Annotated in this window: 50 protein-coding genes and 1 tRNA gene (1 of these 51 cut by a window edge); 22 read left to right on the plus strand and 29 right to left on the minus strand. The window is 46.0% G+C overall.

Annotated features, from left to right (window positions below; translation table 11 throughout):
• The 4 genes in view from LDX50_RS00690 to LDX50_RS00705 are tightly spaced (at most 48 nt apart) and all read right to left on the minus strand, a layout consistent with a single transcriptional unit that may run on beyond the window.
• Positions 1 to 983, minus strand: the 5' portion of a protein-coding gene (locus LDX50_RS00690) for a NupC/NupG family nucleoside CNT transporter (protein ID WP_225696480.1). 331 nt of this gene lie to the left of the window's left edge; 983 of the gene's 1,314 nt are visible here — the first part of the coding sequence; it begins with the start codon at positions 981 to 983; its stop codon lies off the left edge, out of view.
• A gap of 48 nt (positions 984 to 1,031) precedes the next feature.
• Entirely contained in the window at positions 1,032 to 1,631 is a 600-nt protein-coding gene (locus LDX50_RS00695; RefSeq protein WP_225696481.1) for a bifunctional nuclease family protein, read from the minus strand.
• Positions 1,632 to 1,636: 5 nt separating this feature from the next.
• Positions 1,637 to 2,596: an electron transfer flavoprotein subunit alpha/FixB family protein gene (locus LDX50_RS00700; RefSeq protein ID WP_225696482.1), complete on the minus strand. Its 960-nt coding sequence runs from the start codon at positions 2,594 to 2,596 to the stop codon at positions 1,637 to 1,639.
• Positions 2,597 to 2,640: 44 nt separating this feature from the next.
• The gene (locus LDX50_RS00705; protein WP_225696483.1) at positions 2,641 to 3,378 is read right to left on the minus strand and encodes an electron transfer flavoprotein subunit beta/FixA family protein; all 738 of its coding nucleotides are present in this window, start codon (positions 3,376 to 3,378) and stop codon (positions 2,641 to 2,643) included.
• 89 nt (positions 3,379 to 3,467) lie between these two features.
• Here LDX50_RS00705 and LDX50_RS00710 point away from each other — a divergent pair, with 89 nt between their 5' ends.
• Complete coding sequence (locus tag LDX50_RS00710; RefSeq protein WP_225696484.1) at positions 3,468 to 3,791, plus strand: tetratricopeptide repeat protein; 324 nt, start codon at positions 3,468 to 3,470, stop codon at positions 3,789 to 3,791.
• 83 nt (positions 3,792 to 3,874) lie between these two features.
• Here LDX50_RS00710 and LDX50_RS00715 read toward each other — a convergent pair whose 3' ends face one another.
• Together LDX50_RS00715 and dnaB are read right to left on the minus strand one after the other, a co-directional pair.
• Positions 3,875 to 4,867: a quinone oxidoreductase family protein gene (locus LDX50_RS00715; protein ID WP_225696485.1), complete on the minus strand. Its 993-nt coding sequence runs from the start codon at positions 4,865 to 4,867 to the stop codon at positions 3,875 to 3,877.
• Between the two features lie 64 nt (positions 4,868 to 4,931).
• Positions 4,932 to 6,455: a replicative DNA helicase gene (dnaB, locus tag LDX50_RS00720; RefSeq protein ID WP_225696486.1), complete on the minus strand. Its 1,524-nt coding sequence runs from the start codon at positions 6,453 to 6,455 to the stop codon at positions 4,932 to 4,934.
• A gap of 371 nt (positions 6,456 to 6,826) precedes the next feature.
• On the opposite strand from dnaB, the gene LDX50_RS00725 reads away from it, so the two are divergent.
• Both LDX50_RS00725 and LDX50_RS00730 read left to right on the plus strand, forming a co-directional pair.
• On the plus strand, positions 6,827 to 8,191 hold the full coding sequence (locus tag LDX50_RS00725) for a UDP-N-acetylmuramate--L-alanine ligase (protein ID WP_225696487.1): 1,365 nt from the start codon (positions 6,827 to 6,829) through the stop codon (positions 8,189 to 8,191).
• A gap of 8 nt (positions 8,192 to 8,199) precedes the next feature.
• A complete protein-coding gene (locus tag LDX50_RS00730; protein WP_225696488.1) occupies positions 8,200 to 9,006 on the plus strand; it encodes a 3'-5' exonuclease in 807 nt (268 codons plus the stop codon).
• Here the strand turns inward: LDX50_RS00730 and LDX50_RS00735 are convergent.
• Positions 9,003 to 9,797 carry a M48 family metallopeptidase gene (locus LDX50_RS00735; RefSeq protein ID WP_225697560.1) on the minus strand — a complete coding sequence of 265 codons (795 nt, stop codon included), beginning with the start codon at positions 9,795 to 9,797 and terminating at the stop codon, positions 9,003 to 9,005. The two genes, LDX50_RS00730 and LDX50_RS00735, sit on opposite strands and share 4 nt — an antisense overlap.
• Positions 9,798 to 9,908: 111 nt before the next feature.
• Here LDX50_RS00735 and LDX50_RS00740 point away from each other — a divergent pair, with 111 nt between their 5' ends.
• The 9 genes from LDX50_RS00740 to LDX50_RS00780 all read left to right on the plus strand — a co-directional run bounded on the left by LDX50_RS00740 (position 9,909) and on the right by LDX50_RS00780 (position 19,409).
• Positions 9,909 to 10,520: a fumarylacetoacetate hydrolase family protein gene (locus LDX50_RS00740; RefSeq protein ID WP_225696489.1), complete on the plus strand. Its 612-nt coding sequence runs from the start codon at positions 9,909 to 9,911 to the stop codon at positions 10,518 to 10,520.
• Complete coding sequence (locus LDX50_RS00745) at positions 10,507 to 12,402, plus strand: M23 family metallopeptidase (RefSeq protein WP_225696490.1); 1,896 nt, start codon at positions 10,507 to 10,509, stop codon at positions 12,400 to 12,402. The genes LDX50_RS00740 and LDX50_RS00745 overlap by 14 nt, the downstream gene beginning before the upstream one ends.
• Before the next feature lie 3 nt (positions 12,403 to 12,405).
• A complete protein-coding gene (bcp, locus tag LDX50_RS00750) occupies positions 12,406 to 12,855 on the plus strand; it encodes a thioredoxin-dependent thiol peroxidase (RefSeq protein ID WP_225696491.1) in 450 nt (149 codons plus the stop codon).
• A 64-nt stretch (positions 12,856 to 12,919) separates the two neighbouring features.
• Positions 12,920 to 14,296 carry a vWA domain-containing protein gene (locus tag LDX50_RS00755; RefSeq protein WP_225696492.1) on the plus strand — a complete coding sequence of 459 codons (1,377 nt, stop codon included), beginning with the start codon at positions 12,920 to 12,922 and terminating at the stop codon, positions 14,294 to 14,296.
• A 22-nt stretch (positions 14,297 to 14,318) separates the two neighbouring features.
• Entirely contained in the window at positions 14,319 to 14,699 is a 381-nt protein-coding gene (locus LDX50_RS00760; protein ID WP_225696493.1) for a methylglyoxal synthase, read from the plus strand.
• A 123-nt stretch (positions 14,700 to 14,822) separates the two neighbouring features.
• The gene (gene pfkA / locus LDX50_RS00765; protein WP_225696494.1) at positions 14,823 to 15,806 is read left to right on the plus strand and encodes a 6-phosphofructokinase; all 984 of its coding nucleotides are present in this window, start codon (positions 14,823 to 14,825) and stop codon (positions 15,804 to 15,806) included.
• Position 15,807: 1 nt separating this feature from the next.
• Positions 15,808 to 16,662, plus strand: coding sequence for a hypothetical protein (locus tag LDX50_RS00770; protein ID WP_225696495.1), 855 nt, complete (start codon positions 15,808 to 15,810; stop codon positions 16,660 to 16,662).
• Positions 16,659 to 17,624 (plus strand): ROK family protein, encoded by a 966-nt coding sequence (locus LDX50_RS00775; RefSeq protein ID WP_225696496.1) that lies wholly within the window; start codon positions 16,659 to 16,661, stop codon positions 17,622 to 17,624. The genes LDX50_RS00770 and LDX50_RS00775 overlap by 4 nt, the downstream gene beginning before the upstream one ends.
• Before the next feature lie 3 nt (positions 17,625 to 17,627).
• Positions 17,628 to 19,409 carry a glycoside hydrolase family 15 protein gene (locus tag LDX50_RS00780; protein ID WP_225696497.1) on the plus strand — a complete coding sequence of 594 codons (1,782 nt, stop codon included), beginning with the start codon at positions 17,628 to 17,630 and terminating at the stop codon, positions 19,407 to 19,409.
• On the opposite strand, the gene LDX50_RS00785 is transcribed toward LDX50_RS00780, so the two are convergent.
• From LDX50_RS00785 to LDX50_RS00795, 3 genes are all read right to left on the minus strand, one after another.
• Positions 19,406 to 21,604 carry a bifunctional alpha,alpha-trehalose-phosphate synthase (UDP-forming)/trehalose-phosphatase gene (locus LDX50_RS00785; protein WP_225696498.1) on the minus strand — a complete coding sequence of 733 codons (2,199 nt, stop codon included), beginning with the start codon at positions 21,602 to 21,604 and terminating at the stop codon, positions 19,406 to 19,408. The genes LDX50_RS00780 and LDX50_RS00785 overlap by 4 nt on opposite strands.
• 106 nt (positions 21,605 to 21,710) lie before the next feature.
• Complete coding sequence (locus tag LDX50_RS00790; RefSeq protein ID WP_225696499.1) at positions 21,711 to 22,151, minus strand: DUF6265 family protein; 441 nt, start codon at positions 22,149 to 22,151, stop codon at positions 21,711 to 21,713.
• 11 nt (positions 22,152 to 22,162) lie between these two features.
• Positions 22,163 to 23,170, minus strand: coding sequence for a homocysteine S-methyltransferase family protein (locus LDX50_RS00795; RefSeq protein WP_225696500.1), 1,008 nt, complete (start codon positions 23,168 to 23,170; stop codon positions 22,163 to 22,165).
• A gap of 63 nt (positions 23,171 to 23,233) precedes the next feature.
• Here LDX50_RS00795 and LDX50_RS00800 point away from each other — a divergent pair, with 63 nt between their 5' ends.
• Positions 23,234 to 24,133 carry a Ppx/GppA phosphatase family protein gene (locus tag LDX50_RS00800; protein ID WP_225696501.1) on the plus strand — a complete coding sequence of 300 codons (900 nt, stop codon included), beginning with the start codon at positions 23,234 to 23,236 and terminating at the stop codon, positions 24,131 to 24,133.
• Here the strand turns inward: LDX50_RS00800 and ppk1 are convergent.
• Both ppk1 and gyrB read right to left on the minus strand, forming a co-directional pair.
• Positions 24,126 to 26,297 (minus strand): polyphosphate kinase 1, encoded by a 2,172-nt coding sequence (gene ppk1, locus LDX50_RS00805; RefSeq protein WP_225696502.1) that lies wholly within the window; start codon positions 26,295 to 26,297, stop codon positions 24,126 to 24,128. The genes LDX50_RS00800 and ppk1 overlap by 8 nt on opposite strands.
• A gap of 32 nt (positions 26,298 to 26,329) precedes the next feature.
• On the minus strand, positions 26,330 to 28,288 hold the full coding sequence (gene gyrB, locus LDX50_RS00810; protein WP_225696503.1) for a DNA topoisomerase (ATP-hydrolyzing) subunit B: 1,959 nt from the start codon (positions 28,286 to 28,288) through the stop codon (positions 26,330 to 26,332).
• Between the two features lie 95 nt (positions 28,289 to 28,383).
• Here gyrB and LDX50_RS00815 point away from each other — a divergent pair, with 95 nt between their 5' ends.
• Complete coding sequence (locus LDX50_RS00815) at positions 28,384 to 29,643, plus strand: leucine-rich repeat domain-containing protein (RefSeq protein ID WP_225696504.1); 1,260 nt, start codon at positions 28,384 to 28,386, stop codon at positions 29,641 to 29,643.
• On the opposite strand, the gene LDX50_RS00820 is transcribed toward LDX50_RS00815, so the two are convergent.
• The 4 genes from LDX50_RS00820 to LDX50_RS00835 form a co-directional block, all read right to left on the minus strand.
• Positions 29,640 to 30,005, minus strand: a complete 366-nt coding sequence (locus tag LDX50_RS00820; protein WP_225696505.1) for a CoA-binding protein — start codon at positions 30,003 to 30,005, stop codon at positions 29,640 to 29,642. The genes LDX50_RS00815 and LDX50_RS00820 overlap by 4 nt on opposite strands.
• Positions 30,002 to 31,573, minus strand: coding sequence for an NAD(P)/FAD-dependent oxidoreductase (locus LDX50_RS00825; protein WP_225696506.1), 1,572 nt, complete (start codon positions 31,571 to 31,573; stop codon positions 30,002 to 30,004). The genes LDX50_RS00820 and LDX50_RS00825 overlap by 4 nt, the downstream gene beginning before the upstream one ends.
• A 23-nt stretch (positions 31,574 to 31,596) precedes the next feature.
• Positions 31,597 to 33,306, minus strand: a complete 1,710-nt coding sequence (locus LDX50_RS00830; RefSeq protein ID WP_225696507.1) for a toxin-antitoxin system YwqK family antitoxin — start codon at positions 33,304 to 33,306, stop codon at positions 31,597 to 31,599.
• 131 nt (positions 33,307 to 33,437) lie between these two features.
• Positions 33,438 to 34,409, minus strand: a complete 972-nt coding sequence (locus LDX50_RS00835) for a tryptophan 2,3-dioxygenase family protein (RefSeq protein ID WP_225696508.1) — start codon at positions 34,407 to 34,409, stop codon at positions 33,438 to 33,440.
• Between the two features lie 75 nt (positions 34,410 to 34,484).
• On the opposite strand from LDX50_RS00835, the gene LDX50_RS00840 reads away from it, so the two are divergent.
• The gene (locus LDX50_RS00840; RefSeq protein WP_225696509.1) at positions 34,485 to 35,708 is read left to right on the plus strand and encodes an acyl-CoA dehydrogenase family protein; all 1,224 of its coding nucleotides are present in this window, start codon (positions 34,485 to 34,487) and stop codon (positions 35,706 to 35,708) included.
• Here LDX50_RS00840 and LDX50_RS00845 read toward each other — a convergent pair.
• Positions 35,705 to 36,790, minus strand: coding sequence for a DUF1573 domain-containing protein (locus LDX50_RS00845; protein ID WP_225696510.1), 1,086 nt, complete (start codon positions 36,788 to 36,790; stop codon positions 35,705 to 35,707). The genes LDX50_RS00840 and LDX50_RS00845 overlap by 4 nt on opposite strands.
• A 125-nt stretch (positions 36,791 to 36,915) precedes the next feature.
• On the opposite strand from LDX50_RS00845, the gene trpS reads away from it, so the two are divergent.
• Positions 36,916 to 37,887, plus strand: coding sequence for a tryptophan--tRNA ligase (gene trpS / locus LDX50_RS00850; protein WP_225696511.1), 972 nt, complete (start codon positions 36,916 to 36,918; stop codon positions 37,885 to 37,887).
• Positions 37,888 to 38,156: 269 nt separating this feature from the next.
• On the opposite strand, the gene LDX50_RS00855 is transcribed toward trpS, so the two are convergent.
• Positions 38,157 to 38,564 carry a hypothetical protein gene (locus tag LDX50_RS00855; protein WP_225696512.1) on the minus strand — a complete coding sequence of 136 codons (408 nt, stop codon included), beginning with the start codon at positions 38,562 to 38,564 and terminating at the stop codon, positions 38,157 to 38,159.
• A gap of 137 nt (positions 38,565 to 38,701) precedes the next feature.
• Between LDX50_RS00855 and hppD the strand changes: the two genes are divergently transcribed.
• The 3 genes from hppD to LDX50_RS00870 all read left to right on the plus strand — a co-directional run bounded on the left by hppD (position 38,702) and on the right by LDX50_RS00870 (position 41,948).
• Positions 38,702 to 39,799, plus strand: a complete 1,098-nt coding sequence (gene hppD, locus LDX50_RS00860; protein WP_225696513.1) for a 4-hydroxyphenylpyruvate dioxygenase — start codon at positions 38,702 to 38,704, stop codon at positions 39,797 to 39,799.
• A 19-nt stretch (positions 39,800 to 39,818) separates the two neighbouring features.
• Positions 39,819 to 41,534 (plus strand): phospho-sugar mutase, encoded by a 1,716-nt coding sequence (locus LDX50_RS00865; RefSeq protein ID WP_225696514.1) that lies wholly within the window; start codon positions 39,819 to 39,821, stop codon positions 41,532 to 41,534.
• 147 nt (positions 41,535 to 41,681) lie between these two features.
• Positions 41,682 to 41,948 carry a hypothetical protein gene (locus LDX50_RS00870; protein WP_225696515.1) on the plus strand — a complete coding sequence of 89 codons (267 nt, stop codon included), beginning with the start codon at positions 41,682 to 41,684 and terminating at the stop codon, positions 41,946 to 41,948.
• Here the strand turns inward: LDX50_RS00870 and LDX50_RS00875 are convergent, their stop codons facing one another.
• The 3 genes from LDX50_RS00875 to LDX50_RS00885 are packed head-to-tail and all read right to left on the minus strand — an operon-like array spanning position 41,949 to position 44,437.
• A complete protein-coding gene (locus LDX50_RS00875; protein WP_225696516.1) occupies positions 41,949 to 42,404 on the minus strand; it encodes a peroxiredoxin in 456 nt (151 codons plus the stop codon).
• Positions 42,405 to 42,418: 14 nt separating this feature from the next.
• Positions 42,419 to 43,732 (minus strand): tRNA (N(6)-L-threonylcarbamoyladenosine(37)-C(2))-methylthiotransferase MtaB, encoded by a 1,314-nt coding sequence (gene mtaB, locus LDX50_RS00880; RefSeq protein ID WP_225696517.1) that lies wholly within the window; start codon positions 43,730 to 43,732, stop codon positions 42,419 to 42,421.
• 33 nt (positions 43,733 to 43,765) lie between these two features.
• The gene (locus tag LDX50_RS00885; protein ID WP_225696518.1) at positions 43,766 to 44,437 is read right to left on the minus strand and encodes an ABC transporter ATP-binding protein; all 672 of its coding nucleotides are present in this window, start codon (positions 44,435 to 44,437) and stop codon (positions 43,766 to 43,768) included.
• Between the two features lie 134 nt (positions 44,438 to 44,571).
• Between LDX50_RS00885 and sucC the strand changes: the two genes are divergently transcribed.
• The 3 genes from sucC to LDX50_RS00900 all read left to right on the plus strand — a co-directional run bounded on the left by sucC (position 44,572) and on the right by LDX50_RS00900 (position 47,349).
• On the plus strand, positions 44,572 to 45,783 hold the full coding sequence (gene sucC, locus LDX50_RS00890) for an ADP-forming succinate--CoA ligase subunit beta (protein WP_225696519.1): 1,212 nt from the start codon (positions 44,572 to 44,574) through the stop codon (positions 45,781 to 45,783).
• A gap of 141 nt (positions 45,784 to 45,924) precedes the next feature.
• Positions 45,925 to 45,998: transfer RNA gene (locus LDX50_RS00895), tRNA-Arg, on the plus strand.
• Between the two features lie 439 nt (positions 45,999 to 46,437).
• Positions 46,438 to 47,349 (plus strand): hypothetical protein, encoded by a 912-nt coding sequence (locus LDX50_RS00900; protein WP_225696520.1) that lies wholly within the window; start codon positions 46,438 to 46,440, stop codon positions 47,347 to 47,349.
• A 148-nt stretch (positions 47,350 to 47,497) separates the two neighbouring features.
• Here the strand turns inward: LDX50_RS00900 and LDX50_RS00905 are convergent, their stop codons facing one another.
• From LDX50_RS00905 to LDX50_RS00940, 8 genes are all read right to left on the minus strand, one after another.
• Positions 47,498 to 49,411, minus strand: a complete 1,914-nt coding sequence (locus LDX50_RS00905; RefSeq protein WP_225696521.1) for a polysaccharide biosynthesis protein — start codon at positions 49,409 to 49,411, stop codon at positions 47,498 to 47,500.
• 2 nt (positions 49,412 to 49,413) lie between these two features.
• Complete coding sequence (locus tag LDX50_RS00910; RefSeq protein ID WP_225696522.1) at positions 49,414 to 49,677, minus strand: hypothetical protein; 264 nt, start codon at positions 49,675 to 49,677, stop codon at positions 49,414 to 49,416.
• Positions 49,677 to 53,687, minus strand: a complete 4,011-nt coding sequence (locus tag LDX50_RS00915) for a T9SS type A sorting domain-containing protein (RefSeq protein ID WP_225696523.1) — start codon at positions 53,685 to 53,687, stop codon at positions 49,677 to 49,679. The genes LDX50_RS00910 and LDX50_RS00915 overlap by 1 nt, the downstream gene beginning before the upstream one ends.
• A 113-nt stretch (positions 53,688 to 53,800) precedes the next feature.
• Positions 53,801 to 54,925 carry an aminotransferase class I/II-fold pyridoxal phosphate-dependent enzyme gene (locus LDX50_RS00920; RefSeq protein WP_225696524.1) on the minus strand — a complete coding sequence of 375 codons (1,125 nt, stop codon included), beginning with the start codon at positions 54,923 to 54,925 and terminating at the stop codon, positions 53,801 to 53,803.
• Between the two features lie 26 nt (positions 54,926 to 54,951).
• Positions 54,952 to 55,368 carry an exosortase F system-associated membrane protein gene (locus tag LDX50_RS00925; protein WP_225696525.1) on the minus strand — a complete coding sequence of 139 codons (417 nt, stop codon included), beginning with the start codon at positions 55,366 to 55,368 and terminating at the stop codon, positions 54,952 to 54,954.
• On the minus strand, positions 55,365 to 55,883 hold the full coding sequence (gene xrtF / locus LDX50_RS00930; protein ID WP_225696526.1) for an exosortase family protein XrtF: 519 nt from the start codon (positions 55,881 to 55,883) through the stop codon (positions 55,365 to 55,367). Before xrtF ends, LDX50_RS00925 begins: the two co-directional genes overlap by 4 nt.
• Positions 55,884 to 55,976: 93 nt before the next feature.
• Positions 55,977 to 56,621: an acetyltransferase gene (locus LDX50_RS00935; RefSeq protein ID WP_225696527.1), complete on the minus strand. Its 645-nt coding sequence runs from the start codon at positions 56,619 to 56,621 to the stop codon at positions 55,977 to 55,979.
• Positions 56,611 to 57,219 (minus strand): acetyltransferase, encoded by a 609-nt coding sequence (locus LDX50_RS00940; protein ID WP_225696528.1) that lies wholly within the window; start codon positions 57,217 to 57,219, stop codon positions 56,611 to 56,613. Before LDX50_RS00940 ends, LDX50_RS00935 begins: the two co-directional genes overlap by 11 nt.
• Positions 57,220 to 57,671: the final 452 nt, after the last annotated feature.

The following is a 57,671-nucleotide window of genomic DNA, read 5'->3' on the forward strand; positions in this document are numbered from 1 at the left end:
ACACGGAAGACCTGGCCGAGAATGTATTCAAGCGAAAACCCCTGAAAAACTCCCCCGGTGCTTTCAACCACGAAGGAATTCAATCCGAAAATTTCACCGAAACCATCCACCAGGATCCAGTTGAGCGCATAAATGATCGCAATAAAAGCCAGCAGCATACCGGCAATATTCAATGCCAGACGCACTCCGTCGGAAGCTCCGCGAGCGAGTGCATCGATCACATTTACACCTACCGAATCACGTGATACCTTCATTTCCTTGTCGACATCATCGGGATATAATTCCGGCAGGAATATCTTTGACATCACAATGGCGGCCGGTGCATTCATGATGGAGGCACTGAGCAAATAGGCTGCGAACCGGGATTGTTCCTGTGGATCCCCACCTCCCAGGAAGGAGACATATGCGCCCAGCACACTCCCGGCAATGGTTGCCATTCCCCCGGTCATCAGACACAATAACTCAGAATTGGTCATTTTTGAAATGAAAGGCTTAACCAGTAACGGAGCTTCGGTTTGTCCCAGGAAGATATTTCCGGCTGCGGAAAGACTCTCCGCACCGGAGAGGCGCATGGTTTTCATCATGATCCACGCAAAACCATAGACAATTTTTTGCAATACGCCCAGGTAATAGAGTCCGGCCGTTACCGAAGAAAAGAAAATGACAGTAGGCAACGCCTGAAACACAAAAAGGAAACCGAGATTATGACGAATATCCGGCATTGCATCACTGTTTCTGGCAAGCTGACCATAGAGAAATTCGGCACCGTCGAGCGAGAAATTCAGAAAGGTCACGAACTTGGAACTTACCCAGTTGAAGCCGATGGCCACCGTGTCGACCTTGGTTATCAGGAGAGCTATAACGATTTGAAGGAGGATTCCAATACCCACCAGTCGCCAGTCGATCTGCTTTTTATTCCGTGAAAACATGAAGGCTACAAATGTGAGAATGAGTAGCCCCAATAACCCCCTTAAATAATCCATAATCGTTAAAAAAGGTCTTTATTGCAAAGACCTGTGAATTGTGTACGCCTAATTTCGGCGGCTGAGTTCATCCCTTATTTTGGCGGCACGCTCGTAATCTTCCTTTTCGATCGCATCCGATAACATATCATTGAGTTTGTCCATCGGATAATTTTTCAAATCTTCAGGATCTTCGCGCTTACCTTTCGACGATGACTTTATTTCCGTTTTAATTTCAGCTATATCATCCTCTGCCTCATCGCTCAACACAATACCCGCCTCGGCAAGAATTGTTTCATACGTATAAATAGGCGCTTCAAAACGTAAGCCAATGGCAATGGCATCGGATGGTCTTGCATCAATTTCAATATTTTCCTCTCCATTGGAACATACGATCTTTGCGAAGAAAACGCCTTCCTTAAGGTCTGAAATCACTATTTCAAGAACTTTGTAATGAAAGCTGTGTGCAAATGATTTAAACAGGTCATGCGTCATGGGCCGGTTCGGAATAATTTTTTCAATTTCGATTGCGATGGCCTGTGCCTCAAACATACCGATTATGATGGGCAGTCTGCGGTTTCCCTGTTCTTCCCCGAGCACAAGTGCAAAGGAACCAGCCTGAGACTGGCTTGAAGAGAGCCCGAGTATTTCTAACTTAATTTTATCCACGCCTGCTATTTTGCTGCTTTGATTGCTTCTGTCAATTTAGGAACCACCTCAAATGCATCGCCCACTATTCCGTAATCTGCTGCCTTGAAAAATGGCGCCTCCGGATCCTTGTTGATCACTACGATATTCTTCGAGGAATTTACGCCTGCAAGATGCTGAATTGCCCCGGAAATACCAACTGCCACATATAATTGCGGACTTACCTTTACTCCGGTTTGTCCTACGTGCTCGTGATGGGGTCTCCATCCCATATCTGAAACAGGCTTGCTGCAACCGGTGGCTGCACCCAGTTCGTGAGCCAGGTCTTCTATCATACCCCAGTTTTCAGGCCCCTTGAGACCGCGTCCTCCGGATACCACAATCTCTGCTTCCGGTAGTAACACTTCACCAGTGGCTTTCTCCGTATCCGTAATCACTGCGGCAAATGCGCTTTCCGGAACTGACACGTTATAGGCTTCCACAGCCGCGGATCCACCTGTCTCCTTCAACTCAATCGCATTTTTACGAATGGCCAGAATCTTTTTTTCCTGTGTGAGGTTAACGACAGCGAATGCTTTCCCGGTATAGATACTGCGTTTAACGGTAAATCCGGAGGATGTGTCGGGAAGCTCCGTCACATTGCTCACAAGGCTCGCGTTCGAGCGAATAGCCACCCGTGCAGAAACGGGATTGCCCAGTGATGAATTAGCGAGTACCAGAACTTCAGCCCCTTCGTCTTTCATCGCCTGGCTAATAACCTCTGCATAGGCCTGAATGATACCCTTATTGAGGCGCTCATCCTTTACATGCAGGACCTTGGTCGCTCCATAGTTTCCAAGACCAGCCAGCGCAGTGTCATCAACCTCTGTGCCGATGGCGAGTGCTGTAACACCGCCAGACGACATGGCAGCGCCATATGCTACCGCTTCTAAAGATGATTTTTTTATTGTTCCTTCTGCAGTTTCTACAAAAACTAAAACAGCCATACCGTTATTATTATTCGATTAAATTCAATTACAATTAATGGATACTATAATACCTTCGCTTCATTTTTCAACAATTGAACAAGTTCCCCAACGTTGTCGGCATCGATCATTTTTACCGAACCTTTTGCCGGGGGTAATTCAAACTGTTTCAGGGTGGTACCTTTCTCATCATCTGCCGGTTCCACTACATTCAGTGGTTTTGTGCGGGCCGACATAATTCCTCTCATGTTCGGAATCTTCCATTCTGCAATGGGCTCCTGACAACCTGCCACAAATGGCATTTTAACGGTAAGCTTTTCCTTACCACCCTCAATTTCCCGGGCCATGTGTGCCTGATCACCATCGATATCAAGTGTCATTACCGGGGAAATCGACGGGATGCCGAGTAACTCCCCAACCATACCGTGCACCATACCTCCGTTGAAATCAATCGACTCACGCCCCATCAGAATGAGGTCATAGCCTTTGTCGCGCGCAACTTCAGCAATCTGCTTTGCCACAAAAAGTGAATCAACCGGATCGGCGTTCACACGAATGGCATCATCAGCACCAATGGCCAGCGCTTTGCGAATGGTAGGTTCTGTTTCACTTCCACCTACATTGAGCACTGTTATCGAACCACCATGGGCTTCTTTCAGTTCAACAGCACGAGCCAGTGCGTAATCATCATAGGGTCCAATGATAAACTGCACGCCGTTCGAATCAAATTTGGTATTATTATCTGTAAAGGAAATCCGGGAAGTAGTATCCGGAACGTGGGTTATACAAACAAGTATTTTCATGAATTATGGTCTGAAATTATTGTTAATTTACACCTGATATTTCGCCGTGAAGATAAGCAATAATGACCCAAATAAAAATTGAATGATTAATGAATTCCAATCGAATTGAACAACTCAAAACCCTCATCGCCGATTCCCCCGATGACCCGTTTTTGCACTATGCACTTGCTCTCGAACATGTGGATGAAATGCCTGAAATAGCCCGGAATATTTTTAACGTTCTGCTGAAGGATCACCCCGATTACCTGCCGGCTTACTACCACGCTGCCCAGCTTTATTGGTCAATGGGCTATGAAAGTGAAGCGCGATCTTCCTTTGAGAATGGGATCAATCTTGCCCGAAAACTGAAGGATGCAAACACGCTCCGTGAATTGGAGAATGCATACCTGAACTTTCAATTTGAAGTAGGATAATCAAGGATCCGGACTACTAATATATTTAGTATTTGATTATATAAATAATTAAAAATCAGAATACTTAGATATGATTAGTTAAATTAAAATTTTAATATCAGCTTACCCACCTTTCGATTGGCCGACATATCATCCAGGGCCGACAAAACTTCATCAAACGGACGTACCGAATCGATGACCGGCTCAATTTTATGTTCGGTAACAAACCGGACCATATCCATAAATTCCTCGTCATTACCCATGGTGGAACCCTGCAGTGTGAGCTGGTTCCAGAACATCCGGTACAGGTCGAGTGATGCAGGCAATCCATTGGTCGCGCCATAGAATACAATTCTTCCGGCGGGTCTCATGATCTTAAGAAAATGATTGATCTGTTCGCCTCCCGCAGAGTCGATGACCACATCGAAACCACCCTTGGTTTGCCATGGATTTTTATACCAGTCTTTTTCTTTATAATCGAACGCGCCGGAAGCACCCAGGCTGATAGCCATTTTCCTCTTGTCTGCACTACCGGATGTAACATAGACATTGGCTCCGGCTACCATTGCAAACTGAAAAGCAAACTGCGCCACTCCCCCTCCGAAACCGGAGATCAATACGTTTTCATTTGGCTTGATCCTGCCATGGCGGAAGCAGGCACGATAGGCGGTGAGGGCGCCCAGGGGTAATGCTGCTGCCTGTTCAGCAGAAAGGTGGGCTGGCTTCTCCGCCAGGCGGTCGGCATTAACCACCACATATTCCGCCAGGGTTCCATTATCCGGCATTCCAAGTATGGCATAGGATCGGTCCTGAACGTCGGGATTATTGCCCCACCCCTGATTCGGATTAATAATAACTTCCCTGCCTTTCCAGGATGTATCGACATCAGGTCCTACCGACTCCACGACACCTGCCCCATCGGATCCAAGAACAGACGGAAATTTCAAATTGGGATATTTACCTTCACGAATGAACTGATCCCTTTTATTAAGTGATGCAGCCTGAAGCTTTACCAGCACCTGGCCAGCCACAGGAACAGGGGTTTCAACATCAACAATTGATATTTTCCCCGGGGAGATAAGTTGCAGTGCTTTCATACAACTAAATATAAAAAAAGCCGGCTATTTACCGGCATAGATGTATGTTCTTCACGCATTTAACTTAAAAAGGCGCCCCTTCGTCGTCATCTGCCGGACGATTGAAAAAATCATCATCATCGTCTTCCCCTGACTGATTCAGGCGGCTGCCGAGGCGAATTGTATTGGAATCCTCGCCAAATTCAGCGGGAACTCCGCCGGGAGACGGGAAGTCCCGTGCAAATCCGGGCATATCCAGATCAGAAAATTTAGTAAACTTACCAATGAATTTCAACGACACCGTATCGAGGGATCCGTTCCGGTGTTTAGCGATAATTACATCTCCAACACCCTGGGTCGGCATGCCGTTCTCATCCTCTGTGATTCCGTAGTATTCCGGGCGGTAGAGGAACATTACCATATCCGCATCCTGTTCAATGGAACCTGATTCACGTAAATCCGACAGCTGCGGACGTTTATCTCCACCCCGTGTTTCCACCGCCCTGCTTAACTGTGACAGGGCAATTACCGGTATATTAAGTTCTTTGGCAATTCCTTTCAGCGCCCTGGAGATAGATGCAATCTCCTGCTCCCTGTTCCCGCCACCTTTGGATGAATCACCACTCATCAATTGGAGATAATCGATTACCACAAGCTGCACATCGTGCTGCGCCTTCAAACGCCGGCATTTTGCACGCAATTCAAGAATTGACAAGGCCGGAGTATCATCAATAAATATCGGCGCTTCACTCAGCTTGCTTGTTTTATGAATCAACTGCTGCCACTCATATTCAGCAAGATTTCCTTTTTTAATTTTTTCACTTTCCAGTTCCGCCTCCGCAGAGATCAGACGATTTACCAACTGAACCGACGACATTTCAAGTGAAAAGATTGCTACCGGCATATCAAATTCAACGGCTGCATTGCGTAAGGCAGATACAACGAAAGCGGTTTTACCCATACCGGGACGGGCAGCGATGATCACCAGGTCAGACTTTTGCCAACCGGAGGTAAGACGGTCCAATGCAGTAAACCCTGATGGCACCCCTGTGAGTCCGTCTTTGTGATTTTTACGCTCCTGAAGCTCGTCAATCGCCTGAGCCATCAGGGCACGCATGTTTTCGTAATTCTTACGAATATTTGCCTCTGAAATTTCAAATAGTGAAGACTCGGTTTTATCAAGCAGGTGGAACACATCGGTAGTATCCTCGTATGCGTCATGATGGATTTCCGATGCCACCTGAATCAACGCCCGCTTAATGGCCATCTCGGTAATTACACGTGCGTGATACTCGATATTCGCCGCAGAACTGACTTTAGAAGTGAGTTCTGCAATATAATAGGCACCCCCCACGAACTCCAGTTTACCATTCTTACGCAGCTGATTCACCACTGTTCGCATATCGATCGGCTCTGAATTATTGAACAGAATGACGATGGCGCTGTAGATCTCCTTGTGAATATCAAGATAGAAACTTTCCGGCTTGAGGATGTCTATCACGGTCGACAACGCATCTTTTTCCAGCATCAGGGCTCCAAGAACAGCCTCTTCCATATCAACGGCCTGAGGGGGCAGCTTCCCAAGTTTCTCTCCTACTTCACGAACCATTCTGCTAGACTTGTGACCGACCCTCAGCGACGTTGATTTGTTTTCCATGTAGTGTTTGTGGTTGTAATTTTATCTGGACTTCAAACCTAAAAATAATTTGATTCTATGACAATTCTCTGTGCAGCTTGCCGTCCGTCTCTCCTAATTCACAGGGAACATCGCCTGAGATCAAAAATGGCGGATTCCAGTATGCGCTAAAAACATGTTATACACAGGATTCAAGCGGTATATCCACGAATATCGCACCTTTGTGTGGAAAAATTACACCTTTATCAACAAAATTCCTTGAGTTATCCACATTATTTATCCGATGCTATTTTATCCTCCATTTCCGATATTTTATCTTATTTTTGACCCGTAATTTGATAAGGATGACCCACAATAACAATCAACTGCATTTTATTGCCATTGGCGGAAGTCTGATGCACAACCTGGCGATGGCGCTGGCCGAGAACGGCTATACTATCACCGGATCGGATGATGAAATTTATGAACCATCCCGGTCAAAGCTTCAGGGCGCAGGATTGCTTCCGGAAGCGGAAGGCTGGTTCCCTGAAAAGGTTCACGAAGGACTCTCGGCTGTCATACTGGGCATGCACGCGCGCAGTGACAATCCCGAATTAAAACGGGCACAGGAACTGAACATCCCGGTGTATTCATTCCCTGAATTCATTTATGAACAATCAAAAAACAAGCAGCGCATTGTTATTACCGGCAGTCATGGAAAGTCGACCATTACTTCGATGATCATGCACATATTAGCCTTCCACAATCGTTCCTTCGATTATGCGGTAGGTGCCGAAGTACCAGGATTTCCTACAACCGTTCGTCTTTCAAATGCCCCGATTATTGTAATAGAAGGAGATGAGTATCTGTCTTCTGCCATCGACAGAGAACCTAAATTCCTGAAATATCAACATCATATCACACTCATCAGTGGTATATCGTGGGATCATATCAATGTTTTCCCCACCGAAGCGGAATATATAAATCAGTTCGAAAAACTGGCTGATCTGACACCGAAGGCCGGCAGCCTGGCCTACTGTGAAGAGGATCCGGTTGCAAAGAAAATCGGAGAAGTTGATCGGGACGACGTCACCAGGCTCCCCTACGGCACCCCTTCCTATGAAGTAAAGGATGGTAAAACCATACTCATTCATCCGGGCGGGCGGGTAGAGCTCAGGATTTTCGGTAAACACAACCTGCAGAACCTGATGGGTGCAAAAGAGGTACTGAGCCGGGTGGGAATTTCTGAAGAAATGTTTTATGAAGCCATTGGGTCATTTGAAGGTGCCTCCCGCCGGCTGGAGATGCTGGCCGAAAACGGGAATAGCATCATTTTCCGTGATTATGCTCACGCCCCTTCGAAGGTACGGGCAACGATCAATGCGGTGAAGGAACAATACCCAGGTCGAAAAATCCGTGCATGCCTGGAACTCCACACCTTCAGCAGTCTTACCTCATCGTTCCTGCCTCATTACAAGGGCACAATGGACGGCGCCGATGAAGCCATGGTTTACTTCAACCCCAAAACACTGGAACACAAGAGATTACCTGTACTTGAACCCTCAGCGATCACCAAGTCGTTTGATACTGAAGGACTCCGGGTATTCACTGATCAGACGGAATTGCTGGATGCATTGGATAACGGCACTTCCGATCAAATCATACTCCTGATGAGCTCAGGCACATTCGACAATATGGATATGCACAGTGTTGCAAATCTCATCTCTTAACTGATCACATGAAATTACATCTTAAAAATCCCCTCACAATTTTTGACCTGGAAACAACCGGAACCAACATCGTGAAAGATCGCATCGTTGAAATCTCCGTGGTTAAACTTATGCCCGACGGGGAAAAAATCGTCAAGACCACCCGACTGAACCCTACCATTCCGATTCCTGTGGAGACGAGCCTGATTCACGGCATTTATGATGATGACGTGAAAGACGCTCCCACCTTTAGGAATATTGCCAAAAGCCTGGCATCCTTCCTCGAAGGCAGTGACCTGGGTGGATTCAATGTGCTAAAATTTGATGTTCCGGTGCTTGTGGAAGAATTTCTTCGTGCCGATATTCAGTTTGACCTGTCGAAACGAAAAATTGTTGATGCACAGAAGATTTTCCATATGATGGAAAAACGCACATTATCTGCTGCCTATAAATTTTATTGCGACAAGGAACTCACCGATGCCCACAGTGCCGAAGCCGATACCCTGGCCACCCTGGCAGTGCTTGAAGCGCAGGTCGAGCGTTATGACGGCATGGATGTGGTGGACAATCTTGGCAATAAACTGGGTATCGTTCAAAATGATATTGAAAGCCTGCATGAACTGACCGCCGGGAATCTTGTGGACCTGGCCGGCAGAATGGTATTTAACAGCGAAGGAATTGAGGTTTTCAACTTCGGAAAACACCGTAACCGGCCTGTAGAAGAGGTTCTTCAGAAAGAACCCTCCTACTATGACTGGATGATGAATGGTGATTTCCCCCAGGAAACAAAGAATCGACTCACCGAGATCCGGCTGAGAGCTTTCAACAAACGTTAATTTCCCTCCTTGTAATATTTCATAGCTTCAGGGATCTGCGCTTCGAGATCCTTTATACGCGTGGCCGGATGCGGGTGTGTTGAGAGAAATTCAGGTGGAAGTTCGCCTCCCTGATCCATACGTTTCCAGAATTCCGGAGCCTCATGGGGATCATAGCCGGCAATGGCCATAAAAATGAGTCCGATCTCATCAGCTTCTGATTCATGTGTACGTGAAAAGGACAGCATACCCAGCTGGGTCCCGATACCGGCCGACTGCATCAGGATTTCCTGGGTGAGAGTGGGATTCTGTCCGACGGCTGCCGACAAGCCACCGAGGAGTCCATTGGCAACGAGTCCTTCACTCATTCGTTCCCTTCCGTGATTAGCCACGGCATGAGCGATTTCATGACCCATGACCACTGCCACACCTGCTTCATCTTCACAAATGGGCATGATACCGGTATAGAAGGCAACCTTTCCGCCAGGCATACACCATGCATTTATGACTTCAGATTCAATCAAATTAAATTCCCACTCATATCCGTTCAGGTGATCCGAATAGCCTTTTTCCTTCATGTATGTCTCAACAGCGACCTGGATTTTTGCTCCAACCTGTTTTACCATACGGGTCCACTCCTGGTTCTGACTAAGTTTACTTTCCTTCAGCACCTCATTATATTGCTGAAAACTCATCGGAAGAATCTCTTCATTTGAAACCAGGTTCAGTTGTTTACGGCCGGTCACAGGAACGGTCGCACAACCATAAATAAAAAGAGCTGTAAGCCACACTATAGCTACTTTTTTCAACATTGTCTTGTTCATTTCGTATTAACAAAGATTTTTAACAAATTTATACCTGCAATTATGTGCATTTGATGCAACGTCCGTGCCATAACTAATAATATTTTTTATCTGACTCCTATGAGAATTTTTGCAATTGGTCGGAATTATGCTGAGCATATCGCCGAATTAAACAATGAACGACCCGATGAGCCGGTTATTTTCACCAAACCGGACACGGCATTATTACGGGACAATCAACCATTTTATTATCCTGAATTCAGTAAAGATATTCACCATGAGGTTGAAATTGTTCTGAGAATCAATCGTGAAGGCAAGCATATTGAGGAAAAATTTGCCAGCAAATATTATGACCAGATTGGTCTCGGAATTGATTTTACTGCACGGGATCTTCAGCAGAAGGCAAAGGAAAAGGGACTGCCCTGGGACATAGCCAAGGGATTCAATCATTCAGCACCGATATCCCATTTTGTCCCCCTTAGTAATTTTCCTGACCCGGGAAATATTAACTTTCACCTGGAGGTTAATGGAGAAATCAGGCAGTCAGGGAATACGAGCCTCATGCTTTTCCCGTTTGACTATATAATATCCTACCTGTCCCGTTTTTTTACACTGAAAAACGGTGATTTGATTTTTACAGGTACACCAAAAGGTGTTGGCCCGGTTGTTGCCGGAGACAGACTTGCCGGATTTTTAGAAAATGAAAAAATGTTTGATTTTGAGGTACGCTAGTTTCATTCTGATATTTCTTGGTATAAATTTTTACAGTCAGGGCCAGGCCTCTAATGGCAATACGTCCCGCAATGACTATTATATATTTCCCATCAAGCCCGGGGAGAGAAACAGCCTTTCCGGGACCATGGGCGAACTGCGGTCCAGCCACTTCCATGCCGGCATTGATATTCGCACTGAAGGAAGGACCGGGCTTCCGGTCCACGCTGCAGCATCGGGCTATATTTCCCGGATTTCTGTATCGCGGGGAGGATATGGCAATGCACTCTATATTCAGCACCCTAACGGACATACCACTGTTTATGCCCACCTGCAGGAATTTAAGGGCGCTGTCGCTGAATATGTAAAACAAATGCAATATGAGCAGCAGTCATTTGAACTCACGCTCTATTTTAAAGCAGGAGAATTTCCTGTTAAACAGGGCGAAGTGGTAGCGCTTTCGGGAAACAGCGGTTCTTCCGGCGGGCCTCATGTGCATTTTGACCTGCGCGACAGAAACCAGGACTTGCTCAACCCCCTCTCCTTTGGCTTCGATGAAATTCCCGATCATACGCCACCTGTCGCAGAAAAAATTGCCCTTAAAACACTAACGAAGGAATCACGGGTTAATGGTACCTTCGGAAGATTTGAGTATGCGGTTAAGCGGGTAGGTAATGATTACGTGATCGATCAGCCGATCAGTGTACACGGCGTAATCGGTATGGAATTATATGCGCATGACCGCCTGGACAACACCCGATTCCGTTGTGGCATAAACCTGCTGGAAGTTTCGATTAATGATTCACCTACATATTCGCATGATATTTCCACGTTCTCTTTCAATGAGCAGCGGAATATTTTGAAACACATGGATTATGAGCAGGTGCGAAACGACGGTGAGCGATTCCACAAGCTATATGTGGATGACGGGAATTATCTTCGGTTCTACACCGTAGATGATCATAAAGGACGTATTCACGCCTATCAGTCTGGTACACTCCCCGTATTTATACGCATGACCGACAGTTATGGGAACAGCAGTACACTATCCTTCAAACTTGAAGTTAAGGAACCGTCTGAAAATGTCGCCGGGTCTGTAAACAGCGACAAGCTTTCATGGCAGCTGCAGGAAAACACCCTGCGTATTTCGGCACCGGTGGCAAGCAATAAAGAGTTTCAACTTGACGGCACTGTGTTGAAACCCGACTACGTTACAGGAAATATAGAGGCGGTTTATCTCCATGACATGCGGGCGGGATTGCCCCAACTCGCAATTTACGGAACAGACAGTATTTCTTTCGGATTCGACCAAATGATTCCACACCGGTTGGCACAATCCTACGAGCGAAGGGAATTGAAGTTGGCATTTCCTGCTGAGGCATTATTTGATACACTTTATCTTCAAACTGACTACGCACAGGATGCCGCGATGAACCGTGAATACTTCACGGCTGGATCAGGTGAAATTCCTCTTCGCAAAAACGTTACCCTTACCCTGCGGCCACAACTCGAATATTCCCATCGGGAGAAGTATGCCGCTTACATTCTTGATGCGGGAAACAATGCGTATTACCAGGGAGGATCCTGGAAAGGAGATGAGTTTGTGTTCACCACACGTGAATTGGGTCGGTTCACGCTCCTTCCCGATGACCGTCCGCCCTCGGTAAGTGCGGTTACACTGAGTGCCGATAAGCTGAGGTTCCGCATTGATGATGACCTGTCGGGCATCGATTCATTTAATTGTTATGTGAACGGCAAATGGGTATTAATGTATTACGATTACAAACAAAAGCTGCTTTGGTCGGAAAAGAAATCTGAATCGGATAAATTTACGGGAGATGTTAAACTTGTTGTGACCGACAACGTTAATAATGTGAAAGAATTTACCACTAAAATCAACTAGACAATGGCACTCGAACCCGGAAAAAAGGCACCCGATTTTAAGGTTAATGACCAGGACGGCAATCCAGTAAAACTATCTGACTTCAAGGGGAAAAAGGTGGTTTTATACTTTTACCCGAAAGACAATACACCGGGTTGCACTGCGGAAGCCTGTAACCTTCGTGACAATTATTCAAAATTTCAAAAGGAAGGTTATGAAATTCTGGGGGTAAGCACAGATAATGAAAAATCCCATCAGAAATTCATTGAGAAGCAGGAACTCCCGTTCCGTTTACTTGCCGACACCGAAAAAGAAATTCATGAGAAATACGGCACGTGGGTCGAAAAATCAATGTACGGACGGAAGTATATGGGAACCGCCCGCAAAACTTTCATCATCGATGAAAATGGTAAAATTGAACGCATCATTGAAAAAGTAAAAACAAAGGATCACGCTTCGCAGATTCTTCATTGATATTAGAGAGCACTTTTTGCGCAAAAGGGCGGTTTGTTGTAATTTCAATGAACCGCCTTTTATTTTGAGATCATTTTTAGGTTTAATATTAATTCTGGCTCTTGGATTGCCCGTTTCGGGGCAGGTAACACAGCAGATACCGGAAAAAACACGCATCCTGTTCCTGCTGGACGGCTCAGGCAGTATGCTGGCTTCATGGGGTAATACCAACAGGATTACCATGGCCAAGGAGATTCTTTCAGACCTGGTGGATTCACTCAGGGCCGACCGCAATCTTGAACTGGCACTGCGGGTTTATGGGCACAGATTTGCCCGCGATGTGCAAAACTGTACTGACAGCAAGCTGGAAATTCCCTTTTCCTCCGGAAACCATGATCGGATCATCTCCCGGCTGGCAACCATTCAACCGAAGGGAACCACGCCCATTGCCTATTCCCTTGAGCAATCAGCAAACGATTTCCCGCAATCGGACGGATTCAGGAATATCATCATTATCATCACCGATGGAATTGAATCCTGTGACGGCGACCCTTGCCGTATTTCGAAAGAATTACAACGAAAGGGCATCTTTCTGCGCCCTTTCATTATCGGGATCGGAATGGATGAAACCTACAGCGACGCCTTTGAATGTGTGGGATCCTACTACGATGCCCATGATGTTGAACAATTCAGGGTAGCCCTGTCCCGGGCCATCGAGACCAGTCTGAAGACGTCCACGGTGAGCGTGGATATCCAGGATGAAAACGGACGATCCAACCAGACTAACATTAATGTTTCCTTCATTAATGCGGTAACAAATAACAGCGATTTTGATTTTATTCACTACCGTGATGACCGGGGAAGGCCCGATTCGGTGGAACTGGACCCGGTTGTTCCCTATCACATTCGGGTGAATACCGTCCCCCCTGTGATCAAAGGATATCAACAGTTCACCCCGGGTGCACATACAGTGGTTGCCATTCAGGCGCCCAGGGGCACACTGAACCTCAGGCAGGACGGTGCGGGTGTATATGGTCCCGGCCTGAAGGCAATCATTCGAATCCCGGGTCGTGAAAACTGGTTCCATGCTCAGGATATAAACTCAAGGCAGGAATATCTAAGCGGAAACTATGACATAGAATTCCTGACGCTGCCCCGAACCATGGTACGCAATGTGGAGATTACTACCGGGCTGGAGAAAACGGTAGAAATCGCTTCCCCGGGTATAGTAAATATGGATCATGCCGCCGGGGGCTTTGGCAGTGTATATGTTCTGCAGAATGACGGCTCACTCACGTGGGTTTGCGACATTAATCACAGCGGCCAGCGAATGGCTATCGCATTGCAACCCGGGCAGTACCGGATTGTATTCAGGGCACGCATGGCTCCAGGCAGTAAATACACATCCGTTAAGAATATTACAGTGAAGGAGGGACAATCCTCACTTATAAAGTTATTTTAGTCAATCGATAAGAATATGCACAATGAAAATAGCGATCATAGCACACGACGGTAAAAAACCTGAGATGGTAGCCTTCCTTCTGAAGCATAAGGATTTCCTGCAGGACGCAGAACTGGTCGCCACAGGCACCACCGGCGGACACGTACAGAATACTGGAATGAAAGTAGAAAAAGTATTATCCGGACCGCTGGGCGGTGATGCACAGATTGCAGCAATGGCAGCAGAAAAAACCCTGGATATGGTGATCTTCTTCAGGGATCCGCTGGATAAGCATCCCCATGAACCGGATGTGCAAATGCTGATGCGCCTTTGTGATGTACATGACATCCCTCTGGCGACAAATCCGGCCACTGCCCGGTTGCTGATCATGGGCAGTTTCGCTGATCAGGCAAAAAATTCATAGTTTGCACAACCGTTAAAACCTTCCGCAAAGGTTTGCGGAACATGTAAATTGCAAAATGATGTGATGTAATTTCATCGGGCCATTTCTTTAGATTAATTTTAGCTGTTTGAACATACTGAACCAATGACTCCAGAAATTAAGAATATTGCAGTTTTCACTTCCGGCGGTGATGCACCTGGCATGAACGCTGCTGTACGGGCAGTGGTACGTGCAAGCATTTATTATAAGAAAGAAATTTTCGGGATATACCGCGGCTACGAAGGCATGATAGAAAATGATCTGGTCAAACTAAATGCCCGGTCTGTTTCAAATATCATTCAGCGGGGCGGAACGATCCTCAAATCAGCAAGAAGCAAGGAATTCAGAACCGAGGAAGGTCGGGCACAGGCATACCAGCATTTAAAGGCTCGTCATATTGATGCTTTAGTAGCGATTGGCGGTGATGGTACCTTTACAGGCCTCCATAAGTTCTATGAGGAATACAAAATGCCTGTAATTTGCATCCCGGGAACGATCGACAATGATCTGGCGGGAACAGATTACACAATTGGTTATGATACAGCGACAAATACAGCCGTCGATGCAATCGATAAGATACGGGATACTGCCCTCTCCCATAACCGGCTATTCTTTATTGAAGTAATGGGACGAGACAGCGGCCAGATTGCCATTAACAGTGGAATCGCCGGAGGTGCAGTAGCAATCATCATCCCGGAAGAAGAAACGACGATCGACCAGTTGATTGAAAAGCTTGATGAAACCGCCCGAAATAATAAAAAATCAAGCCTGGTTGTGGTAGCCGAAGGCGGTAAGAGCGGTAATGCCCTCGAAATCGCTCAGCAGGTGAAGGAACGATATTCCTATTACGATACCAAAGTAACCATATTAGGACATTTGCAACGCGGAGGCGCACCAACATATTTCGACCGTGTTCTGGCCAGCCGGATGGGTGTTGCCGCGATTGAGGGATTGCTTCAGGGCGAGACCGATGTCATGGTAGGCATTCAGAATGGTAAAATAGTTTATAATGATTTTGAGCTGACGATGAGCAAGGAGAAAGAGATTGAGGCAGAAGCACTCCGAATCGCAAAAATTCTTGCTATCTGATATGACGATAATCGGTGTCAGCGGATCAACAAAGTGCGACTGGGCAATTTTACATGTCCAGGGCAAAGTTGTTCGCTGCAGTACCCGGGGCATTAATCCGCTCTTTCACGATGAAGATGATATTGCAGCGATAATACAGTCATCAGCAGTCCTTACAGAACATGCGCGGGACACAGAAGCTGTCTTCATTTATGGTGCAGGCTGCAGCAGCCGAAGCCGTCAGAACATTGTAAGAAATGCCTTGTCCGTCGTTTTTACCAGGGCGCACCGTGTGGTGAATCATGACATTGTCGCCTCTGCCCTGGCCACCTACCGGGGGGAACCCATTATTGCCGCTATCCTGGGAACCGGATCTAACGCGTGCTACTATGACGGTGACATCGTACGGCAGGAAGTTCCGGCGCTGGACTACATTTTGGGGGATGAAGGCGGCGGCGCATATTTTGGTAAGCAATTACTTAATGCCTTCCTTTATCGAAAGCTACCGGCAGAAATACAGTCGGAATTTGAAAATTCCTACCAGCTGACAAGGGACGACATACTGGAAAAAGTCTACCAGGAGCCTTATGCAAATGTTTACCTGGCTTCCTTCATGCCATTTATCCAGACGCACCAGGAAAGCCCTTATTTCAAAAATATGTTATTGAAAGGTTTTCGGAAGTTTTTCGAAACTCAGATTACTTCATTCCCGAAACATCAGCAGGTGACTGTTCATTTCACCGGTTCGGTTGCCTATTATTTTCAGGAACTCCTGAACGAGGTGGCACGGGAATTCAAGGTAAAAACGGGTATGTTCCTGAAAGAACCCATCGAAGGTCTGATCACCTACCATGAAAATAAATTAAAATCTGCATGAACAAGGAAATAATAGTTGGCATTGATATCGGCGGGACCACCACCAAATTCGGGTTGGTAGACCACCAGGGAAACGTAATCTTTCAGAGCAGCGTAAATACACAGAATCCGGATTTTCGTGAATTCCTGAATGACCTTGAAGAGGCGATCTGGGCGGGGATTAATTCCGTGGATCCAACCCTCAAAATCCGGGGTATCGGTGTAGGAGCCCCGAATGCCAGTTATTATACCGGAACGATCGAACAGGCGGTTAACCTGCCATGGAAAGGCGTACCGATTGTAAAATACATGCAGGAAGATTTTAATGTTCCTGTAGTTGCTACCAACGACGCCAATGCTGCTGCAATGGGCGAGGCGATCTACGGGCATGCAAAGAAAATGAACGACTTCGTCGTGATCACTCTGGGTACCGGGCTTGGATCTGGTATTGTAACCAACGGGAAACTGGTTCACGGGCACCAGGGGTTCGCTGCTGAACTCGGTCATGTAACCGTAAATCCGAATGGACGACAGTGCGGGTGCGGTAGAAAAGGGTGCCTCGAAACCTATGTTTCCGCCACCGGGATCAAGAGAACCATATTTAAATTACTGGCAGATTATACGTCAGACAGCGAACTACGCGATATCAGTTTCAATGACCTTTCCACAAAAATGATCACTGAGATTGCAGAGCGCGGAGACTTTGTCGCACAAAAGTCATTTGAATATACCGGAAAGATACTCGGACAAAAACTGGCGGATACCGTTGCCCATCTGGATCCGGAAGCCATTTTTATCCTGGGTGGTCTTTCACAGGCAGGGAAGCATATTTTCGAACCTACCATTCGGCATATGGAAGCTAACCTCATGCCCATTTATAAAAACAAAGTAAATGTACTGCCATCCGGTCTGGGGAATCAGACCGCACCAATCCTTGGGGCATCCAGTCTCATTGTAGATTACTTCAAGCAAAACGAATTCTAATTTATGAGCCGACATACCTATGATTACGGACTGATAGGGAATTGTTCCTATCAGGCACATATACATAAAAACACGAATATCGAATGGATGTGCTGGCCGAGATTCGACAGCAGCTTCATTTTTGGAGCCATGCTCGATGATGAATTGGGAGGTGAATTTTCCATTAAGCCGACTGAGGCTGACTGGAGCACCGAGCAATTTTATATAGAGAATACAAATATCCTGTGTACGGATGTCTCATCCGCGGGTGGGCGATACAGAATAACTGATTTCGCGCCACGCTTCCATAATTATGAGCGCTACTACAAACCCTTGATGCTCATCCGAAAGATTGAGCCCCTCGAAGGCGAGCCTACAGTAATCGTCAATTGCAAACCGGTGGGCAATTACGGCAAGCTCAATCCCGAGCAATATGAGGCAAGTAACCATATTGAATACCTCGGTTTGGAAAAAGAACTTCGGCTGACGACAAACTTCTCTATTTCATATATCGTTGAGAAGCGCTCAATTGTACTGAACGAGCCCAAATACCTGGTACTCACCTATGGAGCCCCGTTGGAAGCACCCTTGCAGAGTACCTGCGAAGCATTCCTCGACCGCACCAAACTGTACTGGCAGGGTTGGGTAAAGAACATGAGTGTAAGCAACTTTCACCAGGAAGCCATAAACCGTAGTGCGCTGGTTTTGAAAATTCATCAGTATGAAGATACAGGCGCCATCATTGCTGCCGGTTCAACAAGTCTGCCCGAAGCGCCGGGAAGCGGCCGGAACTGGGATTATCGTTATTGCTGGATGAGAGACACTTATTACACCCTCACAGCTTTCAATAATATCGGACACTTCGAGGAGCTTGAGAATTACTTCAACTACATTGTAAACATTTCTGTTAAAACCGAGGATCGCTTTCAGCCACTGTATGGAATAACGGGTAAGGAGCACCTGGTTGAAGAAATTTTACCGCTCAAAGGATATAAAGGAAATACACCTGTCCGCGTAGGAAATCAGGCCTACACACACATTCAGAATGACGTTTACGGTCAAATTCTGCTAACCCTGCTTCCACTTTTCATAGACAGTCGTTTTATCAACCGGGAACGTTCGGAATCGCTTAAAATGATCCGGCAGATCCTTGAACGGATTGAATCACTTATGGAAGAACCGGATGCCGGATTATGGGAATTCAGAACACTCAGCCAGTTCCATTGCTACACCTACCTTTTTCATTGGGCAGGGAGTCAGGCCGCAATCAAAATTGGTAAGGCATTTAGTGATCAAAAGATCGTGGAACAGGCAACCCGACTGGCCAAACGAGCCTCGGAAAAAATTGAAGAATGTTATGATCCTGAGCGCAAAGTATATACGCAGGCTATTGGATCTCCAAATCTGGATGCGAGCAATTTACAGCTTATCCTGATGAATTACCTGGAACCTGGCTCGGCTATGGCTGCTGATCACCTCAAAGCCATGGAGCATGAGCTGAAATCAAAAGAGGGGTTATTTTACAGATACCTTCATAAGGATGATTTCGGTGCACCGGAAACGACCTTTCTGATCTGTGCCTTCTGGCATGTAGAGGCACTAACGAGTGTGGGACGCATCGATGAGGCGATTGAGGCATTTGAAAACCTCCTGAAGTACAGCAATCATCTGGGTCTGCTGAGTGAAGATGTTGAAGCCAAAACCGGTTCTATGTGGGGGAATTTCCCGCAGGCCTACAGCCACGTCGGATTGGTGAATGCAGCCTATAGAATTAGCCGTAAACTCGACCGGCCTAACTTCATTTAGTCCTGCGATACATTCACATTGCCGAGTTCCCGTAGAATCCGCCGAACTACGGAATGATCACGTACACTAAATCTGGCGGCGCTACGCCTGTCTCCTACCTTGATGGTAAAGGCGCTTTCCGGCATCGCCTTGAAGGTGTCTTCATCTGTCCAGTCGTCACCAACTGCCATGATGAAGGTGTTCTGCATGTCATCCTCCAGCCAGCGGGCAGCGGCCTTCCCTTTATTCACTTCAAGATTTTTGATCTCGACAACCTTGTTACCCTCGAGAACCTGAAGATTCATATTCACTGCCAGGTATTTCAGGTGGCTGATGATTTCCCGCGCACGCAGTTCTCCAAGCCCGGTTTCCACCTTGCGGTAATGCCATACTAACGAGTAATCCTTTTCCTCCACGAACGATCCCGGCGTCTTGTTTACATAAATATCAAGAATCGGACGAATATCATTTTTCCAGGACGCATCGAGGGAATCCAGTAACATCCAGCCTTCACCATTCCACTTCATCCAGACGCCATGTTCTGCTACAAATTCTATTGGTAAGTCTCCCAGCCATTTTTCGAGTGTATGGCGATCTCTTCCGCTGATCACAATCACACGTGTATTTTCAATTTGTGATAAGTGCGTGAGAATCTCCATTAGCTCCTCATCAGGAGAGGCATCCTGTGGATTCCCGGTAAACGGTGATAACGTACCATCATAATCCAAAAAGAGCATGCGATCCTCACTGGAGGCGAAGGAATCCTGCATTTCACTTTCAATTTTCTCGTCTAGAAGCTTGGTGTTCATCTTCAGTTGTTTCTGGTTTACTTCATCCAGGCGTTGCATGAAAAGCTCTACCCAATGATGAATATTAAATTTTTTCAAGGTTGCCTGCATGATCTCCATATGCTTCACCTGCTCATCCTCCGACATCTCGAGGGCTTTCTTGATCGCATCACGCACCTGGTGTTTGTCGTTAGGATTTACAATGATGGCTTCAGAAAGTTCCTTTGACGCTCCTGCCATTTCACTCAGGATCAATACCCCTTTCTGATCCAGCTTGCTGGCAACAAATTCCTTGCAAACCAGGTTCATGCCATCACGCATTGGTGTAACGAGCGCCACATCGGCAATACGATAAAACGCTGAAAGGTCCTCCAAAGGAAACGACCTGTAAAAATAATGTATGGGGGTCCAGTTAACCGAACCGTATTTTCCGTTTACCCGGCCTACCAGCAAATCCACCTCCTCCTTCAGGTCCTTATACTTGTCAACGCTGTCGCGGGAAGGAACCACGACCATCAGAAGCGATACTTTACCCTGGTATTGCGGGTATTTCTCCAGAAATAAATCGAAGATCTGAAGCCTTGCGGCAATTCCTTTTGAATAATCCAGCCGGTCTATCGACAGCATTAGTTTTACTTCACCCAGTGAAGTACGATACTTCACTTCCCTGCTCAATGTTTCCGGCGCAGCAGAAGACCTTGCATATTTATCATAGTCGATACCCATCGGAAAGGCATCGATTTCAACAATACGGCCATCCTTGGTAATCTGCCCGTGATGATTGCTCAAAAAACAGATGCGACTCACCGCACTGAGGAAGTGGCGCATATCATCATAGGTATGAAAGCCTATCAGATCGGCCCCCAGTACGCCATCCAGCAGCTGACGTCTCCATGGCAGCAGACGAAATACCTCAAAAGATGGAAAAGGTATATGTAAAAAGAAACCTATACTCACATGAGGTAGCTTATCCCGTATCAGATCTGGTAATAACAGCAATTGATAATCGTGTACCCAGATCGTATCATCCGGGTTGGCTACAGCCAGGACTGCGTCGCAAAATTTTTGATTGACCCTTTCGTAGGATTGCCAGTACGATTTTTTATAGAGGGCGTACTGATTGAAATAATGGAATGTCGGCCATAAAGTTTCATTGCTGAATCCCTCGTAATAAAGCTTGATCTCTTCGGTAGTGAGATCCACCGGAAGCATATTTTCCTTCAGAAGCTCCTTTTTTACAAAAGATTCCTCCTCCTCATCCTGGAAATGAATGCCGGGCCAGCCAATCCACAGGTTATCCCCTTCTTTATATATTGAACCCAATCCTGTGGCCAGACCACCTTCACTGGGTCTGAAGGACAGCTCACCCTCTGCCGTTCTTGAAATTTTTACCGGAAGCCTGTTTGAAATTATTATTGTTCTGGACATGCCTTGAATTTACCAAATTCACACGCGAAAAACCATTATGCCATCGCCTGAATCCCTCAAATCACAAATTAATAACAAAAAATAAACGAAGAGGTTAAACAGGAACCTATTTACGCACAAATACGAAGTTTACCGTACGATCATCGTTAGCGGCAGTAGCGTTCAGGCGATCACCAGTTCGCCGGTATTCGATCCTGGTCGGGAAGTCATGGAATGGATTGCCGGCTACGAAATAACCGGAGCCCTTTTCAGTAATCTCGAAATACACGGGGGATCCTTCACCTGTATCCGCCATGAAAAATAACTTATCCCTTCTACTCAGAATTTGCATGATCTCAGTCTGAACGGTGTCCCCGCTTTGAAGCTCCCAGCCGCTGCCTTCGAGGCGGTCTTCAGCTGAAATATATGTCCAGTCCTCCCCCATCTTACCGTCTGTGCTTACCCAGTTCGCCTCCAACCAGCCAAACTCTTCCTCCACGGGAAGCTTAACAACCGGCTTACAGGAAGCAATGAATAAAACCAGACCGATGATACCAATATTTCGCATGATCTGTGAGCTTAAACAGATGCGGGTTGTTTGATAGTTCTGGGTTTGTAGTTTGCTGCCAGATTGGCAATGACTCTGATGTGATCAGGTGTTGTGCCACAACACCCTCCAACCACATTCACCAGGCCTTCCTTCAGGAATTCTTCAATCTGCCGGCCCATGTCTTCGGGTGTTTCATCGTACTGCCCAAATTCATTCGGCAACCCGGCATTGGGGTGAGCTGAAACAAAGAAAGGAGCATTCTTATCCAGAACCTGTAAATAAGGCCTCAATTCCTTTGCGCCAAGTGCACAGTTCAGACCGATGCTTAACAACGGCATATGCTCCAGGGAAATAAGAAATGCCTGTGTGGTCTGACCAGAAAGTGTTCTTCCACTGGCATCCGTTATCGTACCCGATACCATCACCGGGACACGCTGCCCGGTTTTCTCAAATACCTGCTCAATTCCAAAGAGGGCTGCTTTTGCATTCAGTGTGTCAAAAACTGTTTCAACCAACAGAATATCAACACCACCTTCCAGCAGTGACTCAGCCTGTTCTCCGTATGCCTTGACCAGGTCATCAAAGTTCACAGATCGGAATCCGGGATTGTTTACATCCGGCGAAATGGAGGCACTTCGATTTGTCGGTCCTATCGAACCTGCCACAAATCGAGGTTTATGGGGCTCGAGAGCGGTCATTTCATCGGCTACCTCGCGTGCACATCGTGCAGCCGCCACATTAATTTCGTGTACCGCGTCCTCCAGGTGATAATCCGCCTGAGCAATGGTGGTTGATGAAAATGTATTGGTTTCAGCGATATCAGCGCCCGCTTCATAGTATGCCCTGTGAATATCCTTGATGATATCCGGTCGGGTAATTGCCAGCAAATCATTATTGCCTTTCAGTTCATGAGGATGATCCTTGAACCGCTCCCCCCTGAAATCCTCCTCCTCCAGTTTATGGCGCTGGATCATTGTTCCCATTGCCCCGTCCAGAACAAGGATGCGTTCTTTTAAAATTTCTGATATTGCCGACATAATTATTTCGTTTCCTTTGTGCGTAGCTACTAAATTAGTGAGAACTTAACAAAAAATGAATCATTGAAGTTCGCGGCAATCGATATTGGGTCTAATGCTATCCGCCTGCAGGTATCCGTGGTGATACATACCCGTGGTGAATTAACCTTCAAAAAGATTGAATACGTCCGTTTCCCGCTTCGCCTGGGACATGATGTTTTCAAAACGGGCAAGATCAGTCCGTTAAAGTATAAGAAATTCAAGAAACTGATGCGGGCATTCAAAATTCTGATCGAGCTGTATGAGGTTGACGATTATATGGCTTGTGCTACCTCAGCACTTCGCGAGTCTGAAAACGGGGCAGCTATCGTCAGGGAAATCGAGGAAGAAATCAAGCTGAAAATCCAGATAATCGATGGCAAGCGGGAAGCTTTACTCATCAATAATGTAATCACCTCCTTTCTGCAAACGAAAAGGAATTACCTGCATATCGATGTTGGTGGAGGCAGTACCGAACTCAATATCTATAAATCCGGAAAAAAGGTGGCCGCACAGTCTTTTAAAATCGGTTCCGTCAGACGACTGGATCATTTCGACTCACCACAGGTATGGGGCAGCATGAAGCGATGGATACAGGAAAAGACGAAAGAATTAAAAGGTCCGTTAACAGCTGTCGGTACAGGAGGTAACATTAATAAGCTTTATGAGCTGGCACAACGTAAAGCTGAAGACAAGCTCTCCCTGGGTCGCCTGAAAGAGACGGCCAATATGATTTCAGAACTTACTATGGAAGAACGCATCAACGATCTGCAGCTGAATCCCGACCGTGCTGATGTGATAATTCCCGCATCAGAGATCTATTCCCAGGTAATGGAATGGGCAGGTGCCAACTTCATCATTGTTCCTTCGGTCGGACTGAAGGACGGGATGATGCTCTGGCTGTATGAACAACACCTTGAAAAGGAAAAAATGAATTTTAATTAAGGTCTTCGATTGTCTCTTCCGGCCGTTCCATTTCCTTAACAGCAGGCTTAAAATCGATACTAAGATCAAGATCAACAAGATTTTCACGATTCACCTTATAGAATTCCAGGTGAATATTGAACGGATCCTCCCCATCTGGAAACTTCTTAACGTATGAACCGTCTTCCTGCATTACATATGCGTTCACATTATCCTTAAGGTTATACTGAAGAATATTCTTGATCTGCCTGCGCAGGAGATCGTCAGTGATCGGAAAAATAGATTCCAGCCGGCGCTCAAAACTCCGTACCATCATGTCTGCACTACCAATATACAACTTGTACTGACCGTCATTATGGAAATAATATATCCGTGAATGCTCCAGATATTGACCGACAATGGAGATAACCTGAATATTTTCACTCAGACCGGTACGTCCCGGCCGCAGGCAGCACATACCGCGAATAATCAGTTTGATCGGAACTCCGGCCTGCGAAGCGGCATAGAGTTCATCAATGGTTTCCTTGTCCTGAAGTGAGTTGATCTTAATAACAATGCCCGCTTCCCTGCCCTGGCGTGCATGCTCCGCCTCATTGCGGATCATTGCAATCAGCTGCTGACGCATATCCTTCGGCGCCGTGATCAGGCTCTTGTAAATGGAAGGCATGGAATGGCCTGTAATTACATTGAAAAACTCACTTACATCATGTGCCAGGACCTCATTAGTCGTAAGAAGTCCGAGATCTGTATAGAGCTTTGCGGTCGACTCGTTATAGTTACCGCTTGAAAGGTGAAGATACCTGCGTACATGTTGCCCTTCCTTGCGAACAATGAGCAGAAGTTTTGTGTGTGTTTTAAAGCTACTGATCCCATAGATCACAAAGCATCCGGCTTTCTGAAGCCGTTGCGCTTCACGCAGGTTATTTTCTTCGTCAAAACGGGCCTTCACCTCAAACAGCACCGAAACGTGCTTACCGTTTTCAGCGGCCTTCAGCAGTGCCTCCGAGACACGTGAATCCCGTGCCAGCCGGTAAATCGTCATTTTTATGGCAAGTACACCGGGGTCATCCGCTGCCTTTTCCAGCAGATCAATAACCGGCTCAATGCTGTTGTATGGATGGTGTAACAATACATCCCGTTCCTGCAAAACATCGAAAATATTCTGTTCCCGGATCTTGGGAAAACTCAATGGCGGAATGGTATCGGGCATGACCATATGCATGTCCCGGAAATTATGATGATTTACAATCTGCCACAGCCCGGTAAAATCAATGAGGCTCCTTTTCTTTATCCTGAAAACATTTTCATCTTCCAGCTGCCAGCGATCCTTCAACACATTCAGCATCCAGCTGTCGGGTCTTCCGGAAACCTCAATGCGTACAACCCGGCCCGTCCGCCGTGTTTTAAGCTTTGTCTTCAGTTCTTCCAGGAAGTTCGCTTCAATATCATCACTTTCATCCAGCGTAAAATCCCCGTTTCTTGTAATTCGGAACAGGTTTGAGGAAAGGATTTCCACATTCCGGAAAAGATGCTGGATATTATTCAGGATGATATCCTCGACCGGAATAAAATGAAGTTGATCATCCTTCTCAATTTCATAAAAGCGAGGCAGGTTCGATGGAACCTGGATAAAGCTGAGCTTTTTATTTTCTGTAGTGTCCTGACTTCGGGTAACAACTCCAAAAACGAGCCTGTGCGTATTCAGGATTGGAAAGGTGTGGTAACTATCGTAAACCATCGGGGTGAGCATCGGATAGATCGTCGACTGGAAATAGTCGGCCACATTCTTCTTTTCGTCTGCACTGAGCTTTTTATACGGGGTAATTGTGAATCCCGCATGTTCAAACATCGGCAGGAGTGAATTGAGATAAACATCCTGCTGAATATGTGTGTACTCCTTGGCCCTTTGTAGAAGAACCTGCTTAAACGGCTGTTCCCTCAGACCGGAATAATCGAAACGCTGTTTTCCGTAATCAATATAATTGTAAAGGCTTCCAACCCGTATCGTAAAAAACTCATCCAGGTTGGAGGCCGTTATGGCGAGAAATTTGAGACGCTCAACAATACTCCGATCTGCATTGATAGCCTGATCCAGAACGCGATAATTAAATTGCAGCCAACTCAGGTCCCGACTGATATAATCACTCTCAGAAATCTGGCGTTTAACGCGTTCACTAAGTATCATAAATTGTTCCTGTCCTTTTCTCCTAAAATAATTTACACATCTACCTTCGCATACTTGGCATTGCGCTCGATAAATTCACGACGCGGAGCCACCTCATCACCCATTAACATGGAAAAGAGATGATCTGCTTCAGCGGCCGAATCGATCGTGACCTGCTTCAGACTGCGACGCTCAGGATCCATGGTGGTAGTCCATAACTGCTCCGGGTTCATCTCACCAAGACCCTTGTAACGCTGAACACCAACCGAATCTTCCTTGCCGTCCTTGGCGAGTTCCTTCACCAGGATCTCCCGCTCTTCTTCCGTCCAGCAATAGCGCTCCTGCTTACCCTTTTTCAACTGATAAAGTGGTGGAAGCGCGATGTATAGATAACCCTTTTCAATAAGTGCATGCATATATCGGAAGAAGAACGTAAGGATGAGCGTACGAATGTGCGAACCATCGACATCCGCATCCGTCATAATAATTACCTTATGATAACGCAGTTTCGACATGTTCAACGCCTTGTCATCTTCTTCCGTTCCGAAGCTTACACCCAGGGCTGTAATTATATTCTTAATTTCCTCATTCTCGTAAATCTTGTGTTCCTGGGCCTTTTCCACATTCAGGATTTTACCCCGTAGGGGAAGAATGGCCTGGAAATTCCGGTCCCTGCCCTGCTTGGCAGATCCACCCGCAGAATCACCCTCTACCAGGTATAGCTCGCAAACAGACGGATCGCTGTTCGCGCAATCAGCAAGCTTGCCGGGAAGCCCTGTACCGGAAAGAACATTTTTCCGCTGAACCATTTCACGGGCCTTGCGTGCTGCTGCACGGGCCTGGGCAGCCAGAACAACTTTCTGTACGATCATTTTGGCTTCGCGCGGATGTTCCTCCAGGTAGATGTTCAACATCTCACCTACGACTGTATCCACTGCACCCATCACGTCGGAGTTTCCAAGTTTGGTCTTGGTCTGTCCTTCAAATTGAGGTTCCTGAACCTTCACCGAAATTACGGCGGTAAGCCCCTCCCTGAAGTCATCCCCGCTGATGTCAATTTTAACCTTGTCAAGCAAACCCGATTTATCCGCATAGGATTTCAGGGTTCTGGTAAGCGCCCTTCTAAAACCTGACACGTGTGTTCCGCCTTCAATTGTATTGATATTATTGACATAGGAAACCACGTTTTCGGTGTATGAGGTGTTATAACTCATAGCCACTTCAACAGGTATTTCACCTGTGTCATTGTTCATGAATATCGGCTCGGGGATCAGGTTTTCCCTCGTGCTGTCAAGGTATTCAACAAATTCCTTCAGACCACCTTCAGAATAAAAATCGTCGGATCGATGTTGGCCGTCATCATCTGTTTCACGTAAATCCTTCAGATAAATGTGAATCCCGGCATTCAGATAAGCGAGTTCCCGCATTCGTGATGCTACGGTCTCATACTTATAAACCGTTTCATTAAATATTGTATTGTCGGGCAGGAAATGAACTGTGGTTCCATTATCATCCGTATCACCGATCACAGCAACCGGTGCTTTGGGTACACCACGGCTGTATTCCTGCTGATAAACCTTTCCATCCCGTTTCACCGTGGCAATCAGCTGTGTAGATAGTGCATTCACACAGGAAACACCCACACCGTGCAATCCGCCGGAAACCTTGTACGTATCCTTGTCAAATTTTCCTCCCGCATGAAGTACCGTCATTACCACCTCAAGTGCCGACCGCTGTTCCTTCTCATGCATATCGGTTGGAATACCACGTCCGTTGTCTGATACCGTGATGCTGTTATCTTCATTTATTGTGACACTGATCTTATCGCAATACCCCGCCAGGGCCTCGTCAATGGAGTTATCTACAACTTCCCAAATCAGGTGGTGTAATCCCTTTATGCCAACATCGCCGATGTACATTGCGGGCCGCTTTCGTACTGCTTCCAGTCCTTCCAGTACCTGAATATTACCTGCTGAATATGCTTGTTTCTTGTTAGTGTCTTTTTCGCTCATAGTTATCAATTAGAATCCGGCAAAAATACAAAATTCCAGCCTCTTTTATGGTCATTTTCCTTGCATTATTATCAACTAATCTTTTAGTTTGAAGAATGTTCAGACGAATAGTTTTAATTCTGATTTTTTGTAGCGTTGCGATGTCGGATCTAACCGCCCAACGCGGGGAATCAGACCGGTACCGGGCGGCTTTGCTCAGGATAGAAAAGTATAAAAACCTTCCGAATAAGGACACTATCTATTATCTCAACCTTTCGAATGCCCGGTTGAATAGGATTCCTGATTTTGTGTTCGAATTTCCGAATCTTCGCACCCTGGATCTTTCCCGGAACAACATTCAAAACCTGGACAAGCGGCTGTTACGGCTGGACTCCCTGAACAAACTAAACCTTTCCCAAAATAACCTTGCCGAAACCCGTTTGAAGGTAGGCCGGGGGGTATCCCTGAAGGAGCTTGATGTATCAGACAACGGACTGAAAAAGATTCCCTGGCGCCTCAAACGACTTGGTGGTCTGCAGATCCTGAATTTGTCGGGAAATTCCTTCACCGATATTCCACGGCGGACAAGAAAATTCGACCAGCTCACACATTTGCTTATCAGCAATAATTGCCTGGTAATTTCAGACAAAAGACTTCGCAGGCTAACCGGACTGGAACTTCTATCCATGAACCGGTGCGATGTACAGGTGATCCCAGAAGGCTTAAAGGAGCTGCGCAACCTTAAGGACCTTCAGCTGGCCTATAACAATATTAAATTTCTTCCCGACTGGATTGATACCCTCGATCGGCTCGAACACCTGATGTTGTACCGGAATAACCTTACGGAGCTTCCCGATTCATTCTACAGGCTGGATTCCCTTCAGATTGCCGATCTGTATTACAATGAAATTGAAAGTGTGAGTCCGCAAATTTCAAACCTGAAAAATCTGAAGGTACTTTACCTTTCCAACAACCGGATTTTTAGGGTCCCGGAGACACTTGGAGAGCTTTCGCAGCTGGAGGAATTATATTTACATCATAACCGCATCAGCTATCTCCCAGAAGAGCTGTCAAAACTATCAAAGCTTCGGGTTCTGAGGGTAAATAATAATTATCTGACAGAATTTCCCGGAACGGCCCTGACCCTTGGCGAATTATATGATCTTGACATCTCGGAGAATTCAATCGAATCCATTCCGGTGGAAATTGCGGAACTCAAAAATCTTAGGTACTTCTTCTATCTGAACGTCCCGCTGGATGAAAGCAGACCGGGTTACGACGAGCTGTTGGAAGCACTTGAAGAAATGCGTCTAAGGGGAACGATTATTAATTACCGCACCGAAGGTTCATATGAGGATTTGATCGATAAAAATTAATACAATCCAACACGCAGCATCACCAGCGTACATGCCTCATCCACCTCTATATCACGTTCACGTGCCATCCGCTCAAATTCCGGATTCTCCGTACCCGGATTGAAAATGATGCGTTTCGGCTTTAAGGAAAGAATATAATCGTAGTAAGGCACCTGATTCGCCGGACCCAGGTAAAGTGTGACGGTATGGATCTCGCCAGGATCCGGGAAATTCCGTATATCCTGTATATCCTGCCCTGCAACCTGTCCTTTCTTTATTCCCAGCAGTACGATATCGATCCCGTATTCAACCAGCATCTCCGCCGCAATGAACGCATAGCGGGAAGGATTCGTGGTTGCTCCAATAACGGCCGTTCTTTTCATTTCTTTCTGGCATAAAGTTGGTGGATCGCTTCAGCACATCGTTCACCGTCCATTGCCGCCGATACGATTCCTCCCGCGTAGCCCGCTCCTTCCCCGCAAGGAAAAAGGCGCGGCACCGCAACATGCTCGAGCGTGGTTTTATCCCTGGGGATCTGAACAGGTGAGGAAGTTCTGCTTTCCACTCCCACAAGCTGTGCCTCATTGGTGAGGTAGCCTTTCATGATTTTACCAAAATGTCGCAGACCCTGCTCCAGTCGGGCTGCGACAGGCACGGGAAGAACCTCATGCAGATCAACAGACATCAGACCGGGTTGATAGGATGTATCGGGAAGCGTGGCGGATACCCTCCTTTTCATGAAATCTGTCATCCGCTGTGCCGGGGCTGTCTGGGTTCCACCGGCAACCTGACAGGCACGCTGCTCAACTGCAGCCTGGTAATGCATGCCGGCCAGTTCTGCATATTGTTCATAATCCACAAAATCTGCCGCATCAACAGCCACCACGATTCCACTGTTGGCAAAACGAGAATTTCGCCGGGACGGACTCATACCATTCACAACAACCTCACCTTCATGAGTGGCAGCTGGAACGATAAATCCGCCAGGGCACATGCAGAAGGAAAAGACCCCTTTTGCAATTCCCTGGTGTCGCGCCTGGTACACCAGCGAGTAGGAAGATGCAGGCAAATGTTCATTACGCGGTCCTGTGCAATGATACTGTATTTCATCAATCAGCGCCTGCGGGTGCTCAATACGAACACCAAGGGCAAACGGCTTAAGTTCAACCGGAATCGAACTGTTCACCAGCAATTGAAATATATCCCTCGCCGAGTGGCCGGTTGCCAGTAAAACACTGATTCCGTCCCGTTTACCACCATCAGCCAGGCGTACTCCCTTCATACCTGAAGAGTCCTGCAAAAATCCGGTCACCCGGGTATCAAACATAATTTCACCACCAGCCCGAAGTATACTTTCCCGGATATTGGTCACAATCTGCGGTAACTTGTTAGTCCCGATATGCGGATGTGCCTCAAAAAGAATTTCTTCAGTTGCACCATGGGCTACAAGTATTTCCAGAATTCGCTGGACATCGCCCCTTTTTTTCGATCGGGTGTATAATTTTCCGTCCGAATAGGTTCCGGCCCCACCCTCTCCAAAGCAATAATTTGAATCGGGATTTACCTTGTGTTCCTTATTGATGGCCGCCAGGTCCCTGCGCCGTGCGCGAACATCTTTTCCACGCTCAATGATTACAGGGCGCAGTCCGAGCTCGATCAATCGCAGTGCGGCAAACATTCCTGCCGGACCTGCCCCAACGATAATTACCTCGGGAGCGCTGCTTACGTCGGGAAAGTTAGTATGATATGAAATCAATTCAGGCAGCGGCTCGTTCAGAAATGCTTCGGCTGCAATATTTACTTTCACAGGGGACCGTCGCGCATCGATTGAACGACGCATAATCCGCACATCGGCCGAAGGCATTTTGGCTTTTCGGCGGACTTCTTCCAAAAGCAAATTCTCATCATACCCTTTTTCGGGTGGCAATGTGAGCTGAATGGTTTTTTTCACAGGACAAAAGTAGCCATTTCAGACTATCTTCTGCGATTATTGGAAAAAGGAAATACATATCCCACCATCAGGCCAAATCCAAACCGGAAAGAAAACTTATCCTGGTCCAAATCACTGAAAACTTCTGTATAATACGGGGGTTCCTTGAAACTTCTGTAACTGCCACCCAGTGTAATGTAGGAATCAATGGTAAATCCCTGTTCAGAGGTAGATCGCATAATGCGATACCCCAGTAAAACGGAGCCATCAACGCGATTTTCTGAACTTGAAATTTTATCGATCTCGCCGGGATTGAGCTCAATGCGTGCATAGTGCTGCAAACTGTTGAACCTTAATTCATATCCGAAATACCAGAGCCCAAACTGGGAAGGGTTATAAAATCGCTGCTGAAACGCCACCTGGTATCCACGTTTAAAGGTTTCATTCAGCGCAATGTCGCTATCATTCTTAAAAAATGGATCTCGGATGCCGGTAATACTAAGCTGATAACCCAATCGGTCTTCCATATACATTTCAAGAGAAATCGGAAAACGCCCGATGAGTGTCATCAGGGGATTTGATTCCAGGATCAGTCCGTTGTATTCATTAAGCCTGCGATCGAAATAACCGGTCTTGCTGCCTTTGAATTTGTAATCTGCCACGCCATAATTCCGGGGATCTCGTGTGGGCCGCGGATCTGGCAGGTTTATCAGTTCTTCACCCTGATAAATCGGCATATAATAACCGGTTAGCGTACCTTCTTCATCAAAAAGTTCCCATCGGCCGACCCGTTTTCCATTTTCAATCGTTCCGCGTGTCTGCAGTCCGCCATCCGGATAAAACCCGACATAGGTTCCACGGCCTTTTTCAAAGGTGCATTTTCCTTCGACAGCCCCGTCTTCAAAATAGTATACCCATTCTCCTTCACTCAGACCATCTTTGATTTGCCCTTCGGCACGAAGTTCACCTGATTTATAAAACTCCCGGTAAGGCCCGCTTCCATTGTCGAAATTAGCACTTCCCTTGATAGTGCCTCCCGGATAGAATATCTCCCAGTTCCCTTGTTTGGCACCCTGACGGAATGCGCCCCGTGACGAAATATCACCCTGCTGATCATAATAATCCCAAACACCAACCGCGACGTTATCATCATAGGCTCCCCTGGATGCAACCACCCCGCTGTCATGATAAAATACCCACTCGCCGTTTCTTTTATCTCTGCTAAACGACCCTTCTGCCTCTTTTTTACCGGCTTTACTGAAATATTGCCAGTACCCGGTACGAAGATTTCCCTTCACAGGGCCGCGGGCATGCAGTTCACCTGAAGAATAATATTCCCTTCTTTCTCCGCTTCCGGCAGAATAGGCGGTCTTACTCGAAAGCTGCCCGTCTTCGAAGTATCCTTTCCATTCCCCATCACGCAAACCTTCCGTGAAATTACCGGCTTCTTTCAACGTGCCATTCTCATAGTAAAATTTCCAAAATCCCACCTGGCGCTGACTGTTAACAAAGCCTTCCATGCTTTTTTCGCCGCTCTCATAGAAATATTCATAATAGCCATCATTCCCGTCTCCTGCCTTTACCTGTGCGCGCGTCTTGAGAGTACCTGTCTCGTAAAAAAATTCCCAGACCCCGGATGCCTCATTATCCTGAAACTGTCCGCGCGATTCCGGTTCACCATTAAGATAGAATGATTTGTAGGGACCCTCAAGAATGTTTGACAATGTATCCTTTACATAATAAACTTCTTTCAAACGGGTATTTTCCGGGTCATGAAAGGTCTCTCTCTTAACCTGGGCGGTAACATGGGCACAATAAATTGACCCTATAAAAATATATAGCAGAAAAAATCTCACCTGTTCGGGTATTAACCCCTAAAAAATTTCTATTTGCCGGGGGAAAGCTGATCCAATACCCACTTCTTGCCCCAGTTCTCCTGTTCTTCTCTCGACCAAATTTCCGGAAAAAATATTATCCGCTGAAACCTCGGGGGCAGATAACGCTGCCAGTTTGTTCCGCCCGTGGCTGCAATGTCCTCCGGATCTTTGTGAAGGTATTTGACGGCCGACTTATAATGTGCCAGCGGCCATAATACATTAGCAAACAAGTCGAATTTTTTCAACTCTTGCTTGATTTCCTCGGCAGTATCCTGATCCTTGTAATATTTACGATACAATTGCAGGAAATTTTTTGCTTTCAGCCGGTTACCTTCCTCGATAAACTCATCCATATACTTCTCCTCGAACTGGCGAAGGGTAAGTGTTTTTTTGCCTGAAGCAAGCTCGGTACTTCCTTCCTTCCAGTAAATTTGCTGTAGAAGGGATTCTACAGGATCATCAGAATTAGCCTTTTTGCGGGCTTCAGCTGAAAGCAGATTGAAAACATCCGTAGCCTGGAATTCGATGAGCCGGTACTGGGCCGACTGAAATCCGCTGGAAGGAAGCAAAGACATCCGGAATTTCAGGAACTGACCACGATCCATCCCTTCAATCATGATATCAAATGAATTCTCCAGCATCTCAAAATAACGATTGATTCGGCGGACCTTTTCGACAAACTCCTCCCCGGGAAGAGGGGGATCCGCGGAAGTCACCTGATTCATTTCCCAAAGGATGAGCTTAAAATAAAGTTCTGTGAACTGATGATATACAATAAAAATCATCTCATCCTTAAACCCGGTTTTAGGATTCTGAAGACTCAACAATGTGTCCAGGTGAATATAATCCCAATAAGTAAGATAATCGGCATACAGAAGTCCGTCCAGGTAGGATGAAAGGTCCTGGCCCATTACTTCGTATTTCTCCTCCAGTTTTCTGATCTGGTCCAGAATTTTATCGTCTATTTCTGATTTGTCCATCCCGCAGCTAGCTCATTGTAAAAAAGGTTATGTAAATTTGAAATTTAAATATGAATAACCCAAATAAGCGAGATAATGTCATATAACGGAGCAGATGAGCAAATTGGAGCTAAAAAGCCAACCAAGCAGGACATGTTTGAGTCACCGGATTTCTACATGATCGATGATCTTTTAACGGAAGAGCATAAAATGATCCGTGGTGCCATTCGTGATTTTGTGAAGAAAGAAATATCACCCTATATCGAGGATTGGTGCCAAAGAGCTCACTTTCCGGTTGAAATAGTGAAAAAATTCGGTGAGATTGGGGCATTCGGACCAACGGTACCGGAGGAGTATGGCGGTGGCGGCCTGGATTATATCAGCTATGGCCTTATCATGCAGGAAATCGAACGTGGTGACAGCGGTATGCGCTCCACCGCATCTGTTCAGGGATCCCTTGTCATGTACCCGATCTATAAATTTGGTTCCGAAGAACAAAAGAAAAAATACCTGCCAAAACTTGCATCCGGAGATATGCTTGGCTGTTTTGGACTTACAGAACCCGACCATGGCTCCAACCCCGGTGGTATGGTTACCAATTTCAGGGATATGGGGGACCATTATTTACTGAATGGAGCAAAGATGTGGATCTCCAATTCCCCTAAGGCAGATATTGCGGTAGTTTGGGCGAAGAATGAGGAAGGGCGAATTCACGGACTTATCGTGGAACGCGGAATGGAAGGTTTCAGCACACCTGAAACCCATGGAAAATGGTCGCTGCGGGCAAGTGCAACCGGTGAGCTGGTATTTGATAATGTAAAAGTTCCTAAAGAAAATCTTCTGCCGGGTAAAAGCGGACTGGGTGCCCCGCTGATGTGTCTTGATTCGGCACGGTACGGCATCGCATGGGGAGCACTCGGAGCGGCGATGGATTGTTATGATTCTGCACGCCGATATGCCCTGGAAAGAATTCAGTTCAATAAGCCCATCGCCTCTTTTCAGCTTGTCCAAAAGAAGCTATCGGAAATGCTGACCGAGATTACCAAAGCACAGTTACTTAACTGGAAACTCGGAAAAATGATGGATGAGGGCAAGGCTACAACACCACAAATCTCAATGGCAAAGAGAAATTCGGTCGAAGTTGCTTTGAATATCGCCCGTGAAGCCCGTCAAATACATGGGGGAATGGGTATCACCGGTGAATATCCGTTGATGCGCCACATGATGAACCTGGAGTCAGTGATCACCTATGAAGGCACGCATGACATTCACCTCCTGATTCTAGGTGCGGAAATAACAGGAATTCAGGCGTTCAGTTAATCGTTCTCCTGTTTTACGTACGCCTTGATCGTGATACGCTGTGCCGGTGATATCGGGTCGTTGGTATAGACCGTAACTGATTTCTGCTGATTTCCGAGCCGGCCTTTGGTATCGAATGAGACCGTGATCGTTGCTTCCTTCCCACTTTTGATCGTGGTTTTGTCGATAGAGGCATTGATACATGCGCAATTACCTTCCACCTGTCTTACCTGGAGGTCTGACTGTCCTGTGTTGGTGATGGTAAATTTTGTTGAATAAACGGAATCCCGTTCAATGCGATCAAAATCAAATACAGGGCCATTAATTTTAAGATGAGCAGCTTTCTTCAACTCATCATCCGTCATGGGAGGAAAGTATTCTGCAATGGTTGTATATACGCTGATCTGCTTTACCGGTTCTTCGGTATCATTGGTGAATAGGGTAATGTTTTCCGACTGAAACCCCAGATCACCCAATTGTTTTGCATGATAGACGATCTTCAGTTGGCCGGAACTTTTGGCGGCCAGTGTATCCGGCTCAAATGAGGCCGAGATGTGATTGGGCTGCCACAGGCTGTCGATATGCATCGGGATATCAGATCCGTTGTAAAGATCAAATGTTTTCTCGGCGGGCTCATCCGTGGTTAACACTTTACCAAGATTTACAGATCGGTATTTCATATGAAGATTACCCAGTAAGGTTGGCAACTCTTCTTCGGGTGAGCGTGGTGCAGGCAGAACATTACCCTGGAGATACAGGGTGACGGGGGGCACTGCGCCATCAAAATTTACCTGAAGGTTTTTACTGAAGGTTCCGATCCGGTCGGCGTTATACCTGGCCTGTACAAAGCCAGTCGACCCGGGGGCAATCACATCATTCGACCATGAAGGTACGGTACAGCCACATGATGCTTTTACATCACTGATCCGAATGGAATCTGCTGTATTGTTGGTGAATGTAAATGAATGTTCAAAGGGGCCCTGATCTTCTCTGACGGAACCAAAATCGAAGGTGCGCACATCAAATTGAACGGGTTCTGAAAGTTGCGCCGTTGCAGATGACAGCAGCACAAGTAGGAAAAAGTTGAACAGCAATATTCGCATTCTCAAAAAATTTTATCAAACATACATAATTATTGTTATTTACTGGATCGAAGCATTATTGATTAACGATGCAAAAGACTGCCATTTATATATGATTTTAGTTTATTTGTGAAAAATTTCAACGTATGGCCAGAATACTTACAGGGATACAGAGCAGTGGCAGACCGCATTTGGGAAATATTCTCGGAGCCATTGTTCCGGCAATCCGGCTTTCGGAAGATCCTTCGAACGAGTCCTTATTTTTTATTGCTGATTTACATTCGCTTACTTCACTCAAAGATGGCGAGCAACGCAGGGAGAATGTGCGTGCGACGGCAGCCGCATGGCTTGCATTTGGTTTTGATACCGACCGCAACATATTTTACCGGCAGTCGCACATTCCGGAAGTTTGTGAACTGGCCTGGTACATGAACTGTTTTGCGCCGTTTCCAATGTTGGCGAATGCGCACAGTTTCAAAGATAAGTCGGACAAGCTTGCGGATGTTAATGCAGGACTTTTCACCTATCCGGTACTGATGGCTTCTGATATCATTTTGTACGATGCCAACTTTGTACCGGTTGGCAAAGATCAGAAGCAACATCTTGAAATGACCCGGGATCTGGCAAGTGCCTTTAATCATCAATACGGCGACACATTCGTGATTCCCGAAGCACGGATTGATGAGTCGGTCATGACCATTCCGGGAACTGACGGGCAGAAAATGAGCAAGTCATACGGAAATACGATTGATATTTTTCTGCCGGACAAGCAGTTAAGGAAACAGGTGATGACGATTGTAACGGACAGCACTCCGCTTGAAGAGCCGAAAAATCCGGACACGTGTAATGTGTTTACGCTCTACAGTCTGCTGGGCAGCCCCGAACAAATCGCAGAGTTGCGAAAGAATTACCTGGGAGGGAATTACGGTTACGGCCATGCAAAGCAGGCCCTATTTGAACTGATGCTGGAGAAATTCAGGAAGCCAAGGGAAATTTTCAATTTTTACATGGAAAACCCTTCTGAGCTTGAACGGAAATTAGTGGATGGTGAAGCGAGGGCCAGGGAAATTGCCATTCCGGTACTCAAGAAAGTCAGGGAGAAGCTGGGATTTCTTTAGTAGTCAGTAGTCAGTAGTCAGTAGTCAGTAGTGGCTGGATTTGGTTAGTGATCAGTGATGAGTGATACGGCTGCAAAATCCTCATGATTAGCATTCTACCCATCAGGAAAATGACCTATCTTATCCTGAATGAACAATTTTATGAAAGTCTTCCAACGAGCATAGACTTTTGATAAAGACAGACGCAAACCATGCACTATAAACTACTAACTATACACGAACGAAAGCCAAACACTACTGACTACTGACTACTGACTACTGACTACTGACTACTTAACCGCCGTCCAAAGCGTTTCCTTCTTCTCCTTGCCCACCAGTAAAACAATACGGGTTGGATTTGGCAGAAGAACGAGTTTTGTATCAGGATTGGAATAGTCATCGACATCTACGAAAACCCCCTGCCCGGCAGGAACATCGAATCCTTCTGCGGTCTTTACAATTTTGTTGGGAATATATGCGATGGGCAGCAGGACATCACTGTCGGGACACATTTCGTCGTGCACGTGATGAAGCGCATCATCAAGATAGGATCCATACTTTTCCATGAAGTCGTCTTCCAGGTCATGAAGTTCTTCTTCCTTTTCATCATAATGGGCATCGGCATAATCAAGTGCTGCCAGGGCCATTTTTGCATTTATGAGCACAGTTAGATCACGGTCGAGAGAGGTAATATCCATAAAATTCAGATAATTGGATTAAAAAAATGTCTGCCTGACAAATGAACTAATTATTCTTATTCTAAAAAAGTTACTTCATTGAAATTTCTTTTTAATACAGCAGCCAAACCTTTAAATTAGCATAAACGTCAAGAGTTATGAGCCAGACAGATTTTCTTCCCCTACTGGGCACGGATCACATTGAATTTTATGTAGGGAATGCCAAGCAGGCATCGATCTATTATCAGTATGCATTTGGATTTGAATGGGTTGCCTATGCGGGTCCGGAAACAGGTGTGCGTGATCGTGCCAGTTATGTGTTGCAGCAAGGAAAACTGCGCTTTGTTCTTACCTCATCTTTGCAGGAAGATAGCGAAATTACACGCCACGTTGCCCGCCACGGGGATGGCGTGAAGGTACTTGCATTATGGGTTGACGATGCCGAGAAGTCCTATTATGAAACATTGAGCCGCGGAGCGGTCTCCGCCGCCGCCCCAAAAACGATCAAAGATGAATTTGGGGCCGTTACAACCGCTTCCATAAAAACCTACGGAGATACCATTCATACTTTTGTTGATCGCTCCAATTACACCGGCCCCTTCATGCCGGGTTTTGAAGCACGCAAAAGTCCTTTCCCTGTGAAGCCGATCGGCTTTAAATATGTTGATCATTGTGTTGGCAATGTTGGCTGGGGAGAGATGAATACCTGGGTTGAATTCTATGAGAAAGTAATGGGTTTTTCATTGCTGGTCACTTTTGATGATAAGGATATTTCCACAGATTATACGGCATTAATGTCGAAGGTGGTGTCAAATGGCAACGGATACATCAAATTTCCAATCAATGAGCCAGCCGAAGGAAAGAAGAAATCACAGATAGAAGAATATATTGATTTTTACAATGGTGCAGGAGTTCAGCATATCGCCATAGCTACTGACAACATTATCGATACTGTAGGGGAATTGAGGCGCAGAGGTGTTGAGTTTCTTCATGTACCCGAGACGTATTATGAGGACCTCAAAGATCGTGTGGGTGAAATTGATGAAGACATCAAACCACTGAGAGATCTCAATATCCTGGTGGACCGCGACAATGAAGGATACCTGCTTCAGATATTTACAAAACCTGTACAGGACAGACCGACTGTTTTTTATGAAATTATTCAGCGAAAAGGTGCAAAATCGTTCGGAAAAGGTAATTTCAAGGCATTATTTGAAGCAATTGAGCGTGAGCAGGCATTGAGGGGAAACTTATAAAAAATAAATCAACAATTATATGACAGAAGTTCAGGCCAAAGCCGAGAAGTGGCTAAACAGTTCCATCAGTGATGATGCCAAAAAGCAAATCCGGGAGCTCATGGATCAGCCGGATGCGCTGATGGAAGCATTCTATAAAAACCTTGAATTCGGAACAGGCGGATTACGGGGTATAATGGGAATGGGTTCCAACAGAATGAATAAATACACCATCGGAATGGCAACGCAGGGCCTGGCTAATTACCTGATCAAAGAGTTTCCCAACCAGCAGATCAAGGTGGCAATCGCACATGACAGCCGCAATAACAGCCGCTTTTTTGCTGAAACAACGGCGGCTGTATTTTCAGCAAATGGAATCAAGGTATATCTGTTTGAGGCATTGCGACCGACACCGGAGTTGTCCTATGCCATCCGGCACCTTGGCTGTCAGAGCGGCGTAGTCCTTACCGCCAGCCATAACCCAAAGGAATATAACGGATACAAGGCGTATTGGGATGATGGCGCACAGATGGTTGCGCCCCATGACACCAATGTAATCAATGAGGTGAATGCAATCGCTTCTATCGATGAGGTGAAGTTTGAAAAGAATGAAGACCTTATAGAACTCATTGGCGAAGACGTTGACAAGGCTTACCTGGCTGAGCTGAAAAAGCTGTCTTTATCACCGGAGGCGGTTCAGAAAGTCCATGACATGAAGATCGTCTTCTCTCCCATTCATGGCACAGGTATCACACTGGTTCCCAAAGTACTCGACGCTTTCGGGTTCACCAATGTTACGGTGGTGGAAGAACAGGCCACACCAAACGGGAATTTCCCCACTGTCGTTTACCCGAATCCCGAAGAAGCCGAAGCCATGAAACTGGCCATGGAGAAAGCACGAGAGATTGATGCCGATCTCATTATGGCTACAGATCCTGATTCCGACCGTGTGGGCATAGGGTGCAAAAATAATAAAGGTGAATTCCAGTTACTGAATGGAAACCAAACAGGTTCATTGCTGATTTATTACGTGCTGCTCCGCTGGCAGGAACGGAATATGCTGGATGGCAACCAGTTTATTGTTAAAACTATTGTAACAACCGATCTGATTGAGCGGATTGCAGAGGCTTTCCATGTTGATTGTTACAATACACTCACCGGATTTAAGTATATCGCTGCGATCATTAAATCACTCGAGGGTAAAAAGAAATTCATTGCGGGCGGGGAAGAAAGCTACGGTTACCTGATTGGTGATTTTGTTCGTGATAAGGATGCCATTGCCTCCTGTGCAATGATTGCTGAAATGTGTGCCTATGCAAAAGCAAAAGGTCAGACCTTATTCGATATGCTGCTCGAAATGTACGTGAAGTTTGGCTATTACAAGGAAAGCCTGATCTCCATTACCAAGAAAGGCATGAAAGGCGCGGAAGAAATCCAGGAAATGATGGCTTCGTTCAGAACCAACCCTCCTGCCTCTTTCGGAGGCTCCAGGGTCGTAAAGGTTATCGACTACAAGGCAAGTACATCAAAGGACCTGCAGACCGGTACAGTTGAAACGATCGACTACGAAAAATCCAATGTTCTTCAGTTTTTCACTTCCGACGGTTATAAAATTTCCGCGAGGCCATCGGGCACGGAACCTAAGATAAAGTTTTACATGAGTGTAAATGCGCCGCTGGCTTCTCAGGAGGATTTTGAGCAGGTTACCAATGCCCTTGATTCGGTACTTAATGAAATAAAAGCAGATTTATCTTGATTTTAAATAATTGATCTTTAACAAGTTAGGACTTAACAATTCAAAGAATTGAACTTGGTTTAAGAAAGAAGACAAGAATAAATACCCATTTTATGGGATAATTTTTGCCTCAAAATATGAGTATATTCAGGAATTGAATATATTAGTATGAACCAAGCGACCACTCGCCGACATATGCACGCAGATTCAGATGTACTCATGCAGAAGTTGGAATTCATCATGGAATCCCCAACTGAAAGGAACCGGTATAAGCGACTTAAAAGCTACAAGGACAAGCTGAATTTTTTGAAGAACCACTTCATAATGTCCGACATGGCCATACGGCTGCTGGAACGACAGTATCTTTTAAGTCCGGACAGCCAGGAAGAGCTTATGAATAAAGTGGATCAGATTATATCACGTATGGAGAGCTGATCAGCTCTTTTCGCGAATTTCATTAATCATATTTTTGATATGTTGCTCAGCTCCGAAGAGATTGGAGTAAACAGCCGCTATTCTGTGATCACTGTCGAGCAAATAGGTGATACGTTTCGAGACGTTCACAAAAGGCATTCTGGCATCATACATTTTTGAAACTTTACCATCCAAATCAGCCAGGAGGTCAAAGGGAAGAGCATGTTTCTCCTTAAATTCAAGATGCTGACGGACCGTATCCGTACTGATCCCGTAGACATCTATCTCAAAATCCCTGAAAATATCAAAATGATCCCTGAAGGAGCATGCCTGCCGGGTACAACCGGGTGTAAAATCTTTTGGATAGAAATACAGTATAAGTGGTTTTCCTTCGGCCGATTTACTTAATGTAAATGGTTCGCCGCTCGTAGAGTTGAGCGTGAAATCAGGGGCTTTGGAACGTAATGTTAATGCCATAGGATTATTATAAATCAGTGAAGAACAAGGTCAATTTCTTCCGCTTCGGCATTTCCCTGTTCATCAATATTACTTAACCGAACCACTTTTAATTCATTGATCAGCAATGGATCATACTTCACACCTACACGAATGTAATTTTCAGTGTAGCCGTACATTTTTCCATCCTGAATATCTTCTTCAAACAAAACCGTACGGATACTTCCCAACTGACTTTCATAATAAGCCCTGCGTTTCTTTTCGGAGAGGATTCTCAGCATTTTCGACCGGCGATTTCTCTCTTTATGCGGCACACTGTTTACCATTTCAGCAGCCGGTGTATTCGGTCTTTCGCTGTAGGTAAAGACATGGAGATAGGAAATATCCAGCTCGTTCAGAAATTTATAGGTTTCCAGGAAATCGGCTTCGGTCTCGCCAGGAAAACCAACGATTACATCCACTCCGATGCATGCATCCGGCATTTCCTGACGGATCTTTGCAATTCGGCTGGTATACAGATCGGTAAGATACCTCCGCTTCATATTTTTCAGGATACGATCAGAACCGGACTGCAGGGGGATATGAAAGTGTGGAACGAATTTCCCGGATGCTGCGACGTGCTCGATAATCTCATCATTCAGAAGATTGGGTTCAATCGAGGAAATCCGAAACCTGTCTACCGCTACCTGGTCATCCAGCGCCCGAACGAGATCAATAAAACGATCTTCACGTTTGCCATTTCTTATGCCAAAATCTCCGGTATTTACCCCTGTAAGAACAATCTCATGCACTCCTCTTTCGGAGATGTCCTGTGCCTGGCTGATTACTTCCTCTATGGTACTGCTTCTGCTTTTGCCCCTGGCCAGCGGAATGGTGCAGAAGGTACAGCTGTAATCGCATCCATCCTGAACTTTAAGGAATGTTCTCGTCCGATCATCAATGGAATAGGACGGCTCGAAGGCATTGGCATGATCGATTTCAGAAGCCAGAATACGCGCTAAGGGCTCTCTTTTAAAGCCATCGAGCAGTTCAACAAGTCGAAATTTTTCTGCTGCCCCGAGTACCGCGTCCACCCCTTCTATTTCTGAGATCTCTTTTGGTTTTAACTGGGCATAGCAGCCAATGATGGCAACGTAGGCTTCCGGCGAGATTTTTCGCGCTTCCCGAACAATCTTGCGGCATTTCTTATCGGCATTGTCGGTAACCGAGCAGGTATTGATAATAAAAATATCAGGTGTATCTGTGAAGTCGGCTTTTCTGTAGCCCTTTTCTTCGAACTTCCGGGAAATCGCAGATGTTTCGGAAAAATTCAGCTTGCAGCCCAATGTATAGAATGCCACTTTTTTCATGAGGCTGCAAAGATACAAATTTTCGCTAAGTGACTAATGTGATATTGTGGCGTGATTGACAATTGCACCATCCCGGATCTCAAGTTTCCTGTCGGCCATATTTGCCAGTTCTTCGTTATGGGTAACGATCACAAAGGTCTGATTAAACTCCTTTCGAAGTTCAAAGAAGAGCTTATGGAGATCTTCGGCATTTTTTGAGTCCAGGTTTCCTGAAGGTTCATCCGCAAAAACGATTGCCGGATCGTTGATGAGTGCCCGGGCTACTGCTACCCGTTGCTGTTCACCACCGCTTAATTCGGATGGCTTGTGATCCTTTCGCTCCCCTACTCCCAGGCGATCCAGCAGTGCCATGGCACGTTGTTCAACTTTTCCAGCATCTGCCCCAGAGATGTAGCCGGGAATGCAGACATTTTCCAGGGCCGTAAACTCTGCCAGCAGATTATGGAACTGAAAGATAAATCCGATTCGCTTATTACGGAAAGCAGCCTTTTCTCTTCCGCGCAGTTTGCTCATCTCCTGGCCGTTAATAATCAGCACACCGTTGTCAGGTGCATCAAGCGTTCCCAGGATATGCAGGAGTGTACTTTTTCCGGCTCCCGAGGAACCAACGATCGAAATTATTTCTGAAGGCGCAACATGCAGATCTATACCTTTCAGCACCTTTAGATCACCATATGACTTTATAATACCCCTTGCTTCTAGCATAAATCAATTCAGATTGAATGAAGAGGTTCAAACTTACTAAATAGATTTTAGACATGGCGTCTTCGATGATTTTAAAATGACATTTGTTGTTAGATACACGCAAAACGGTTAGTTTCGTGCAAAAATTTGATAGCATGAACATTCACGAGTATCAGGCAAAAAGTATTCTGAAAAACTACGGTGTTAACGTACAGCGCGGCATTGTTGCCGATAACGCCGATAAAGCGCATACAGCGGCAAAAGAACTACATGCAGAGACCGGCACAAGTTGGTATGTGATCAAGGCACAGATCCATGCGGGGGGTCGCGGTAAAGGAAAAATTCGCGAAACCGGCTCAAATGGAGTTGTGCTGGCAAAATCTCTTGCAGAGGTTCCTGAGAAAGTGAAAAATATCCTGGGCGGTACGCTTGTTACACATCAGACCGGAGAAGAGGGTAAGCGTGTAAACAAGGTGTTGATTGCCGAAGATGTCTACTATCCCGGGGATTCAGAACCTAAGGAATTCTACCTTTCAATTCTGTTGGATCGCGGAACAAGCCAGAATGTTATTATGGCATCCACTGAAGGCGGAATGGATATTGAGGATGTGGCAGCCAACACACCTGAAAAAATTATAAAGGAATGGATTGATCCTGCCGTTGGTTTACAGGGCTTCCAGGCTCGGAAAATCGCGTTTGCGCTCGGATTGAGCGGAAATGCTTTTAAGGAAATGGTAAAATTCATTTTCTCATTGTATAAGGCATATGAAGGTACGGATGCATCGATGTTCGAAATCAACCCTGTGCTGAAGACTTCTGATGACCGCATTCTGGCAGTTGATGCCAAGGTAAATCTCGATGACAACTCTTTGTTCCGTCATAAGGACCTTGCCGAAATGCGGGATTTGTCGGAAGAAGACCCATTGGAAGTTGAAGCAGGTAAATCCGGACTTAACTACGTGAAGCTGGACGGAAATGTGGGATGTATGGTGAACGGTGCCGGACTGGCGATGGCCACAATGGACATCATCAAGCTGTCGGGCGGAGAGCCTGCCAATTTCCTTGATGTGGGAGGCGGAGCCAATGCAGAAACTGTTGAGGCAGGTTTCAGGATTATACTGAAAGACCCGCATGTAAAAGCCATTCTGATCAACATTTTTGGTGGTATCGTACGTTGCGATCGTGTAGCGAATGGTGTGGTTGAAGCATATAAAAAGATTGGAGACATCAACGTTCCCATCATCGTAAGACTACAGGGAACAAATGCCGAGGAAGGTGCCAGGATCATTGAAGAATCCGGATTGAAGGTATCTTCGGCCATTGTATTGAAAGACGCGGCAGAAAAAGTAAAAGAAGCAATCTCCTAGGAGTGGATCGTTTCACTCAGCCTGCCTGCCTACCTGACGGCAGGTAAACCGGCAGGCAGGTGGAGCTCTTCGTTCAGTGGAGCGCTTCACTCGGTGGACAGCCTGCCTACCGGCAGGCAGGTATGTTGACAGTAAATAGTTGCGTCCGTAGTTCAACTGGATAGAATACCAGATTTCGGCTCTGGGGGTTGAGGGTTCGAATCCTTCCGGACGCACTTAAGAATGGAAAGCCACCCGCCTTTGGCGGATGGCTTTTTTGTTACCGTTCGAATCAAGCCGCAGGCTTGATAGTCAGTAGTCAGTAGTCAGTAATCAGTAGTCAGTAGTCAGCCTGCCTTCCGTTTTACCTGCCGTCAGGCAGGTAGACAGGTCGTCAGCGCCGAAGGCGTCCGCCTCTGGCAGATAGTCACCAAACTTGTTTCGCCTGTGGGACATTCAAGAATCTATACCAAAACAATTCGTCCAATCGTATTCCATTAAGGCAAATCAGGAAGTAGTAACATCTCATTCACTTTTCGGTAAAGGGCATTTACAACCCAATTTTTACAAATAAATACCTGAATCTGTCAAAAAATGATCTTTTTAAGATATTCATTCTTCAATTTCAGAAAGTTAATTAGTAACTTGTGGCTTAATTCGTGCGAATCCTGACCTATGAAGAAATATACGATACTAACTATTCTGATCGTCACCCTTTTCAGCAGTGTTGCGTGGTCTCAGTCATTCTATAATTTCAACCGGCAGCGTGATATTATCCTGTCGTTTGGAACAGGGACCAGCGCATATTTCGGGGACCTCAACGACCCCGGAGATATTTTCGATACCCGCTGGAATATCAATCTCGGTCTCGAATATTTCTTAAACGATAGAATTTCCGTCCGTGGTGAGCTGATGTACTTCTCGCTCGCTGGAGATGATGAATCATCCAATACTGAGGGCCGCGTGCGCAGGAATCTTTCTTTTACGTCTGATAACGGTGAATTGAATTTTGTAGGAATTTTTAATTTCCGCAGGAATGGACGCCGCTTCTACCAGCGGCCAGGTGTCAACGGATATGTTTTCGGGGGATTAGGTTTGGCCTATTTTCAGCCAAAAGCCATCGTACCAGATGTATATGTAGACGATTTTGGAAATTCCACTCCCCTGCCTAATGCTGGAGAGAAAATAGCCCTGAAGCCTCTCATGACAGAGGGCGTAGATTACAACCGTGTTTCACTTGTAATTCCATTCGGTGGTGGCGTACGTTTTAAAGCGGGTCCTTTCTTTAACATCGCATTGGAAGCCGGCTATCGCATTACCTTTACCGACTACCTGGACGATGTGAGCACCACATTCCGCGATCAGTCAATTTTCGGGAATGACCTTACTGCTCGTGCATTAGCAGATCGCCGGCCCGAGATCGGACTACCACGCCTGGCACCCGGCAAACGAAGAGGGGATTCATCTGATAATGACGGGTACATGATCTACAATATCAAGGTTGAGTATTACCTGCCTACTCACATCATGAGTACCAGTAAGTTTAAAAAGAATAGACGTCGAAGTAAGCGACCCAGATCTCAATAAAATCAGAAGCCCGTTAGAAACGGGCTTTTTTATTATTCAATTTTTAACAAGTGCTATTTAAAGAGGAGTAAAACTAACTCAGCCCATTACTCCGTTAACCATCCTCAATAAGAAGATATCCCTTCAGGGACATTAATACTTAATACTGTCAGTTGGGGTTGATCATTTTATCAAGCACCTGGAATTCAGAACTATTGCTCTTAAACTCAGGTACAATTGATTTCATTTGTGCGACGATCTCATATGGGTCGCGCTGGGTATTGGTGAGTTTTTCAAGGGACGCAATAGACCTCAAAATACTTTCATATTCATATTGAACCACAGTAGCGATCATGATCTTCTCATGGTGGGTAGGCTGTGTATTTTCCTTGTTCGCGAGCAATTCTTCATAAAGCTTTTCTCCATCACGCAAGCCAGTGAAAACGATATCGATATCTTTATTCAATTCAAGGCCCGACAGCCTGATCATCTTTTTAGCCAGATCAACAATCTTAATGGACTTGCCCATATCAAAGATGAAGATCTCTCCTCCATTACCCATCGCCCCTGCTTCCAAGACAAGCTGACAAGCTTCAGAAATGGTCATAAAATAGCGCGTGATCTCCGGATGAGTGACGGTCACAGGTCCGCCGTTGGCGATCTGTTTTTTAAAGAAAGGTATCACCGAACCATTCGACCCAAGTACATTGCCAAAACGTGTGGTAACAAACATAGTGCCCTCTCCTGCGGCATGTATATGATTATTGAGAGACTGTACATAGATTTCAGAAATACGCTTGGAGCACCCCATAACATTCGTGGGATTAACCGCTTTGTCAGTAGATACCATCACGAATTTCTTAACCCCCAATTCCACTGCCGCGTCTGCCAGGTTTCGGGTACCCAGAATATTGCAACGCACAGCCTCAAAAGGATTGCGTTCCATCAGGGGCACATGCTTATAGGCAGCAGCATGAAAAATGATATCCGGCTTATGCTTACGCAGGATTTCAAGGATTCGATCCTTGTCACGAATATCCGCTACATAGCAATGAAATGGATTCTTTACTTTTTTTGCTGAGATTTCCATCTCAATCTCGTATAGTGGTGATTCAGCCTGGTCGATCAGGATAACGCTTGCTGGATTGTATTGAAATACTTGTCGTACCAATTCACTTCCAATGGAACCCGCAGCACCTGTTATACAGACATGCTTATTATTAATCTGACGTTCAACCTCCTCATTCTCCAATTTAATGGATTGTCTTCCAAGCAAATCTTCAATATTGATCTCCTTAATCTGCTTAAAGCTGAAGTCACCTTTCATCCACTCCTCAGCTTTCGGGACTGTCCGAACCCGGATATCGTGCTTCAAACACAGATCCACAATATCATTCTTTCGTTCGAATGACAGTTTATCAATACTGATGATCAGTTCATCCGCATTCAACGAGTTAAGGAGCAATTCAAAGTCATCCTGAGCAGAGTAAATCTGCGTTCCATTAATAAACTTTCCAACTTTACGAATGTCATCTTCCACGAAAGCCACTACTTTCAGATCAGAATCGGGGGTACTATCGATAACCTGCTGAGTGATGATTCCCAGTTGGCCGGCACCAAAAATTATGACCCTGCGGTTTTTACTGGTAAGCTTTCTGTAATAGCTGAATATATTCTTGATCAGCAGACGATACTGATAAAGGAACAGAAATGAAGCCAGGAATGAAATGAGCAGAACGGAATACGGGATCAGGTTTGCCTGGTAATTTGAGTAGTAAATCATATTTACTGCTACAACCATCAGAACCGAAAGAGCCAGGGTATAGAATAACCGCACTCCGTCACGAAGACCGGTATAACGTACAATACCTGCATAACTTCGCGTGAGCAGGATTGCACCCATTACACAAAGAACGTTCACCAAAATACCGATTTCGGCATTATAGGCGACAAGTTGCTCTGTTACAAAATTAAATCTGAGAAGATATCCAAGAAGCGTAGAAAAAGCCACCAACCCCAGGTCAATAAGAATAATGACCCAGCGAGGCAGAATTCTAAGTTTTAGTATGAGTTGGGTTATCAAGTTTATTTGGATTCGTTCGCATTCCGGCGTATCGCCAGTCTTCCTGCGCCAAGGGCAGCACCCGCGGCTATCAGAAGTTCAATGCCACCGATGGGAACACGTCCCGGAGGTCCCGGATCACCCGGAGGGCCACAGGGAGGGGCCGCACAGGGGGCATTACCACCTGGGCCTGGGCCTGGACCACCAGGTTGAGCATACACTGCAACCGACCCGGTAAAAGCCAGGAAAACCAGGAAGGTTCGTATCAGAAATTTCTTAAATCTCATTATCTCTTAATTATTCTTTGGGTAAATACCCGATCCCCTGATGCAATTTTAAGAATATAAACGCCAGCAGGCAAGTGGGATACATTTATTTGATACTTATCTTGACCGGATTGAAGTTCATTCTCAACAAATAACCTTCCACGCATATCAATTACACTCATTTGAAGGACATCCAGTTGGTCTGAATAAACCCGAAGGTTCATGAAATTCTCTACCGGATTCGGGGCCACACTAAAGTATGCGCCAAAGTCATCACCGATTACTACATCGAGTTTCTCACTGCGTGCTATACAACCTCCACTTGCAACTTCTACTGTATAGGCACCAGAAACAGTTGGCACAATTTCACTGCCTGACACTCCTTCTATCCTTGTACCGTTCACAAACCAGGTAACATTGTCGTAGTTGGCCGACAAGATTCCATCCGAATACGTGATTTCAGGAGTCATTTCCTGAGCATTTAACTCAACATCGAAACGATCAGCTGCAACAGACTTAGGATCGTCTCCGATAGTAAACGAATAAATTACTTCCTCATCAAGCGAAATGCGTTTGTCAGCATATTTATCGATCAGGATAATTCTAATATCGCGTGTCAGGGTTTCCATACCACCCATGTTTATCGTGTAATTCCCATTTTGAACATATTTCATATCCAAAGGAATACGTACTGAGCAGCCTGCCTGCGCAAAGCTATTGATGGCCATACGATACCCGTCTGAAGAAACCGAAGCGAATTCAAAGTACCTGTCACCCCTTGGTTTAGGAGCATCTCCCCCAAATTTTACAGCATCCATGCCCGCATCTTTCCCCATCGTAGCATCGTCATGCAGGTGCAGCGCGATCTCATCACTTAATTTGCTGTTACTCATTGTAAGACGAATCACATTATCAGGCGCGCCGTTCGTACGGAAAAATTGTGTGTCATTCAGGTTGGATTTCACATCTTCCGTTACCGAAAGTGCCGGGTTATTCCCTGTAGCCTGTACCCAGAAGGCCTGTCCAGAGGCAATTCGTCCGGTTCCCCCGTTTACACCAATGCCATTCACATAGCTGGCAAACTGACCTGCCTCATTATCGCGGATATATACCGCGTCATCCATTCGTGTTTTTGTCCAGCCTGTATTCTCCCAATCAATTGCTGATGGATATGGATTACCTACCAGGTTCCATCCATCGTTTACATCATCATTTCCTCCAATCTGAGTGAAGGTCACCGGCAGCACAATGGCATCCCGATTGATCGTTCCTGTGAAGTCTATTACAGCCGGGGTCGCGCCATCTCTTACAAAGAGTGTGTATCCTCTTCCCACTTCAAGTGGCTCAGTATTGGATGCCACAGGATAGGCCACATATCCGGAATTAAAATCACCATCCACCGATTCATCATAGTTGAACATTGACGGATCAGGCAGCCATCCGGACAAATTATCGGCACCTGTAAAAGTTCCGGTAATCGGCACGTCGTCCTGAATATCGGCTACGGTAGCATTGCTAACCGGAGCGGTAATATACCTGTAGATTTCAGCAACAGGATCAATATACCGCTGTGTTGTAATATCACCATTGATCACAGCAGTCGCGGGAAGAACACCAATACTTGCTGTTTCGGTCGATGAAGAAGTAAGCGTAAATCCATTTCCCCCCGTATCAAATGTCGTGGCCGCATCAAGGTTCAGATAAGAATCTACAGATCCTGCCCCTGCCAGTGTCTTTGTGCCTCCATTCGAAAGAGTGAGGTTATAGAAATTGATTCCGGGAACTGATTGATCTGTTCCAATAAAATCTACTGTACTGCCAGTTGTTGTATACGCATTGGCTGCAGATGTGAAATTACCTGAAACAGTTATCGTACCCCCGTTTGGCAATACACGGTCACCGGTTCCTGAAGAAATGAGGTTTACATAATCAAGTGCGGGAATATTCTGCAATGCATCTCCATAAAATTCGATGGTCGCATTCGGTCCCTTCGGAAATGTAGGTGTAAAGGTTGGTGATTCCGATGCAATACGAATCGTGCCCACACTTCCTGCATTATTCATGATAATCGTTCCGGTTCCCTGGAGGCCGATAGATCCCGGACCCGAATGACTAATGGTAAGCGTTGTGGTTTCGTTGAAACCAAAGAACAGCGTACCATTAACGGTAATTGGACCGCCATTAAACGTTTTATCGGTTGCTATTCTGATGTTGGCTCCTGTATTAATCTGAAGACCGTTCGTACTGTTGAGGTTGATTGCTCCGTTTCCTTCAATATATCCAACCGTTCCTGTTATTTGGATCTGGCCGGAACCTGCATTCTGTGTAATGGTTCCATTACCGCTAAATCCGTTCCGGATGATTTTTGTACCGGTACCAGCGAGGGTAAGTGTTCCGCCCTGACGTACAGCCAGACGCCCGTTAATTGTTAGGTTATTCGCATTACCCACCGAAGAAGAAATAGTTGTTACACGAAAAACAGGAACTATACCAACTGGCGTTCCGGGGAAGTATTCTGTAATCGGGAATATCGCATTAACATCCCAGTCAAGGATCGCTCCATTCTGCCATGTTACTGACGGTGAAGTACCGTAGTTGCCTCCGGAAGTAGCATTAATGTTGATAATCGAACCAGTGGCTATCAGGGCAGTTGGTGAATCAGACGTAAGGTCCGGTGCGAAGCCACCGTTATGATTCAATGTACCCAGGATGGTAAGATCAGTTCCTGGACCATTACGAAGAAGAATAGCACCTCCACCAATTTGGGTAAGTGTACCTCCCACGGCCACAGTTACTTCATCAATTTCAATGGTTGATGCAACGGTAATCGTATTTCCACTTTGAATTGTTACAGGACCCCTGTTAAAATCAGGCGCTTCAAGCGCAGGAATCCAGGGATCATTACCGTCTAAGGAAGTTTCCCATGATCCGGGAGCAGCCCAGGTTCCTGAAGCAACCGCAGATCTGTAATGCAATGGCCCGGCGTCGTCATCCACAACCGTAAGTGTAATTTGTGACGGAGTTACAATGGACGCATTGCTTCCGCCGCTCGCATTTTGCAATTCAAAAATAAATGTTTCATCCCCTTCGATATCCGCATCGTCGGTAATGGTAATAATTTCATCATAGGTGGTTGCACCTGCAGGTATCGTCAATGTTCTTGTAACAAAGTCGCCCAGATCTGCCGGCGAACCGGATCCACCAACAAGTGCCAGATCCACCTGGGTATCCACTGTTGCGCTTGGATTGTTCAGTGCAATTGTAAGGGTTGTCGAACCAGCCGTTTCGTCAACCGGGTTGGGCGTAAATACATCCATGTAAACCTCGGTATCGGTACCCACCAGGGTAGTTGACAAGCTGAATTGATCAACGGCAAGGGCATGTTCATCATCAGTTCCTGCTATGTCAAAGTCAGTCCATCGCAACCAGAATGTAGCCCCGTCAGGAATACTCAAGCCGGTTATCGTTGCCTGCATGAAATCCTGATTTACCGGATCGTTTCCATTCAGTGTGTTGCCGACAAAAGGAATGAAGAAAGTTGGGTTCACGAAAGTGAGCGCAGGAACCTGTGTCCATGTACCATCATTGAGAACGGAAGCATCCGTACTGTATTCCACAATCAGAAAATCCGCTACAAACGGTGTGCCCAGTCTCCATTGCTCGCCAATGTAGGAGACATCCAGTTCTGTTATGGTCTTGCCGGTATTGTTTGTGAAACTTACTCCCCACTGCGTGCCGAATGTACTTGCACCAGACCTCTGGGAGCCAAGCGAACGTTCAATGGAGTTACCTGCACCGTAACTGTAGGTATCGGCAATGGCAAGACTACCATTACTTATTCCGTAATCTGTGTTGGCACCGGCACCTGATTCCAGCAAGTACCAACCGTTTGGAAGCACCCGTGGCTGAGGCCAGTCGAACGCCAGTGTATTAAATCCTTGTGCGTAATCACTCCCGTCAAGAGAAACAGATTGGCTAAATCCGGTGAGAGTAATTCCAATAAATAAAGTGGCGAGTAAAATTTTTTTCATACGTCAAACGTGTCTTTGCAAAGAGATATCAAATTTAACAGGAATTTCCTGCCTTTCCATACTTTTTTCACTTAAATAAGTAACCCAATACAATATGAAACAATAGAAATTAATTACTTAAAGACACTTTTTATCATTTCGATGGTTTGATTAATTCGGTCTTGCGGACTATTCGAGCCCGACGGAAGGCATAATCCGGTATTAAAAAGACTCTCAGAGACGCCGTTAACGACCTTTTTTGCGTCTTTAAAGACGGGTTGCAGGTGCATAGGCTTCCAAAGCGGGCGGGATTCAATATTCTCTTCTTCCAGCATAATTCGAATTTTTTCCGGGGTTATGCCTGATTTCGGATTGATCAGAATCGTTGTCAGCCAACGGTTGGAGAAATACCCTTCGGGTTCTTCCGTAAAGGTTATATCTTCAATATCCTGTAATTCCTCCTGATATTGTCTGAATATTGCGCGTCGGGCAGCAATTCGTTCGTCAAGTACTTCCATTTGTCCCCTGCCTATTCCAGCAGAAATATTGGAAAGCCGGTAGTTATATCCGATTTGCGTATGTTCATAATGGGGTGCGGGATCCCGTGCCTGTGTGGCAAGGAACCGTGCACGGTTTATCAGCGATTCATTATCAGACACCAGCGCACCGCCTCCGGACGTAGTGATGATTTTGTTGCCATTAAAGGAATAAACCCCCATCACTCCAAAGGTTCCCAGGGCTCTTTCCTGATATCGGCTGCCCAGCGCTTCGGCAGCGTCTTCGATTACCGGAATCTCATAACGTGCTGCGATCTCCATCACTTCATTGATCATGGCCGGCATGCCGTACAGGTGCACAAGAATAAGTGCTTTGGGCCTTTTCCCTTCCGCAATCAGCATTTTGACCGCTTCTTCCATTAATTCCGGATCAATATTCCAGGTTGCAGTCTCAGAATCAACAAATACAGGCTCGGCACCAAGGTAAACGATCGGATTACAGGAGCCCGCAAACGTAAAACTGGAGCACAGGACTGTATCCCCCCGTTCTACTCCGAGCATTATCAGAGCCAGGTGAATAGCAGCAGTACCGGAAGATAAAGCGGCTACAAATCCTGTATCAGCGTATACGGCAATAGATTTTTCAAAAGCGTCGATATTCGGACCAACCGGAGAAACCCAGTTGGTATCAAAGGCTTCCTGAACATATTTCTGTTCATTTTCTCCCAGGTGGGGAGATGAAAGGTAGAGTCTGTTTGGCATGCAGCAAAAATAGCAAAAAACGCCACTTATTTATTCTCCGGAAGCTGTCGCTGATACCAAAATGCAGGTATCAGTAATAACAACAACAGCGGATTCAGAACCAGTCGGTGTAAAAAAGAAATAAGCGGACCGTTATAACCTGGCATATGATATTTCAGAATGAGGTAGGGAAACAGGATCAGCACCATTCCTGCGAGTTGAACATAAATGGCAAAAATGATGTATTTCCGTTCAAAGAAGAGTGCAAAAATGATCAGGAGCGCAAACACATCGTTAAGAATGAAACGTATTGCCCGGCCTGTCGCAAAAGCCCAGAACCCCTTCCCTGCCATGTTTTTACCAAGATCTGCTATATCATTCTGAAGCAGATAAACCAGCAGTAGGCCAATCATGCCAACAACTAAAAGGATCACGCGTTTGGAAGAAATGGGGAGTTTCATCATTTTTTAATCAGGCGTGCCACCCACCACCACCACAGAAGAAATACTACGACGTAAATAATCCCGGTAAAGAAATATTTGTGTGTAAAATACAGATAATCGGGAAACGAAAGGCTCACATGATAAAGCAGTCCGATCCGGGCAAGGTTAGTCAGATGTATGACCACAAACCCCAGGGGGATAAACCAGAGCAATGCTTTTTTGGGTTTTCCGTAGGACAGGAGAAAACTGATGAAAATGATCATGACATTCAGGCCATTGCATCCCTCATAAACCGAAATAATAGGTCTGGCTACGCTATTGATGTACACCCCTGTCTGCTGATCACGCACCTCGGTAGTTGTTTCGAAGCCAAGAATATTCAAAAGAAGGTCTGTCTGGCGTGCGACCTCAATAGTAACGGGATCAGGTGAAGGCGAGAAGTGATTTACATACACACCGTACAACAGGTTCATCACCAGATACAGGGCAATGAATTTGAGCAAAAAAGCAATGGAAGGCCAGAATTCCTTAAGCATCTTCAATAGATCCGTTGAATATCAGAATGACCGCAATATAGAGTAAAAATGCTTTTCTTAAAACTAATCCGGGACACCGGGGCTCATCTGGTATCAACGCTCATGAGCCGGAACTCCCACTACCGTTTTTCCTGCGTATACATCCCGCAATACCACGGCACCCGCGCCAATTCTGGCCTCTTCACCAATATTCACAGCATTCACGAGGTTTGCGCCGCTTCCAATAAAGACTGATTTTCCAACGGTAACGCCACCTGCAAGATTTACCCCTGGCATTATGGCACTGAAATCGCCGATCTCACAATCATGACCGATTGTTGTATGCAGGTTGATCAGCACATGATGCCCTATCTTAATATCCGTGGTCATTGTGACCCCTGCGCCGACAACCGAACCATCTCCGATATGAATTCTTTCCCGGTCATAACGTACAACATTAGGGTGAATAAGTGTTGGAAATTCAATGTCACGGGCAGCCATGCCTAGGATCACATCCCGCTTAACAACAGGATTACCTATAGCCACAACCAGTGCGATCTTATCCTGTAAATTTAGCAGGGCATCCAGATCCCCGATAACCGGAAGATCATAACATACCTTCTTTTCTGGCCAGGCATCATCGAAAAAACCACGAAGATCCCATTGCGGAGTAACGCGATTGATCTCAAAAATCAGGGCAGCGACCTCTTTTCCCAATCCGCCTGCACCGTAAATGTAGAGTGGGCGGTTATTCATCATTTTTCTGCTTGTTTGTTCTTTTTGCGGGACAGCCAACTACCGTAACGCCATCCGGCACATCTTTGGTAACCACAGCACCTCCACCGATCACAGCCCATTTACCAATGGTAATATTCGGCAGAATCGTGGCTCCGGCACCTATCATGGTACCTTCACCCACTGTAATACCTCCACAAAGTGTAGACCCGGGAGCCACATGAACAAAATCACCGATGTGACAATCATGATCAATGGAGCAACGCGTATTCAGAATTACATGTCTGCCGATGGAAGTATCCGGATTGATTACCACCCCGGCCATTACGACGGTTCCTTCATCGATGCGTGCCGTCCGGGCGATCACGGCATCAGGATGAATGGCCCGTTCATAACGAATCCGAATACGTTCTGCAATTTTCTTCCGGATCGCATTATTCCCAATGGAAATCAGGCAGGGTTGCCACTCAGAATTATACGCATCAGTGGTTCCAACAACCGGAACTGACCATAATTCCTTTTTCTCCGGATCATCTTCAATGAATCCCTTTACGGAAATTCCTGACTTGTCGAGGATGTCACAAATTACCTTTGCGTGTCCGCTAGCACCGAATAGATACATATTGAGTGTTTTGAAACGCAATATAGGAAAATAGTCAGTAGTCAGTGGTCAGTAGTCAGTAGTTTCCTTGTTGTCAGTTGTCAGTTGTCTTAATGGCCGACGCCACCTCCTTCTCGTCATCCCTGCGGTACTCCCAGGTGTCCCATAAGGACATCCGGGGAGTCGGGCGGGGATCTGCTTCATTCTTATTGGAAATCAAAAAATCGCAACTATATGAATATTAGGAAGTTAGCTACCATTACATAGTCCCGATGTGACGAGGGCGGAAGATTACACCGGGATAAAAGAGGGTCGGCTCAATGCCGGGAGATTACACCGGCCTGTCCGCCGTAGCCTTCTGCGATACCCGAAGCCTAAGCGAAGGGTATAGCGAAGGCGGGGATGACGGGTGAAAAAGGGGTTGCGGCTCAAAGCCAGCAGGTTATACCGGAATGACGGTTCGGGGACACGGA

This window comes from Fulvivirga sedimenti (assembly GCF_020328055.1).

What these genes read in the sequence shown, in the direction of transcription:
- LDX50_RS00700 (WP_225696482.1), bottom strand. Translation starts at nt 2,596, where the DNA reads ATGGCTGTTTTAGTTTTTGTAGAAACTGCAGAAGGAACAATAAAAAAA.
- LDX50_RS00705 (WP_225696483.1), bottom strand. Translation starts at nt 3,378, where the DNA reads ATGAAAATACTTGTTTGTATAACCCACGTTCCGGATACTACTTCCCGG.
- LDX50_RS00710 (WP_225696484.1), top strand. Translation starts at nt 3,468, where the DNA reads ATGAATTCCAATCGAATTGAACAACTCAAAACCCTCATCGCCGATTCC.
- LDX50_RS00715 (WP_225696485.1), bottom strand. Translation starts at nt 4,867, where the DNA reads ATGAAAGCACTGCAACTTATCTCCCCGGGGAAAATATCAATTGTTGAT.
- dnaB (WP_225696486.1), bottom strand. Translation starts at nt 6,455, where the DNA reads ATGGTTCGTGAAGTAGGAGAGAAACTTGGGAAGCTGCCCCCTCAGGCC.
- LDX50_RS00725 (WP_225696487.1), top strand. Translation starts at nt 6,827, where the DNA reads ATGACCCACAATAACAATCAACTGCATTTTATTGCCATTGGCGGAAGT.
- LDX50_RS00730 (WP_225696488.1), top strand. Translation starts at nt 8,200, where the DNA reads ATGAAATTACATCTTAAAAATCCCCTCACAATTTTTGACCTGGAAACA.
- LDX50_RS00735 (WP_225697560.1), bottom strand. Translation starts at nt 9,797, where the DNA reads ATGTTGAAAAAAGTAGCTATAGTGTGGCTTACAGCTCTTTTTATTTAT.
- LDX50_RS00740 (WP_225696489.1), top strand. Translation starts at nt 9,909, where the DNA reads ATGAGAATTTTTGCAATTGGTCGGAATTATGCTGAGCATATCGCCGAA.
- bcp (WP_225696491.1), top strand. Translation starts at nt 12,406, where the DNA reads ATGGCACTCGAACCCGGAAAAAAGGCACCCGATTTTAAGGTTAATGAC.
- LDX50_RS00760 (WP_225696493.1), top strand. Translation starts at nt 14,319, where the DNA reads ATGAAAATAGCGATCATAGCACACGACGGTAAAAAACCTGAGATGGTA.
- pfkA (WP_225696494.1), top strand. Translation starts at nt 14,823, where the DNA reads ATGACTCCAGAAATTAAGAATATTGCAGTTTTCACTTCCGGCGGTGAT.
- LDX50_RS00770 (WP_225696495.1), top strand. Translation starts at nt 15,808, where the DNA reads ATGACGATAATCGGTGTCAGCGGATCAACAAAGTGCGACTGGGCAATT.
- LDX50_RS00775 (WP_225696496.1), top strand. Translation starts at nt 16,659, where the DNA reads ATGAACAAGGAAATAATAGTTGGCATTGATATCGGCGGGACCACCACC.
- LDX50_RS00780 (WP_225696497.1), top strand. Translation starts at nt 17,628, where the DNA reads ATGAGCCGACATACCTATGATTACGGACTGATAGGGAATTGTTCCTAT.
- LDX50_RS00785 (WP_225696498.1), bottom strand. Translation starts at nt 21,604, where the DNA reads ATGTCCAGAACAATAATAATTTCAAACAGGCTTCCGGTAAAAATTTCA.
- LDX50_RS00790 (WP_225696499.1), bottom strand. Translation starts at nt 22,151, where the DNA reads ATGCGAAATATTGGTATCATCGGTCTGGTTTTATTCATTGCTTCCTGT.
- LDX50_RS00795 (WP_225696500.1), bottom strand. Translation starts at nt 23,170, where the DNA reads ATGTCGGCAATATCAGAAATTTTAAAAGAACGCATCCTTGTTCTGGAC.
- ppk1 (WP_225696502.1), bottom strand. Translation starts at nt 26,297, where the DNA reads ATGATACTTAGTGAACGCGTTAAACGCCAGATTTCTGAGAGTGATTAT.
- gyrB (WP_225696503.1), bottom strand. Translation starts at nt 28,288, where the DNA reads ATGAGCGAAAAAGACACTAACAAGAAACAAGCATATTCAGCAGGTAAT.
- LDX50_RS00815 (WP_225696504.1), top strand. Translation starts at nt 28,384, where the DNA reads ATGTTCAGACGAATAGTTTTAATTCTGATTTTTTGTAGCGTTGCGATG.
- LDX50_RS00820 (WP_225696505.1), bottom strand. Translation starts at nt 30,005, where the DNA reads ATGAAAAGAACGGCCGTTATTGGAGCAACCACGAATCCTTCCCGCTAT.
- LDX50_RS00835 (WP_225696508.1), bottom strand. Translation starts at nt 34,409, where the DNA reads ATGGACAAATCAGAAATAGACGATAAAATTCTGGACCAGATCAGAAAA.
- LDX50_RS00840 (WP_225696509.1), top strand. Translation starts at nt 34,485, where the DNA reads ATGTCATATAACGGAGCAGATGAGCAAATTGGAGCTAAAAAGCCAACC.
- LDX50_RS00845 (WP_225696510.1), bottom strand. Translation starts at nt 36,790, where the DNA reads ATGCGAATATTGCTGTTCAACTTTTTCCTACTTGTGCTGCTGTCATCT.
- trpS (WP_225696511.1), top strand. Translation starts at nt 36,916, where the DNA reads ATGGCCAGAATACTTACAGGGATACAGAGCAGTGGCAGACCGCATTTG.
- LDX50_RS00855 (WP_225696512.1), bottom strand. Translation starts at nt 38,564, where the DNA reads ATGGATATTACCTCTCTCGACCGTGATCTAACTGTGCTCATAAATGCA.
- hppD (WP_225696513.1), top strand. Translation starts at nt 38,702, where the DNA reads ATGAGCCAGACAGATTTTCTTCCCCTACTGGGCACGGATCACATTGAA.
- LDX50_RS00865 (WP_225696514.1), top strand. Translation starts at nt 39,819, where the DNA reads ATGACAGAAGTTCAGGCCAAAGCCGAGAAGTGGCTAAACAGTTCCATC.
- LDX50_RS00870 (WP_225696515.1), top strand. Translation starts at nt 41,682, where the DNA reads ATGAACCAAGCGACCACTCGCCGACATATGCACGCAGATTCAGATGTA.
- LDX50_RS00875 (WP_225696516.1), bottom strand. Translation starts at nt 42,404, where the DNA reads ATGGCATTAACATTACGTTCCAAAGCCCCTGATTTCACGCTCAACTCT.
- mtaB (WP_225696517.1), bottom strand. Translation starts at nt 43,732, where the DNA reads ATGAAAAAAGTGGCATTCTATACATTGGGCTGCAAGCTGAATTTTTCC.
- LDX50_RS00885 (WP_225696518.1), bottom strand. Translation starts at nt 44,437, where the DNA reads ATGCTAGAAGCAAGGGGTATTATAAAGTCATATGGTGATCTAAAGGTG.
- sucC (WP_225696519.1), top strand. Translation starts at nt 44,572, where the DNA reads ATGAACATTCACGAGTATCAGGCAAAAAGTATTCTGAAAAACTACGGT.
- LDX50_RS00900 (WP_225696520.1), top strand. Translation starts at nt 46,438, where the DNA reads ATGAAGAAATATACGATACTAACTATTCTGATCGTCACCCTTTTCAGC.
- LDX50_RS00910 (WP_225696522.1), bottom strand. Translation starts at nt 49,677, where the DNA reads ATGAGATTTAAGAAATTTCTGATACGAACCTTCCTGGTTTTCCTGGCT.
- LDX50_RS00915 (WP_225696523.1), bottom strand. Translation starts at nt 53,687, where the DNA reads ATGAAAAAAATTTTACTCGCCACTTTATTTATTGGAATTACTCTCACC.
- LDX50_RS00920 (WP_225696524.1), bottom strand. Translation starts at nt 54,925, where the DNA reads ATGCCAAACAGACTCTACCTTTCATCTCCCCACCTGGGAGAAAATGAA.
- LDX50_RS00925 (WP_225696525.1), bottom strand. Translation starts at nt 55,368, where the DNA reads ATGATGAAACTCCCCATTTCTTCCAAACGCGTGATCCTTTTAGTTGTT.
- xrtF (WP_225696526.1), bottom strand. Translation starts at nt 55,883, where the DNA reads ATGCTTAAGGAATTCTGGCCTTCCATTGCTTTTTTGCTCAAATTCATT.
- LDX50_RS00935 (WP_225696527.1), bottom strand. Translation starts at nt 56,621, where the DNA reads ATGATGAATAACCGCCCACTCTACATTTACGGTGCAGGCGGATTGGGA.
- LDX50_RS00940 (WP_225696528.1), bottom strand. Translation starts at nt 57,219, where the DNA reads ATGTATCTATTCGGTGCTAGCGGACACGCAAAGGTAATTTGTGACATC.